Source organism: Streptomyces sp. NBC_00045 (assembly GCF_045041095.1).
Taxonomy (GTDB): Bacteria; Actinomycetota; Actinomycetes; order Streptomycetales; family Streptomycetaceae; genus Streptomyces.
Genome location: NZ_CP108271.1, coordinates 7351131 through 7405968 on the forward strand (window position 1 = coordinate 7351131; position 54838 = coordinate 7405968).

Here is a 54838-nt window from a genome sequence, read left to right on the forward strand (position 1 = left end):
CCGGCCCGAGGCTGAAGGGCGGGTACCGGTCGGTCGCGAGCGCGCCGTACGAGTAGTACGAGACCCGCCACGACCAGCGGAGCACTCCGACGTTGAAGTCGAACAGGCCGCGTGGGTAGCGCTCGGTGAACAGGATGGCGAAGAAGGCGATCAGGCTGACGACGACGAAGGCGATCCACAGCAAGACCAGCACGACGTAGTGCGGGATCACCAGGATCCACTTGACCAACCAGAGCCACCGCGACAGCGGAGCGTCGAGTTCGGCGTTCACCCTGACCGAGCGGTGGGATGGAGCGTTCGCGGACATGTCGTTCACCGTCCCGTGCCCGTGTGCGGCGTCGTGAGCCCTCCGGACCTTGCGTTCTCCATCATCCGCGCCGTGGGGACCGCCCTCCAGTCGGGCCCCGGCGCCCGGTGTCCGGATGTGACAGACAACCGTCATTGCGGACGTCCGGCCCTGCGCCCAGGATGGACGCATGTCCACGCCCCACCGCGTCGTGATCGCGGTCTTCCCCGATGTCGACCTGCTCGACGTCACCGGCCCCGCCGAGGTCTTCGCCCTCGCGAGCCGGGAGGCCGGACGCAGGCTGTACGACGTGCGCCTGGCGGGGCCGGACGGCGGCCACGTCAGCACCTCGGCCGGCGTCCGGCTGGTCACCGACCTGTCGTTCGCCGAGGTCGGCGCCGCCGTGGACACCCTCGTGGTGCCCGGCGCCGTCGAGGCAGCCGAGGACGGCCCGGTCGCCCGCGTCGACGACGAGGTGGTGCGCTGGATCGCCGCCACCGCCCCGTACGCCGGTCGGGTGGCGTCGGTGTGCGTCGGCGCCCACCTGCTGGCCGCGGCCGGTCTGCTGGACGGGCGCCGGGCCACCACCCACTGGTCCACCGCCGCCCAGCTGGCGGCCGAACACCCGCGGGTCGAGGTCGACCCGGACCCGATCTTCGTGCGGTCGGGCCGGGTGTGGACCGGGGCCGGGATCAGCGCCTGCATGGACCTGACCCTGGCCCTGGTGGCAGAGGACCACGGCGAGGAACTGGCCCTCGCGGTCGCCCGGCAGCTGGTCATGTACCTCAAGCGGCAGGGCGGCCAGAGCCAGTTCAGCGTTCCGCTCAGCCGCCCGGCCGCCTCCCGCAGGGACATCGACGCACTGCGGGCCCACATCACCGAAAACCTCGCTGCGGACCTGTCCGCCGCCGCGCTCGCGGCCCGGATGTGCATGAGCGAGCGGCATTTCGCCCGGACCTTCCGCAAGGAGCTGGGCACCAGCCCCGCCGCGTACGTGGAAGCGGTACGGGTCGAAGCCGCCCGCAGGCTGCTGGAAACCACCGACGAGCCCCTGGAACAGGTCGCCGCGGCCTCCGGCCTGGGCTCGGTGGAGACCCTGCACCGGGCCTTCCGCAAGCAGATCGCCACGACCCCGGCCGCCTACCGGCGCCGGTTCCGCACCGCGCACTGACCCGCTCGCCCCACCGCCCGCCCGGCGTAGCCGCGCCGGAGCCGCGGCTTCGCCGTGCCCACTTCCCGACCCGAAGGACGGTTCACCATGTCCGCATCCACCACGCCCACGCCCGCGTCCACCACGCCGCCGTCTGCCACGCTGCGCGAGCTCTTCGGCCTCCCCGGCGCGCTGCCCCGGTTGGCCGAGTCCACCCTCGTCATGATCGACTTCCAGAACACCTACCGGTCCGGTGCGCTGGCCCTGGAGGGGGCCGAGCCGGCCCTCGCGGCGGGCGCCCGCCTGCTGGCCGCGGCCCGGGCCGACGGCAGGCCGGTCGTCCACGTCGTCAACGACGCCGGCGAGGGGACCCTGTACGACATCCGGGCCGAGACCGGTGCCATCAGCGCGGAGGTCGCGCCGCGGGACGGCGAACCGGTCGTGGTCAAGCAGGTCCCGAACGCCTTCCACGCCACCGAACTGGAGAAGACCCTGCGGGAGCTGGGCGCCGGCCCCGACCTGGTGATCGCCGGATTCATGACCCACATGTGCGTCACGTTCACCGCCCAGGGCGCCTTCTACCTCGGCTACCGGCCCTGCGTGGTCGCCGAGGCCACCGCGACGCGCGCACTGACCGCGCCCGACGGGACGCCGGTGCCCGCCGCCGCCCTCCAGTCGGCGAGCCTCACCACGATCGCCGACCTCTTCGGCACGGTCGCCCCGACCGTCGAGGCGCTCCTGGCGTGACGACTGCCCCGGGGGTCAGTGGACGACGCTGAAGCTGCGCCAGGGGAGGCTGACCGGGGCCGTCACGTTCGACAGCGTGGTGGCGACGTAGATGCCGTCCGCCCCCTTGGGCTCCTCGCAGTTCTCCGTCCGGTACAAGATGATGTCGACGAGCGTGTTGTTCTCGACGTGCGTGGCGCCCTTCGGTAGGACGATCTTGTGGCACCCCTGCACCGGAGTGTTGGAGTAGCTCAGGAAGGCCGGCGAGTCGTTGCCGCGGAAGGTGAGCACGCCGACGGTGCTCCGGCCCATGCCCGAGCAGGCCGTTGCCGTCAGCAGCAGTGCTGCGGCCGCGGTGATGACGCCGATACGCCGGCTGTGGGACATGGCGCGGTCCTCGTCTGTGCGGTGGTGGCTGACCTTGCCCACAGCCTGCCCCGGCGCGGCGCGGGCGGCATCCGGTGCTCGGCCGGGCGGATGAACGCGGCGGCGGGGGGAAGGGAGTCGGCCATGACCGACCTTCGCATCGGCGTCCTCGGATACGGGCTGCGCGGCAGCCTCGCCCGCACGGCACACCGGCCCGGCCGCGGCGCGGTCGTCACCACCGTCGCGGATCCCGATCCGCGGGCCCGGGCGGCGGCCGCCGCGGCCTTCCCCGGGGCGCAGGTGAGCGCCGATCCCCGGGCGGTGACCGAAGGCCCCGGCATCGATGCCGTCCTCGTCCTGACCCCCGACCACACCCACGCCGACCTGGCCTGCCGGACGCTCGTCGCCGGCAGGCCGGTCTTCGTCGAGAAGCCGCTCGACATCTGCGTGGAGCGCTGCGACGAGATCCTGAGCACCGCCCGGGCGACGGGCACCCGCCTCTACGTCGGGCACAACATGCGGCACATGCCCGTGGTGCGCACGATGCGCGGGCTGATCGCCGCCGGGGCGATCGGCCGGGTCAGGACGGTGTGGGTACGGCACTTCGTGGGCTACGGCGGCGACTGGTACTTCAAGGACTGGCACGCCGAACGCCGGTACACCACGGGCCTGCTGCTCCAGAAGGCCGCGCACGACATCGACGTACTGCACTGGCTGGCCGGCGCCTACACCGACGACGTCCAGGCGATGGGCGACCTCATGGTCTACGGGGACAACCCGCACCGCCGCGCCCCCGGCGAGCCCAAGAGCGACGACTGGTACACCGAGGAGGGCCATTGGCCCCCGGACACCCAGCGTGGCCTCAACCCGGTCATCGACGTCGAGGACGTCTCACTGCTCAACCTGCGCCTCGCCAACGGGGTCCTCGCCGCCTACCAGCAGTGCCATTTCACCCCCGACTACTGGCGCAACTACACCGTCATCGGGGACGCCGGCCGCCTGGAGAACTTCGGCGACGGCCCGGGCGCTGAGGTCCGCGTCTGGAACAGCCGGCGCTCCGGATACCGGGCCGCACCCGACGCCACCCGCACCGTCCCGCCCGCGGCGGCCGGGGGCGGGCACGGCGGCGCCGACCCGCTGCTGATCGACGAGTTCCTGCGCTTCGCCCGCCACGGCGGAGCGACGGACACCTCACCGGTCGCCGCCCGGATGGCGGTCGCGGTGGGCTGCCTGGCGACGGAATCCCTGCGCGCCGGGGGCACGCCCCGGCGGGTGCCGCCGCTCGATCCGGCCCTGGTGGCGTACTTCGACCGGGGCCAGGTTCCTGCCGGGCACCACTGACCCGCCCCCGGGGATGTTTGTCCAAGAGTTCCCCAAAGGCGGGCCTGTCTCCGGATCCCCGACCCGGCGGGCCCTACCTTGCCCGCATGAGCGTCCTTGCCGAGCGTCACCCGGCCGACGGGATTCCGGGGCGGCGCGCTCTGGTGCGGAGTGCGCTGACCGGGGCCGTGGCCCTGGGTGCCGGGCTGGTGTCCGGGGGCGGCTCCACCGGTGGCGGTGCCCCCCGGACCGGCGCGTACGGTCCGCGGCCCGGCACGCCCGAGGCGGCGCTGAGCGAGCTGGCGGCCGGCAACATCCGCTGGCGGACCTTCCACGAGCGGCATCCCGACGCCACCCGGACCGTACGGCAGGCGCTCGTCGGGGGACAGCACCCGTTCGCCGTCATCCTGGGCTGTGTGGACTCCCGGGTCCCGCCCGAGCTGGTCTTCGACCAGGGGCTGGGCGATCTGATGACCGTACGGTCGGCCGGCGAGGTGCTGGACGACGCGGTGCTCGGAAGCATCGCGTTCGGTGTCGTGGAGCTGGGCATCCCGCTGGTGGTCGTCCTCGGGCACCAGTCCTGCGGGGCCGTGACGGCCGCCGTGCGCGCCGCCGAGGGGCTGGAGCAGCTGCCGGGACACCTGCGCTACCTGGCGCAGCAGATCCGTCCGGCCGTCGACCGTAGGCTGCGCCGGGACGCGCGCGTGGATGCCGCGGTCACCCAGAACGTACGGCTCGTCCGCTCCAGGCTGGCGGCGGAGCCCGATCTCGCGGCCCGCATCGAGGCCGGGAGCCTGGCCGTGGTCGGAGCGAGGTACGAACTCACCAGCCAGCGGGTGCGCCGGATCCGCTGAGCGGCGGATCCGGTACGCGGTTCGGGCTCCGGCACCGTGCGGCTGCGTGACCCGCCCGGGCCCGGGGAAGGTCAGGTCTCCTCCGGGACGGGCAGCGTCTGCTCGGACCAGATGACCTTGCCCTCCGGCGTGTACCGGGCTCCCCAGCGGCGGCTGATCTGTGCCACCAGGAAGAGTCCGCGGCCCCCCTCGTCGGTGGTCGTGGCGTAGTGCAGTCGCGGCGAGCTGCTGCTGCCGTCGAAGACCTCGCAGGTCAGCACCCGGTCGTGCAGGAGCCGTACCCGGACCGGCTCGGCGCCGTGCCGGATCGCGTTGGTGATGAGCTCGCTCAGCACCAGCTCGGTACCGAAGGCGAGCTCCCCCAGACCCCATTCCTCCAGCTTCTCCACGGCCACGGCCCGCATGGCCCCGACCGCGCTCGGCTCGAACGGGACCTCCCACTCGGCGATGCGCTCCGGGGGCAGCGCCGACGTCCGGGCGACCAGCAGGGCCACGTCGTCGCGCGGGCGCACCGGCAGCAGCCGCTCCAGGACCGCCCGGCAGGTCTCCTCGGGCGTGCGGTCCGCGTGGGCCAGGGCCGAGCGGAGCAGCACGAGACCCTCGTCGATGTCCCGGGCAGGGTCCTCGATCAGTCCGTCGGTGTACAGCACCAGCTGGGTGCCCTCGCTCAGGTCCAGCTCGGCCGACTCGAAGGGGAACCCGCCGAGCCCCAGCGGAGCGCCCGCGGGCAGCTCGGGGATCTCCACCGTGCCGTCCGGGCGCACCACCGCCGGCGGCATGTGGCCGGCGCGTGCCACGGTGCAGCGCTGGGTCACCGCGTCGTACACGGCGTACAGGCAGGTGGCTCCGATCAGGCCGCCTTCGCCGCCGCCGCCGTCCACGCTCTGGTCGATGTACTGGACGAGGTCGTCGAGGCGGGCGAGGAGCTCGTCGGGCGGCAGGTCCAGGGACGAGAAGTTCAGTACGGCCGTACGCAGCCGGCCCATGGCCGCGGCGGCGTGTAGGCCGTGCCCGACGACGTCGCCGACGACGAGGGCGACCCGGGAGCCCGGCAGCGGGATCACGTCGAACCAGTCGCCGCCCACCCCCGACTGCGCGGGCAGGTAGTAGTGCGCCACCTCCACGGCGCTCTGTTCGGGCAGATCGCGCGGCAGCAGGCTGCGCTGGAGGGTCACGGCCAGGGCGTGCTCGCGCGTGTAGCGGCGCGCGTTGTCGATGCTGACCCCGGCGCGGGCGACGAGCTCCTCCGCCAGCGACAGGTCCTCCTCGTCGAAGGGCTCCTTCTCGGAGCGCCAGAAGTTGACCACGCCGAGGACGACGCCGCGGGCCTTCACGGGCGCCGTGATCAGGGAGTGGACGCCGAAGTCGATGATGGCCCGGGCCCGGGGCGGGTCCTGGGCGTGCCATCCCGGCGCGTCGGTCAGATCGGTCACGAGCTCGGCGCGGCCGCTGTTGAGCCCGCGCGACTGGGGCGTGGAGGGCAGGAAATCGATCAGCTTGCCCCGCGGGTAGAGCGGGACGTCATCCCGGATGCCGCTGACCCCGGTGCGCCGCAGGTCGGTCTTGACGGCGGTGGGCTCGTCGCCGAGGAGCACGGGTTCCGCCAGGTCGACGGTGACGAAGTCCGCGAAGCGCGGTACGGCGACGTCCGCGAGCTCCTGGGCCGTCTGCTTCACGTCCAAGGTGGTGCCGACGCCTACGCCGGCGTCGTACAGCAGCCTGAGCCGTTTGCGGGCCGCCTCGGCCCGGGTGCTGAGCACCTGCATCTCGGTGGAGTCCCGGATCGTGACGGCCGTGCCCTCGGGCCTGCCGCGGGGCCGGGTCGGGCGCTGGTTGACGACCAGCAGCCGGTCGCCGGCCTCGTGCACCTCGTCGGTGGCCACCCGGCCGGACAGCAGCAGGTCCGCCATCTGCCGGTCGAGCCCCGACAGCTCCCGGATGTGCTGCCCCTCGGCGTCGGGCGGCAGCCTGAGTAGACGTTTCGCCTCGTCGTTGGCGAGGAGGAGCCGGCCGCCGCCATCGGTGATCAGCACGCCCTCGCGCACGGAGTGCAGCACCGCGTCGTGGTGCTCGTACATGCGGGTCATTTCGAGGGGGCCGAGCCCGCGGGTCTGGCGGCGCAGGCGCCGGCTGATCAGTGCGGCGCCTGCGGTGGCCAGCGCGAGGCCGGCCGCGCTGGTCAAGAGGATGAGGGGCAGTTGCCGCTGGAACACTCCGGTGACGTTCTTGACCGTGAGGCCGGCCGACACCAGGCCCACGACCGGGCCGCCGTCCTTGTACGGGTCGGCGAAGACGGGAACCACGGCCTGGATCTCCTGGCCCAGGGGTCCCTTCACGCTCTCGGTGTACACCTGGCCGGCCAGGGAGGGCGCGATGGTGCCCACGAACCGTTTGCCGATGCGGTCGGGGAGCGGATGGGTGTAGCGGATCCCCTGGTCGTTCATCACGACGATGAAGTCCACCCCGGCGTCCTTGCGCGTCACCTCGGTGAGCGGCTGGAGGATCTTGGAGGGGTCGGGGGCGAGGAGCGCCTGGCGCAGTCCGAGCGAATGCGCGAAGGTCTGCGCGACCGCCACCGAGCGGGTCCGGGCCTCCCGGTCCACGTCGTGCCGGGACTGGAGTACGAGGGCCAGTACCGCACCGGCGGCGAGCAGCACCACGATCGCCACCTGGAGGACGAATACCTGTCGGGCGACGCTGCGCGGGCGCTTTTGGCTCAGTGACCGCACCGACGTCCCCGGCACGGGTTGCAAGGATGGGTCACGAGACCATTTGTAGCACTGTCGGTGGTCCTCGGCCGGGAGAGCCGCGAGCGCAGCCCGGGCGAGCCGTCAGTCGCGGCGGCTCTCCCGCCAGGTCCGCAGGGCCTCGTCGACGTCGAATTCGGTGAGGTGGAGGGGCGGTCCCGGCGGCGGTCTGCGCAGGGCCGTGCGGATCTTCTCGTTGATCGCGGTGAGGATGTCGCGCGCCTGGCGTTCCGAGCGGGCCCCGCGCACCGCCTCCAGGGCGTCCTCGGCCTCTTTGCGCAGGGCGAGCGCCGGGGGCAGGGCGGCGAAGCCCTCGCGGTGCATCTTGTCCCTGATCCACCACAGCTCGTCGTACGGGGCGTCGATCGCGGCCAGCGGCTTGCCGTAGCCCGGCAGCTTCTCGAATTCGCCGCGCTCGGCGGCCTCCCTGATCTGCCGGTCCACCCAGGACTCGAAGCTGACGCCCGGTGGCTTGCGCTCGGTCACGGTCCCTCCTCGACGTCCCTGCGGATCAGCGTATCGCCGGGGTGGGCGGCCGACCAGGAAATATCTTGACGTCAAGATTGATCTCCGGCAGGCTACGCAAAGTATCTCGACATCGAGATACTTCGCGGGGGATGCGGAGGCGCGGAATGAGCCGGTGGCGTGGTGCTGGGAAGCGGAAGGACGGGCAGGACGGAGCCGGACTGTTGGCGCAGTTGCGACACCCACCCGGTGGCCGGGACGCCCGGATCATGCTGCTCGCCCAACTGCTGGACCGCACCGGTACGGGGGTGTGGGGCGCGTCCTGCGTCCTGTTCTTCACCTTCGTGACCGGCCTCGACGGCCGGCAGCTGGGCCTGCTGCTGGGCGCGGCCGGGGTGGCGGGCATCGCCGGCTCGCCGCTGGCCGGCCACCTGGCCGACCGCTTCCCCGTACGCACGCTGCTGATCGGCTGCCACCTGCTGCGCCTCGGCACGATCGGCGCGCTGCTCGTGTTCACCCGCTTCGAGGTGCTGGTGCTCGTCGTCGCCGTCACTTCGCTCGGCGACCGGGCGGCCAAGATGCTGGAGATGCTCTTCGCCACGCGGACGGCGGGGGAGCAGCGCGGTACGTACCAGGCGCTGTCGCGGAGCGTGGCGAACGCCGGCTACGCCCTCGGTGCGGGCCTCGCCGCCATCGGCCTCGCCGTCGGCACCCGCGGGGCGTACCAGGTCCTGATCCTCGGCAATGCGCTGTCGTTCCTCGCGGCCGCGGCGCTGGTGTGGCGCACCCGCGAGCGGAGCGGCGGCCGCCGGGGTGCGGCACCGGCGGCGGGTTCCGTCGGCGAGGCTGCGGGCAGCGAGGCCACTGCCGCCGGCACCGGCGACGCTTCCGGCAGCAGTGGCACAGCCGGCGCGGGAGGCGGCGGGCGTGTGGCCGTGGCGGGGCGGTCGGCTCCCGCGAGCCCGTGGCGGGACCGCGGCTACCTCCGGTTCGTCCTCCTGGACATCCCGCTGTGCCTGGACGACTCGATCCTGGGGGTCGGGCTGCCGTTGTGGCTGATCGGCCGTACCGACGCGCCGCACGCCGTGGTCCCGGCCTTCCTCTTCGTCAACACCGTGCTCGTCGTGGCCCTGCAGATGACCGTGTCCGCGAGGGTCCGCACGCCCCGGCAGGCCGCCGGAGCGGCCCGACTGTACGGGCTGACGCTGTTCGCCAGCTGCACGCTCATCGCCCTCACCCCGGCACACGGGGCCTGGGCCGCCTCGATCGCCCTGCTGGCCGCGGCCATGCTGGTCACGGCCGCCGAGCTGCTGCGTTCCGTGAGCTCCTGGGAGCTGGCCGTCTCCCTCGCGCCGCGGGAGGCGAGGGCCTCGTACCTGGGGGTGGCGGGCATGTCCCAGTCCGTACAGAAGTCGGCCGGGCCGGTACTGCTCACCGGGGTGGTGATGACGGCCGGGCCGGCGGGCTGGCTGGTCCTCGGAGCGGCGGTCGCCGGGGTGGCCGTCGTCCAACGGCGCTCCGCACTAGGGCGGTTGGTCGCCTTGGAAGCCGCGGAGGCGGCCGGGGCGAACGCGGAAACGGCGGGCGCCGCACCGGCCGGCGGTCGTACGCGGACGGGGATCGATCCCGCACCGGTGTCCTGATATCGCGCTTCCCGCGCCCTCCTTCCCCACCCAGATTCCCCAGTCGAAGGGACAAGTTCCCCTATCTCCGGGGAACGGCAGAAATCTAGCCTCGCTACTGCCTGTCCGCGACTGGGATCACTGTTCGAGGGGGAAGTGTGGCTGTTCGGGAGGTCGGTGTTCTGGCGATCGGTGCCGGTCCGGCGAATTTGGCGCTCGCCGTGGCCATCGAGGAGTCGGGTTCCGTCGAATTGGCGGACAGTACGCTCCTGTTGGAGCAGAGTCCGGACGTCAAATGGCAGCGTGATCTGCTGATGCCGTGGGCGCGCAGTCAGGTGTCCTTCTTGAAGGACCTGGTGACGCTGCGCAATCCGTCCAGCAGGTTCACGTTCCTCAACTTCCTGCACGAGCAGGGCCGGTTGGACGAGTTCGTGAACCTGGGGACCTTCCACCCGTACCGGTGGGAGTTCTCCGACTACCTCCAGTGGGTCGCCAAGTCGCTGGAGCGGGTGGAGATCCGCTACGGAGCGCGGGCGGCGCAGGTCGATCCGGTGTGCGGGGCGGACGGATCGGTGTCCGGGTGGCGCGTGCTGCTGACCGACGGGGACGAGATCCGCTGCCGCGACCTGGTGGTGGGCGGCGGCCGCGATCCGCGGGTCCCGGAGGTGTTCTCCGGCCTTCCCGACGACCGGCTGATTCACAGTGCGCAGTACCGCACGCGCATTGCACGCATTCCGCGGGACGAACCGGTCCGGGCGGTGGTGGTCGGCGGTGCGCAGAGCGCGGCGGAAATGTTCTACGCCCTGCACGAGAACCTGCCGCACAGCCGGGTGACGATGCTGGTGCGGTCGATCGGGCTGCAGAACTACCAGACGAGCAAGTTCGTCAACGAATTGTTCTTCCCGTCGTTCGTGGACGATTTCTACGACAGTCCGGCGGAGGTGCGGGCGCAGCTCCTGGACGAGATGCGGTTCACGAATTACGCGGGTCTGGCGCCGCCTTTCCTGGACGAGCTGTACACGATGCTCTACCGGCAGAAGGCGCTCGGCCCGCAGCGCTCCGAGGTCCGTGCCATGACCGAGGTGGTCGCCGCGCGGGTCGAGGACGGGGAAGTGGTCCTCGATCTGCGGGACCGGATGAGCGGGAAGACCGAGCCGCTGCGCTGCGACCTCGTGCTGCTCGGCACCGGCTACGACCCCCGCAAGCCGTCCCTCGTAAGGGAGTTGGCGGCGCGCGTAGGGATCGACGAGGTCAGCGTCAGCCGGGCCCACCGGGTCGAGCTCGGTGATTCGGCCTGGGGCGCCGTCTACCTCCAGGGCGTCAACGAGGAGACCCACGGCATCGCCGACTCCCTCATCAGCGTCCTCGCCCACCGCTCCCGGGACATCCTCACCGACCTGCTCGCCCGCCGCGCCACCGTCGAATCCAGGAGCGTCTGATGGAACGGATCCTGGTCATCGCCCCCGGCCCGACCGCGAACGGCGACCTGCACCTCGGCCACCTGGCGGGCCCCTTCCTCGCCGCCGACGTCTGCGCGCGGTACGCCCGCGCCGCCGGTCACGATGTGCTGTTCGGCACGGGCGTGCACTTCACCCAGAACTACATCGTGACCACCGCCCGCCGACTGGGCGTACCGCCCGAAGACCTGCGCATCCGGTCGGCGGGCCAGGTCGAGGAGACCTTGGCGGCCATGGGCATCCGGCCGGACGGGTTCGTCCGGTTCTGTGACCGGTACGTCAAGACCGTCCGGACCTTCTTCGAGCGCCTGCACGGCAGTGGCGGACTGCGACTGAAGGCCCTCCCGTTCCCCTACGCTCCGCGCACCGGCGAGTACCTCACCGACGCCTACGTGCGCGGCGGCTGTCCGGTGTGCCTCGCCGACGGGTGCGCCGGGCTCTGCGAGAACTGCGGTCACTGGATCGCGTCCGGCGACCTGATCGGACCGCGCTCCACCCTGCACCCCGAGGACCCCGTCGAACTGCGCGAACAGCAGGTACTGGTGCTGCCGCTCGAAGACCACCGCGAGGCGCTCGTCGCCCACTTCGCCCGGCACGGCGCGACGATGCGCCCGCGCCTGGCCCAGATGGTCGAGGAGATCCTCGCCCGGCCGCTCCCCGACTACCCGATCACACTGCCCATCGCCTGGGGCATCCCCGCCCCCTTCCCGGAGGTCGCCGGCCAGGTGATCTACGCGGATGCCGAGACGATCGCGTGGAGCATGCACGCCACCGCGCTGGCCGCCGAAGAGCGCGGTGAAGTACTGGCCGCGGAAGACGAGTTGTGGTTCTCCGAGGCCGGCAACAAGGTGGTCTACTTCTTCGGGTCCGACGCGGGCTTCGCCTTCGCGGTCGTCGGGGCGGCCATGCTGGAGGCGCTGGGCGGCTACACCCTGCCCGAGCACTTCGTCACCAACGAGTTCTACGAACTGGACCACGACAAGTTCTCCACCAGCCGCGGCCACGTCGTCTCGGGCCGGGAGCTGGCCGCCGAGGTGCCCCGCGACCTCATCCGCTTCTACCTCGCCGCGACCGGCCCGGACTTCCAGCGCACCAACTTCACCCGCGAGGCACTGGCCCGGGTGACTGGCGAACGACTCGTCCAGCCGTGGAACCGGGTCGCCGACAAGATCGACCGCTGGGTCGACAAGGGGCCGCTGCCGGTGTCCGAGCGGTCCCGGGAGGCGGCCGCACGCCTCCTGGAGCGCTTCGCCGCCGCCTGCGACGTCCGCCGGTTCAGCCTGACCGCCGCCGCCTTCACCCTGACCGAGCAGCTCGCCCGGCTGGACCGGTGGGAGCCGGGACCCGCCGACGCGGGCGACTTCTGCCACGAGGTCGACGTGTTCCTGCGCTGCGCCGCGCCGCTGCTGATCGACCTCGCCGAGCAAGCCCTCCCGGACCCCGCGATCCCCACCGAACCGTACGCCGCGCAGTTCACCCCCGTACGGCTGCCGCGCCTGGCGGAGTCGGGCCGGTGATGGCGGCGGCCCCCGCCCGGCGGCGGACCGCGGCCGCGGTGGTGATCGTGGGAGCCGGCGTCACCGGGCTGCTGACCGCGGTGGGGTGCGCGCTCGCCGGCCACCGCGTGACCGTGCTCGACCGGGGTGCGATCCCCAACCCGCAGTCCAGCTCCTTCGACCAGCACCGGGTCATCCGTACGCTCAGCCCGGACGGCGCGGACGCCACCCGGCGCATGATCGCCGCCCGCCACCGCTGGCGGGAACTGGAAACCCTGCTCGGAACCCGCCTCCACCGCCCGGTCGGCGTGGTCACCGCCTGGCCCCGGGAACGCCTCGCCGAGCTGACCGCACCGGCAGCCGAAGCCGGGGTCCGCGTACGGACGGTCGAACCGCGGACGCTGCCGCACCTGGAGTTCCCGCCGGACTCGACCGGGGTGATGGACGAGGCCGCCGGGGTGCTGCTCGCGGAGCGGGTCCTACACGCCGCGGCCCGCTGGCTCGCCGCGCATCCGGCGGTGACGCTGCGGCCGTACTGCGCGGTGACCGGGATCGACGCGGACTCCGGCAAGGTCCGGGTGGCCGACGGCGAGCGCACGGGCGCCGACCTGGTCCTCCTCGCGGCAGGCCCGTGGACCCGCGAACTGGCCGGGCCGCCGGTGGTACTGCACCGCCAGACCATGGTCTACCTGCGCCCCCCGCCGGACGCCGCGCGTTGGTGGGAGCAAGCACCGGCGGCCGGGGGCCTGGGCACCGACGGCCGGGCCTGGGCGGTGCCGCCCGGCGCCGGCACCCTCCTGAAGATCAGCTCCGACGCGGTCCGCCGCGAGGTGGACACCACCGCGGACTGTGAAGCCGAGGACCAGGCGCCCTGGGCCGAGCGGCTGGCCGCCGCGCCGCCGCTGACCGGACTGCACCGCTACACCGTGGTCGCCGTGAAGCCGTGCCACTACACGTCCGACGCGGACACCGGCGGCCCGCTGCTCGCCCGCGTGGGTCCCGCCGTCTGGTCACGGGCGGCGTGCGGCGGCTCCGGATTCAGCGCGGCTCCGCTCGTCGCGGACCGCATCGTCGATGTCTTGAGGGAAGGGGCGGCATGACGGAGGAAGCTCCGGTCCGGGTGTTCGACGCGCTGAAGGCGACTCCGACACCCGTCCGCTATCTCCTCGGCGGTGTACTGGTCAACCAACTCGGCGCGTTCGTACAGACGTTCCTCGTGCTGTACTTGACCTACCGCGGCGCATCGGTCAGCGCGGCGGGCCTCGCGCTCGTCGCCTACAGCATCGGCTCGATCTTCGGGACGATGCTGGGCGCCGAGATCACCCACCGGTTCGGCCCGCGGACCACCATCACGGCCTCCATGGCCGCCTCGGCCCCGCTGGTGGCCTCGATCTCCTGGCTGAGCGGGCCGGGGATGCTGTGGCCGCTGCTCGTCGTGGTCGGGCTCGCGGGCCTGTTCACCCAGGGGTACCGGCCGGCGGCCGCCGTGCTGCTCAGCGACCTGATGCCGGAGCGGTACCAGGTCATGGCGTTCTCGATGATGCGCATCGCGTTGAACATCGGCGCCGCCCTGGCCCCGCTGGTCGCCGCGGTGGTCATCCTGGTCAACTGGGACCTGCTGTTCTGGATCGACGGCGCGACCGCGCTCGTCTACGCGCTGCTGGCCTTCGCGCTGCTCCCCGGGAAGGCTGTGGAGCCCGCAGAGGACCAGGGCCCGGAGCGGGACGCCGAGCCGCCTGCCGCGGACGCGCACCGGGCCGGGACCGCGTCCGCGGCAGACGGCACCGTGCAGGCCGCGGACGGCCGTTCGGCGTACGCCACGATGCTCCGCGACCGGAAGTACCTGCTCTACCTCGGCGCCATCCTGCTCGGCTCGCTGACCTACGCGCAGGGCCACATCGCCCTGCCGCTGGAGCTCGCCGCGGACCACTATCCGACGAGCTTCTACAGCACCGTGCTCACCGTGTCCTCCGTCGTACTGATCACCTGCGAGCTCAAGATCACGGCCTATCTCAGCAGGCTGCCCAAGCACGTCCGGGTGATCACCGGCCACCTGGTGGAGGCCGCCGGCCTCGCGGTCTACGCACTGTCCTCCCGATCCGGGGCGTTCACCATCACCGGCGCGGTCCTGGTCGTCTGCGGGATCATGATCGCCGCACCGAGCATGTTCGCCCACCCGGCGACCTTCCCCGCGGCGGTCAAGGCCCGCTACATCGGCACCATGCAGGCCGTGGGCGGGGCGGCCTCCGCTCTCGCGCCGCTGTTCGGCGTCTACCTGTGGACCAGGCTCGGCGGCGGGTTCTGGCTGCTGTGCGGGGTCGTGACCGCCGTGGCCGGACTGTTCGCCCTGGCCGGTGTGCGACGGCCCACCGAACCGGCTCCGGCGAAGGACGCGGAGCACCGTACCGAAGGCGAGCCCGAAGCCGTCGGAGGCACCTCATGACCGGGCGGCAGGGGGAGACGGCCACCGGGCCGGTCCTGATCGTGGGGTTCGTCGGCGTCACGCTCGCCGCGATCGGGGAGTTCCAGCCGGACGACTCGGTGATCTACGTCGAGGAGCCCGACGTCGTCCGCAAGCGGCACGTGCGCGAGCAGATCGACGGGGTGGCGTTCGTCCGCGGCCTGATCGAGTGGGAGTACCACCTCGACGGCAAGGCCGACGAGTTCCACAACGCCCACCCCGACCTGGCACCCGTCGCGGTCATCCCGGCGATCGAGTACGCGACCCCGTTCGCGGCGCGCCTCGCAGAACGCTACGGCCTGCCCGGCGCCGGACTCGGAGCCGCCCGGATCCTGCGCGACAAGGCCCTGCTGCGGCAGGTCAGCGCCGCGGCCGGGATAGCCAACCCGGCGAGCGTCCGCGTGGACGGCCCGGCAGACGTACGCGAATTCCAGCGCGGCCGGGGCGGACCCGTCGTGCTCAAGCCCGCCAACCGGCAGGCCGCCGTGGGCACCCGCGTGATCCACGACCCGGCCGAGGCCGAACGGGCCTGGGCGGACTGCCTCGTCCAGGACGAGGGCGTCTTCGTACCGGACCGCCCCATGGAGCGGTCCATGCTCGCCGAACAGTACGTCGACGGACCCGAGTTCAGTGTCGAGATGCTCGTGCGCGACGGGCGCGCGCTGTTCGTCAACGTCACCGGCAAGCAGCTGTTCCCCGGTCCCCACCCGGTGGAGATGGCGCACACCGTGCCGGCCGACATCCCGCAGGCCCTCGCGCAGACCCTCGGCGCACAGACGCAACGCGTGGTCCGGGCCGTCGGATTCCGCGACGGGATCGTGCACTGCGAATGGATCGTCTCGGACGGTGTCCCGTACCTCGTGGAATGCGCGGGCCGACTCGCCGGAGGCGGCATCGTCGACACGATCCAGCTCGCCTACCCGGTGCAGCTCATGCGCAGCTACTACGCCGTGATGAAGGGCGAAGAGCCCCCGGCCGAACTGCCCCGGCGGGCCGAGGGCGGAGCGGCCGTACGGTTCCTCGCCGCCGGACCGGGCCGGGTCACGGCCGTCCACGGCGCGCAGGAGGCCCGGCAGGTCGACGGCGTGTTCCTGGTCGCGGTCACCGCCGAGCCGGGCGACCGGTTCACCGGCCTGCGCCACTCCTGGGACCGGGCGGGAATCGTCATGGCCACCGCGGACACCTCCGCCGAGGCGCTGCGGCGGGCCGATGCCGCCGCGGACAGGATCCGGATCGACATCGAGGAGGAAGCATGACGGTGCGCGAGGTCGGTGTACTGGCGATCGGTGCGGGGCCGGCGAATCTGGCGCTCGCCGTGGCCATCGAAGAGTCGGGTTCGCCCGAACTGGCAGACAACACGTTGTTGTTGGAGCAGAGTCCGGACGTCAAATGGCAGCGTGATCTGCTGATGCCGTGGGCGCGGAGTCAGGTGTCCTTCTTGAAAGACCTGGTGACGCTGCGCAATCCGTCCAGCAGGTTCACGTTCCTCAACTTCCTGCACAAGCAGGGCCGGTTGGACGAGTTCGTGAACCTGGGGACCTTCCACCCGTACCGGTGGGAGTTCTCCGACTACCTCCAGTGGGTCGCCACCTCTCTGGAGCGGGTGCGGATCCAGTACGGGGCCCGGGCGGCGCAGATCGATCCGGTGGTCGATCCGGACGGCTCGGTCACCGGATGGAGCGTGTTGCTGACCGACGGGGACGAGATCCGCTGCCGGGACCTCGTCGTCGGTGGCGGCCGAGACCCGCGCGTGCCGGACGTCTTCGCCGGGCTGCCGGCGGACCGGCTGATCCACAGCGGCCAGTACCGGACCCGCATCGGGGAGATCGCGAAGGACGAACCGGTCCGGGCGGTGGTGGTCGGCGGTGCGCAGAGCGCGGCGGAAATGTTCTACGCCCTGCACGAGAACCTGCCGCACAGCCGGGTGACGATGCTGGTGCGGTCGATCGGGCTGCAGAACTACCAGACGAGCAAGTTCGTCAACGAGCGGTTCTTCCCCTCGTTCGTCGACGAGTTCTACGACAGCCCTGCGGAGGTCCGGGCCCAGGTCCTGGACGAGATGAGGCTGACCAACTACGCGGGTCTGGCGCCGCCATTCCTCGACGAGCTGTACACGATGCTCTACCGGCAGAAGGCGCTCGGCCCGCAGCGCTCCGAGGTCCGTGCCATGACCGAGGTGGTCGCCGCGCGGGTCGAGGACGGGGAAGTGGTCCTCGACCTGCGGGACCGGATGAGCGGGAAGACCGAGCCGCTGCGCTGCGACCTCGTGCTGCTCGGCACCGGCTACGACCCCCGCAAGCCGGCCCTCGTAAGGGAGTTGGCGGCGCGCGTCGGGATCGACGAGGTCAGCGTCAGCCGGGCCCACCGGGTGGAACTCGGCGAGTCGGCCCGCGGCGCCGTCTACCTCCAGGGCGTCAACGAGGAGACCCACGGCATCGCCGACTCCCTCATCAGCGTCCTCGCCCACCGCTCCCGGGACATCCTCACCGACCTGCTCGCCCGCCACGCGGTCGGCGCCGGGAGGCCGTGATGACCGACGACGTGACGACCACCGGCAGGGGAGCCCTGCTGGTCATCGGCAGCGGGCTCAAGGTGTACCGCGAGTACCTCGTCGCACCGATCCGGCGCCGCGCCCGCGCTGCCGGCCTGGACATGGTGCTGCTGAACAACCTCAAGCCCACCTGGCAGCACGACTACTTCGACGAGATCATCGTCGCCAACGTCTTCGACTCCGAGGCGATGGGTGCGGCGGCGCGCGAGGTCGCCGCACGCCGCCGCATCGTCGGCCTGATGTGCTGGGACGAGCCGCTGGTCCTGGACGCAGGGCTGCTCGCCGTCGAGTTCGGTGTGCCCGGGCTGTCCGTGCCCGGCGTACGCGGCTGCCGAGACAAGCAGCTCACCCGGGCCGAACTCACCGCGGCGGGCCTGTACCAGCCGGGGTTCGAGCTGACCACCACCGTGGAGCAGGCCAGGGCGGCGGCCGCGCGGATCGGCTATCCCGTCGTGATCAAGCCGCGGGCGATGGGCGCGAGCATCGGCGTCGTGTACGCCGCCGAGGAGGCCGAGCTGGACGCCGCCTTCCGCATCGCCCTGGCCGCGAGCGAGGTCGACCCGGGTCCCTACCGGGCGAGCGCCATCGTCGAGGCGTACGCGCCCGGTCCGGAGATCAGCATCGACGGCGCCGTGCACAAGGGCGAGTACCTCCCGATGTTCGTGGCCCGCAAGCACAGCAGTGACCAGCCGTACTTCGAGGAGGTCGGGCACCTCGTCGACGCGGCCGACCCGCTGATGGCCGACCCCGATCTGATGCGCATCCTGGCCCGGGCCCATCAGGTGCTCGGCATCGAGGACGGCATCACCCACAGCGAGGTCCGGCTGACCGCGCGCGGACCGCTGATCATCGAGATCAACGGCCGGCTCGGCGGGGACCTGATCCCCTTCCTCGGCCGGACCGCCACCGGCATCGAGCCCGGCGAGGTGCTGTTCGACGTGGCCACCGGCCAGCGCCCGGACACCCGGCCCACCCGGCGGGCCGTCGCGGGCATCCGGTTCGGCTACCCGGAGCGGGACTGCCTGCTGCGGTCGGTCGCCGTGCCGGCCCGGGCGCCCGGCCTGGTCGCCGCCGCACCGATGGCCGAGCCCGGCACCACCCTCCGGCTGCCCCCGGGCGGCTACCTGGCACGCCACTCCTTCGTGGTGTGCGAGGCCGAGGACACACGGACCTGCCTGGAGCGGCTGGACACGGCGGCCGCGCTCGTCGAGCTGGACGCCGAGCCGGTCGGCCCGCCGGATCCGGACGCGCCGTTCGAGATGCCGGCCGGCCTGCTCGACGTGGACGAATGACCCCCACCGCGACGAACGCGACGAACGCAACGACCGCGACGACCGCGACGAACGCGGTGAAGACGGCAGCACGCAGCACACCATCACCCGAGGGGGAACGCATGAGCACGACCCGGAACCCGGGCACCGGAGCACCCACGACCGCGGAAGAGATCCTGGAGCGGGCCAAGGCTCTGGCTCCGCGGCTGCGGGAGCGGTCGGCGGAGATCGAACGGGCCCAGCAACTCCCCGCGGAGGTCGTGGAGATGCTGCGCGGCACCGGAGTGTTCCGGATGTGCTTCGGGCCCGAGTGGGGTGGTCCCGAGCTGACGTCGATGCAGCAGGCCGAGGTCGTGGAGACGCTGGCCTACGGGGACGCCTCCGCAGGCTGGTGCGCGGCGATCGGCGCGATGACCGGGGCGATCAGCAACTTCCTGGACCCCGCCGTGGTCAAGGAGGTGTTCCCGAGCCCGGACATGATCACCGCCGGGCTGATCGCACCCGCCGGGCACGCCGAGCGGGTACCCGGCGGTTTCCGGCTGACGGGCCGGTGGTCGTTCGGCAGCGGGATCACCCATGCCGACTGGGTGACCTCCGGGGCGTTCATCTACCAGGACGGCAAGCCGTGGGCGAGCCCGGACGGAAGCAATGCACACGCATCGCGCCAGTTCCTGGTACCGGCCCACGAGGTCGAGGTCGTCGGGAACTGGGACACCACCGGCCTGTGCGGCAGTGGGAGCAGCGACTACACGATCACCGACGTGTTCGTGCCCGAGGAACACACCTACACCTTCTACAAGGTGCGGGGCCGGACCGACACTCCGATCGCCCAGCCCGACTCCTTCATGCGCAGCCTGTGCGCGGTACCGCTCGGGGTGGCCCGGGCCGCACTGGACCACGCCCGCGAGACCGCGCTCACCCGGGTGGACAAGATGACCAACACGCCGTGGGCGGACCTCTTCCGCGTGCAGGTCACCCTCGCCGAATGCGAGGCGGAGTTCAACGCCGCCCGCAGCGGCGTCTACAGCAGCTCGCAGCGGCACTGGGACGTACTGGCGGGAGGCGGCACCCTCGACGACCTCACGGCCACCGAGCGGGCCGCGTCCTCGCTCGCCTGGGTGCACGCCTTCCGCACCTCGCGGGCGATCGTGAACCGGCTCTACGACCTGCTCCAGGCCTGGTCGATCAACCGGTCCTCGCCGATGGACCGCTGGATGCGGGACACCGCGACCATGTGCCAGCACGTCGCCGCCTCGGACCTGATCCTCGAATCCGGCGGCGCCTACCTGCTGGGCAGGCCGCCCAAGTTCCGGATGAGCCTCGGCATCGTCAAGTAGGGCCAAGTGAAAGGCGATCACATGACCATGACCGGGACCCCGGGGGCCGCGGTGCCCGCCACCGCGGCGGAGCTCCTCGCCCGTGCGAAGGAACTGGCGCCGCTGCTGCGGGAGCGGTCGGCGGAGATCGAACGGGCGCGGAGGCTGCCGGCGGACGTGGTGGACATGCTGCGCGACGCCGGGGTGTTCCGGATGGCCTTCGGCCGGGAACTGGGTGGCCTGGCCCTGACCACGATGGAGCAGACCCGGGTCGTCGAGACGCTGGCGCACGGGGACGCCTCCGCGGCCTGGTGCGCGGTGATGGGCGCGAGCGGCGGCATCTTCAGCGCCTTCCTCGACGAGAGGGTGGCCAAGGAGGTCTTCCCGACCCCGGACACCATCATGGCCGGGCTGCTGCAGCCGACGGGTCACGCCGAGCGGGTACCGGGAGGTTTCCGGCTCTCCGGCCGCTGGGCGTTCGGCAGCGGGATCACCCATTGCGACTGGGTGACGTCGGGTGCGTTCGTCTACCAGGACGGCAAGCCGTACGCGAGCCTGGACGGCAGCAATCCGCACGAGTCCCGGCAGTTCCTGGTGCCCCGGGCCCAGGTGGAGGTCATCGACGACTGGCACACCATGGGGATGCGCGGCACCGGCAGTTGCGACTACACGATGGCCGACGTCTTCGTCCCCGAGGAGCACACGTACAGCTTCGGCAAGGTACGGGGCCGGCCCGGCCCGCTCGCCCAGCCGGACGCGTTCACGCGCAGCATGTGCGGCGTGGCGCTCGGGGTGGCCCGAGCTGCGCTGGACCACGCGCGGGAGATCGGCCGGACCCGGGTCGACCGGATGACCGGCGTGGCGTGGAAGGACCATTTCCGCACCCAGGTCACGCTAGCCGAATGCGAGGCGGACTTCCTCGCCACCCGTCACGGGGTGTACGGGAGCCAGCAGCGCCAGTGGGAGGTGCTGGCCGCCGGGGGCACCCTGGACGACCTCTCTCCCGAGGAGCGCGCCGCGTCGCCGATCGCCTGGGTGCACGCCTTCCGCACCTCGCGGTCGATCGTCAGCAGGCTCTTCGACCTGCTCCAGACCTGGTCGATCCACCAGTCCTCGCCGATGGAGCGCTGGATGCGCGACACCACCACCATGTGCCAGCACGCCACCGCACAGGACCGCATCCTCCAGTCGGCCGGCGCGTACCTGCTCGGCTCGAAGCCCGAATTCGGCATCTGCCTCGGCATCGTCAAGTAAGGGAGGAACCAACCGATGGGCAGAGGCCTTGTGTTATTGGTCAACCCCAACAAGGTGCACCCGCCGATAGCGCCCTACGCGCTCGACGTGCTCACCACCTCGCTGGAGGCCGCCGACTTCGAGGTCGAGGTGGTCGACCTCACGTTTCACCGGGAGGACTGGAAGTCGTACCTCTGCGAGTACCTCGGGGCGCGCAGCCCCCTGCTCGTGGGCGTCACCATCCGCAACACCGACACGGTCTACGCCTTCGAGCAGCGCCCCTTCATCGGAGAGCACAAGGAGATCATCACCGAGATCAGGCGGCTGACCGACGCGCCGATCGTCGGTGGCGGCATCGGCTTCTCCTCGATGCCCTTCGCGCTGGTCGACTACTTCGGCATCGACTTCGGTGTGAAGGGCCCCGGCGAGCAGATCATCTGCGACCTCGCCGACGCACTGGCCACCGGACGCGATACCGGCACCGTGTCAGGCCTCCTGCGCAACACCGAGGACGGGGTCACCCGCGTACCGCCGCCGGCGCTCGCCCTGACGCCCCGGCGCACCGCGCCCGCGCCGGTCGCCGGGCAGTTCGAGGACCGGGTGTGGCAGGTGGACCGGGCCGGGACCTACCTGCGGCGCTCCGGCTCGCCCCACAAGGTGGACAACCTGCTGTACTACCAGCGCGGCGGGCTGGCCGGCATCCTCACCAAGAACGGCTGCACCTACCGCTGTTCGCACTGCGTGGAGCCGGACGCCAAGGGCACCCGGTTCGGCCGGCGCGACGTCGCCGCCGTGGTCGACGAGATGCAGTCGCTCGCCGCGCAGGGAATCCTCGACCAGCACACCACCGACAGCGAGTTCAACCTGTCCATATCCCACGCGAAGGCGCTGCTGCGCGAGATCGTCCGGCGCAAACACGCCGACTCCGGCAACCCGCTGAACGAACTGCGACTGTGGGTGTACTGCCAGCCGTCGCCGTTCGACGAGGAGTTCGCCGGGCTGCTCGCGGCCGCCGGCTGCCGCGGGGTGAACGTCGGCTCCGACCACGTGCGCGCGGACATGCTGGACGGCTGGAAGGTCACCGGGAAGGGGACCACCTACTACTCCTTCGCCGACACCGAGAACCTGGTCCGGCTGTGCCACGCCAACGGCATCATGACCATGGTCGAGGCGCTGTTCGGCATGCCGGGCGAGACGCACCGGACGATGCGCGAATGCGTCGAGGCGTTCATGGCGCTGAACGCCACCGTGACCGGCTTCTCGCTGGGGCTTCGGCTCTTCCCCCACACCCCGCTCGGCATCGCGATCGCGGAACAGTGCGACGGGGTGCGGACGGTGCCCGGACTCCAGTCGAACACGGCCACCGAGCCGATCGTGTTGAAACCGCTGGCCAAGTGCTCGGGCCCGGTCGAGTACGAGCGCCAGTTCATGTTCGACGCGTCGGGCAACTTCCGCCTCGTCTGCTACTTTTCACCGGATCTTCTTGAGGACGCGGAAACGATCAAGGACCCCTCCGGACGGTGGAGCCGGTCCGTGGAACTGCTCTGGGAGCTCGTCGACCCCTCCGAGCACCACCGGGTCATGCTGCCGACGCTGGCAGGATCCAGTGAGCACGACAACAACTACGCGGACAATCCGTTTCTGACCAGTCTCAGCGGACTCGGGTACACCGGAGCATTCTGGGCGCATTGGCGGGACCGGGAAGCAATTCTCCGTCAAGCGCAAGAGGTAGGAGTGGCAGAGTCCGCCGAAAACTGACGTGGCCGGATGTGAATGTCGTTGGCTACATGATTATCGCGCCGTGCGGATATCCCCCTGACCGTTGCGGTAAGACTGCCCTCTGCACCATTCTGGTGTCGGCCGGTCGACCTGTGCCGCCGTAAAAGATCGACTCGGGGGGAAGGTATAAATGCATCAGACAGCAAACATCAAGGGGTTGCTCTGGCCGCTCTCGTCGCACGGTGAGGCTCAAAGGGAGTTCGCGGGCCGGCGGCCGGACGGCGATCTCGCGGTCGTCGCCAGACCGCGCGCCACCGTCACCGTCGTGCTCGCCGACGCGCAGCCCGCGATCCGCCACGGCGTCCGCTCCGTCCTGGAGCGGTCCGGCGGGGTGCGCGTCGTCGGCGAGGCCGCGACGGCGGACGAGGTGATCGCGGAAACCGCGCGCTGCCGGCCGGACGTCCTCGTGGTCGACCCGCTCATGGACGAACGCGCCGGAACGCGGGTGATATCCAAGGTGCTGGGATTATGGCCCGAGACGGGCATCCTGGTCTTCAGCGCGGTCGACGACGACCGGGTCGTCACCGCGGCGCTCCAGGCCGGTGCACGCGGCTATCTCTTCAAACGGGCCGACGCGGACCAGATCCTGCGCGGCATCCAGGCCGTCGCGGCCGGTGAGGGCATCGTCGACAAGTCGATCGCCAATCGGCTGGGGGCCCTGATGGGCCCGGCGCCGACCGGGCGGTACTACTACCCCTTCCCGCAGTTGACCAACCGGGAACGGGACGTCCTGGAGCGCATCGCCGCCGGCAAGTCGAATGCGGCCATCGCCCGAGAGCTCGTGCTCGCATCGAAGACCATCAGCAACCGCGTCTCCGCGATATTCGGAAAACTCGGCGTGGCCGACCGGGCCCAGGCCATCGTGCTCGCCCGGGACGCGGGTCTGGGGCACGGCTGATCCCACCGATATCTCCGTACGGCCTCCCGTGCGGCAGATTCCCCTTCGACAGGGGAACAATTCCCCTGTCGAAAGGGAGCCGAATGCGTCTAGCCTGATCGAAGTCGCCCCTCGCCGGAATGCCCGAATATCGGATGCCGGAATGCCGGAATGCCGGAATGCAGAGACGCCGATCGGAGCGGAACGTTGACCGACCAGGAACAGCCCGACGTGGACATACGCACAGCGGAGCCGGACCACCTGCTCCGGGAACACGGCCTGGACCTCAAGCTGCTGCATCCGTGGCCGGGGCTCGAAACGCCGTTCCGCGGCGCGTGGTGCGTCCTGCGCCCGGGCGACGTGACGGAGGCGCATGCCCACCACGAACGCGAGATGTTCATCGCCATGGCCGGCCGCGCCGAGGTGGTCTGCAACGGCCGGCGCTGGCAGCTCGCGGCGGGGGACATCGCGCTGATGAAGGGCGGGGTCGAGCACCACATCGTCAACGAGTGCGACGAGGACTTCTCCTACTACGCGATCTGGTGGGGCCGTGACATGGCGGCCGAGTTCCTCGCGGACCGGGGCGGGGCCTCGTGATCGACTACGACGGCCGCAGGTTCCGCAAACCGCAGGGCGACCTCCGTACCGTCGCCGTCTACCACCAGCAGGGCGACCTGGTCTGGGGAGAGGTGCTCGGCGGCGAGGTGCGGCGCGGCTGGACCGTCGGCACCTGCACGCCCGACGGCACCCTCTCCATGGGCTACACCCTCGTGTTCGCGACCGGCGAGGTGGTCTGCGGACACACCGTCAACACGCCCGAGGTCGCCGAGGACGGCCGCCTGCGGCTGCGGGAGGTCTGGGAGCGGTACGGCCCGCACGCCGCGACCGGGATCTCCTACATCGAGGAGGTGCGGTGAACGGCGCGTCCGGGGCGGACTGGCGGCGACTGGAGAAGACGGTGACGGGTCGCGTACTGCGGCCCGGCGACGCCGGCTTCCGCGCGGCCGGCTCCCCGTTCAACACCCGCTACGCGTCCACCACGCCGGCCGGCGTCGTGTCCGTGGCCGACCACGCCGACGTGGGGCACGCCCTCGGATGGGCCCGCGACACGGGAGTCGCACTCGTCGCCCGCAGCGGTGGCCACAGCTACGCGGGCTACTCCGTCAACACCGGCCTCGTCATCGACCTCGGCGCGCTGGACACCGTGTCCGCCGACGGTTCCACCGGGCTCGTCACGGCCGGCGGCGGGGCCCTGATGGCCGACGTCTACGCCGCGATCCAACCCCACGAGATGGCGTTCGCGCTGGGCAACGGCGCCTCGGTCGGCATCGCCGGCCTCACCCTCGGCGGCGGCTCGGCCGCCACCTCGCGCACGCTGGGACTCACCGCGGACGCCCTCGTACGGACCACCCTCATGACCGCCGACGGACAGGTGTTGACCTGCGACGCGCAGCAGAATCCGGACCTGTTCTGGGCCTGCCGCGGCGGCGGAGGGGGGAACTTCGGCATCAACTTGTCCTTCACCTTCCAGGCCACCGCGGTCCCGGACGTCTCCACCTGTCTGCTGCTGTGGGAAGCAGCGGCCGCCCCCGCGGCCTTCGCGGCGGTGCAGGAGGCCGCGCGGCACGCCCCCGACGCGTTCTCGGTCCGCCTCGGCGTCAGCGCGGCCGACGGACACGAGCCCGTGGTGTCGGCTGTCGGACTGCACCTCGGCCCCGCGAGCGAGCTGCGCGAGCTCCTCGCGCCGGTGCTCGCGGCGGCCCCGCCCGCGCGCCGGGACATCGCCGACCGCACCTTCTGGGAGGCCAAGGACTACCTCCTGCACGAGACGTCCGCCGGGGCGTTCGCCGTACGGACGAACTTCGCCGCCGAGCCGCTGCCCGAGGAGGGCGTGGCCGCCGTGCTGTCCCGGCTCGCCCGCCGGCCGGGCAGCGGCAACCCGGACGGCTGCGGCCTGGCCCTCTACACCTGGGGCGGAGCGATCAACCGGGTGGACCCGGCCGACACCGCGTTCGTCCACCGGGACGCACAGTTCCTGGTCAGCATGGACACCTCCTGGGCCGGGCACGACGGCCCCGCCACCGTGGAGGCGAACCTGCGCTGGCTGGCGGGACTGCGGGAAGCCCTCGCGCCGTACGTGGGGGAGGGCTCCTACCAGAACTTCATCGACCCGGATCTGCCGGACTGGCGCACCGCGTACTACGGCGCCAACTATCCGAGGCTCGTGGAGATCAAGAAGCGCGTGGACCCGGACGGCGTCTTCGCCTTCGGGCAGGCCATCGGATCGTAGGGGACCGGTGGGACCGGCCCCACGTCGGCGACGGGAGCCCCGAGCACCCCCGTCGCCGGCGGCCGCCGGTTCCGCGGAAGTCCCGGCCGAGCCGTCGCGCGGCCCCGGTCACGGCTGTGGTTGCGGATCCTCCAGCAGGCTCACCCGCAAGGCGCCCAGCGTCCGGTTGAGCAGCCGAGAGACGTGCATCTGCGAGAGTCCCAGCCGTTCCCCGATCTCCGACTGCGTCAGCCCGTCGCCGAAGCGCAGCGAGAGCAGGGTGCGCTCGCGCGCGGGCAACTCGGCCAGGAGCGGTTTGAGCGACTCCAGACACTCGATCGTGTCGTACGCCGCTTCCTCCTCGCCGAGTGAGGGCCGGTCGGCGTACGCGTTCCGGTCGCCGTCCTCCTGCGCCGGTGCGTCCAGGGAGCGTGCGGAGTACGCGTGTGCCGCCTTCTGCCCCTCCACGAGCTCCTCGGGCGTGACGTTCAGCCGCCCCGCCAGCTCGGTGTCCGTGGGCTCGCGGCCGAGGTCCTGCTCCAGCGCGTCGTGCGCCTTGGCGGCGTCGATCCTCAGCTCCTGGAGCCGACGGGGGACCTTGACGGCCCAGCTGGTGTCGCGGAAGAACCGCTTGATCTCGCCGACGATCGTCGGCATCGCGAAGGTGGTGAACTCCACCCCGCGCTCCGGGTCGAACCGGTTGATCGCCTTGATCAGGCCGATCGTGCCGACCTGGACGATGTCCTCCATCGGCTCGCTGCGGCCGCGGAACCGGCGGGCGGCGTACTTCACCAGGCTCAGATTGAGCTCGACGAGGGTGTTGCGCACGTAGGAGTACCCCGCGCTGCCCTCTTCGAGGGCCCGGAGCCGGTGGAAGAGCGCCCCCGACAGCGCCCGGGCTTCGCCGGTGCTCACACTCAGCGTGTCCTGCGGAATGCCTTCGGTGATGTGTGTATACGGCAACGGCATCTGGGTTCCTGCTCCTCCGACGGGTGGTCGCGCCGACCCAACACGGTGCGGCCGTCTCGTGAGCTGTCCACAGCGATATACCCCCTTCCGCACCACATAAAGCCGTCCGACGGTGAAAACGCAGCTCAGGGGCCTGCCTCCGGGGACCGCAGGGCCTGTCGGACCGCCCACACGACCGAGACCAGCGGCACCGCGACCACCGCGCCCAGCACGCCCGCGGCAATCGCACCCGCGACCACCGACAGGGCCACGACCATCGGGTGCAGCTGCACCGCCCAGCTCATCAGCATCGGGTGCAGCAGGTGCCCCTCGATCTGACCGATGATCACGATCAGGGCGACGACGAGAGCGGCGATCAGCGGTCCCTTGGCGGCCAGCGCGACGACGACGGCCACTGCGAGGGCGACCGGAGACCCGATCAGCGGGATGAAAGCGGCGAAGAACTCCAGCAGGGCGAGCGGCACCGCCAGCGGGACGCCCAGGGCGTACAGCGCGATGCCCACCAGGACGGCATTGGTCGCGGCGACGAGCACGATGCCCCGGGTGTACCCGGTGAACGTCCGCCACGCGGCCCGTCCGGCGATCGCGATGCGCTGCTGGGCGCCCTGCGGGAACTGGGAGCACAGCCATTGCCACTGCCGGTCACCCGAATAGATGAAGAACACCGAGCAGAACAGCGACAGCGCCACCACGGTCAGGGCCTGCACCAGCCGCCCGGCGCCGCTCACGGCCGTGCTGAGCAGGCTCGCGCGATGGCTGGAGAGGTACGAGCCGATCCGGTCCCGTACGTCGCCCAGGGCGTGCGGGCTCAGCCGCAGCGGCGGCCGCTCCAGCAACGGCTGGAGCCGGTCCAGCCCCACGCGGAACTCCGCCACCAGCGAGTTCCACTCCGCGGCCACCGTCTCCCCGACGAACGCGAGCGCACCCAGCGCGAGCACGATGCTGCCGACGAGCACGCACGCCACCGCGAGTGCGCGGGGCATCCACCGGGCCAGCAGACCCGCCACCGGACGCAGTAGCGCGGCCACCACGAGCCCGAGGAAGACGGCCACCCCGACCTCGTGGAACCGCCCCAGCACCATGAACACCGTGTACACGACCGCGCCGACCACCAGCAGCCGCCAGGAGTACTCCGCGGCCGTGCGCAGCAGCGGGGAAACGGAGGACACCCACGGCTTGTCGACGGGCTTGCCGCCCGGATGGCGGCCGCGGGCCCGGGCGCGGCGGGCGGCCACCCGGCCGGCCGGTGCCCCCGTACGCGCCCCGGCCGGGCGCGACCCCGGCCGGCCTGCGGATCGCCTGGTCATGTACCGCCTCTGCCGATGGCCCGATGGGTGCAATCCCCTGTGAACTGCCACGCTGGAGCGGAGACCCCACGCACCCGGAGTCAGATTCGCCCGAAGGAACGGTGAACGCCCCGCCCCAACGGCGGGACCGCCTCTGCTGCATGAGACGGCCCCGGCCGGGCAGGAGCAGGGCCCGCGGGACCGCGGACGGGACCGGCGCCGGTCGTGGCGGGGCCTTGAGAACCCGAGGAGGTGAACCTGGTGCGCATCGTCTTTCCGGCGGCGTCCGAGGGCACCCAGGAGACCGCGACGGCCGCGGCGATCGAGGCAGGAGTCCGGCGCGACATGATCACGGTCGGGGTTGAGGAAGAGTACGTCCTGCTGGATCCCGTCACCCATCTGCCCGTGTCCCGGGCGGAGGAAGTGCGGGCCGCGGCCGGCCTCGGGCCGTGGGTCGACGCAGGCGAAGTGCAGAACGAGCTGCTCCAGGCCCAGATCGAGGTCGCCACCCCGGTCTGTACGCAACTGGACGAGGTCGCCGGCCACCTCCTGCGGCTGCGGCACGCGGTCGGCTCCGCGGCCGAGGCGTACGGCTGCCGCCTCGGCACCTCCGCCACGGCCCCGCTGCGAGATGCGGAGCCGGTCCCGGTCACCCGCAAGCCGCGCTACCTCAAGATGCGCGAGGAGGCCTGCCGCCTCGTCGACGAACAGTTGATCAACGGCATGCACGTCCACGTGGCGGTGCCCGACCGGGAAACGGGCGTGGCGGCCCTGAACCGGCTGCGCGTCTGGCTGCCGACGCTGCTCGCCATGTCGGCGAACTCGCCGGTGTGGGAGGGGTGCGACACCGGATTCGCGAGCTGGCGCACGATCGTGTTCGGCCGCTGGCCCGTCAGCGGCCCGCCGCCGTACTTCCGTACGCTCGCCGACTACGAGGAGCGCATCGAGGCGCTCCTGGAGGCGGGGGTGATCGCCGACCGGGGCCAGATCTACTGGCAGGCCAGGCTGTCCGACCGCTACCCCACCTTGGAGGTGCGGTGCCTGGACGTGCAGCTGGACGCCGCAGACGCGGTGCTGCTCACCGGGATCGTCCGGGCGCTGGTCAGCACCGCGATCGCCGAGGAGAAGGCGGGGGTGGCACCCCCCGAGTGCTCGCCCGAGCTGCTCAACGCGGCCATGTGGCACGCGGCCCGGCACGGCCTGGAGAGCACCCTGGTCGACCCGCAGGGCCACCAGCGCAGCGCCGGCGACGTGCTGTGGCTGCTGATGCGGTACATCACGCCCGCACTGGAGGAGGCCGGGGACCAGCGCGAGGTGGGTTCCCTGCTGCACCGGCTCCTCCAGACGGGCACGCCCGCGGACCGGCAGCGCAAGGTCCTGGCGGACGGCGGCATGTCGGCCCTCGCCGATCTGATCACCGGACGGGGCGCAGCGGCAGGCCGCTGACCGGGCCGGCCCGCCGCCCGCCGAGGTGCGGTGCGAGGGACCGGACGCGACGATGGGGCGGGACGACGGACGGAGCGTGAGCGGTGGAGATTTCTACGAGGGAGGTGTTCGGCGCGCCGTGCTGGGTCAGCCTGATGGCCCGCGATCTCCAAGGGACCCAGCAGTTCTACGGCGCCGTCCTCGGCTGGAAGTTCCGGGCCGCCCGGCTGGGCGAGGGCTGGACCGTCGCCCAACTCGACGGCGTGCCCGTGGCAGGGATCGGTGCGCTCACCGCGGACCTTCCCGTCGCCGCCGCGTGGACCCCGTACTTCGCCGTCGATGACGCCGACGTGAGCGCGGACCGGATCCGCGAACGCAGCGGCACCGTCGCCGTCGGCCCGGTCTCCTTCCCCTCCGGCGGCCGTGGCGCACTGGTCGCCGACCGCGACGGTGCGGTCTTCGGCATCTGGGCGGGCGGGGTCTCGGGCGACTGGCGCGTGGGCCACGGCCCGGCGCCGGCCTGGCTGGAGCTGCGGACGCGGGACGCCTTCGAAGCGGCGATCTTCTACGGCGAGGTGCTGGAGTGGGCCACGGGCCGCCCGGGGTGCTGCGAGGTCTCCTACGAGGACGACCAGGTCGTCCTGCGGCAGGCGGGCGAGCCCGTCGCCCGCCTGAACGGCGGGATCACCGAGGTCGCGGCGCACGCACCGGAGACCAGGCCCCGCTGGCACGTGTACTTCCGCGTCCCGGAACTCGACGAGGCCATCGAGGCGGCCACCGCCGCCGGCGGCACCACGCTGTCGACGATCATGTCCAGCGTCACCGACCGCTGGGTCACCCTGCGCGACCCCGGCGGAGCGCTGTTCACCCTGACGGAGGCCCGCCCGGAGCCCGGGGCCCCGGGCTGACGCCGCGGGTCAGACCTGGGCGGCACCGCCGTCCACGAACAGTTCGATGCCCGTGATGTAACTGCTCTCCTCCGAGGCGAGGAACAGCGCCGCCGCGGCCACTTCCTCCGGACGACCGGTGCGTCCCATCGGCACCCCGGAGGTGACCTCCTCCAGGATGGCGGCGGGCGCCCGCGCCAGCGCGGGCGTGTCGATCGGGCCCGGACTCAGCGCGTTCACGCGGATGCCGCGCCCCGCGAGCTCCAGCGCCATGCTGCGCGCCATTGACCGTACGGCCGCCTTCGTGGCGCCGTACACGCCGAACCGGGTCGACCCGGCCGAGCCGGCCGTCGAGCCGACCAGGATCACCGAACCGCTCGCCCCGAACAGTGGCAGCGCCCGCTGCACGGTGAAGAACGTCGCGCGGAAGTTCAGGTCCGAAACGAAGTCGAAGTGCTCCTCGGTGAACTCGGCGACCCCGCCCGCCTTTCCGCCGCCCGCGTTGGTCACCAGGACATCGATCGCCCTGCCCTCGGCCCCGACCGAGGCGTACAGCCGGTCGAGGTCCGCCGCCCGGGTGACGTCACCGGGCACCCCGATCGCGTTGCCGCCCAACTCCTTCACCGCCGAGGCGAGTTCGGCCTCCCGGCGCCCGGTGACGAACACCCGCGCACCCTCCCGTACGAACCGGTGCGCCGTCGCCAGCCCGATGCCCGCCGAACCGCCCGTGATCACCGCGACCTTGCCGTCCAGCTGTCCCATGAGCGCCGAGGGTCGGGCAGGGACCCGGGGAAGTCAAGGCACGGGCACCGCCCGACCGGTGCCGGCGGCTGTGTGGGCCGGGTGGCCCACCGCGCTCGCGGGCGGCGGCCGAACGGTGTCCGCTGGCAGGGTGAAGCAGGTGTTCCCCCTGCCCGGCCGCCCCTTGTGGTCGGGACTCTCACCGGCCGCGGGCGCCGCCGTCATGGCCGCCGGCATCCTCTCCGTCGGCATGCACCTGATCGGGCGCGAAGTGCTGTCCCTGGCCGCGCTGGTCCTCGCCGCCGCACTGTGGCTCGTACTCGCCGCCGCCTTCGTCGAGCGGCTCGTGGCCGACCGGGGCCGCTTCCGGGCCGAGGCCGACACCCCGGCCGCCCTGACCGGCGTCGCCGCCACGACCGTCCTCGGCACCCGGCTCTCCCAGCTGGGCTGGCAGACCCTCGCCGCCGTCCTGCTCGCCCTGGCGACGGTGCTGTGGCCCTGGCTGCTGCTCGCCGTCATCCGGAACTGGAAACGGCGGATGCCCGGGGCCGTGTTCCTCGTCTGCGTGGCCACGGAGGGGCTCGCCGTCCTGGCGGCGACCCTGGCCGCCGCCCTCCACCACGACTGGCTCGCCCAAAGCGGCCCTGGGCGCCTTCTGCCTCGGCCTGCTGCTGTACGCGGTGGCCCTCGTCCACTTCGACTTCCGCGAGGTGGTGCGGGGCGCGGGCGACCACTGGGTGGCCGGCGGCGCGTTGGCCATCTCCGCCCTGGCCGCATCCAAGCTCACGGCATCACCCGTATGGACCGGTTCGGCGCACACCGCGCTGCGCTGGGCCACGCTCGTGACGCTCGTCCTGTCCCTCGGCTGGTACGCGCTGCTGCTCGCCGCCGAGCTGCGCCAGTGGCGGCCGCACTACGACATCCGACGCTGGGCCACCGTCTTCCCCCTCGGGATGACGGCGGTCGCCTGCCTTTCGGCGTCCGCCCCCACCGGAGTCGGATGGCTGAGCCCGCTGGGCGAGGTGCTCCTCTGGATCGCCGCCGGCGCCTGGCTGCTGACCTTCACGGTCCTCGCCACCCACCCGGGCCGCCGACAGCCCTAGGCCTGTCGTCAAAGTCCCGCCTGCCCTGCGGGGCCTTGTGCCGCACCTCGCTGCGTTGTCGGGGCGCCCGAGTACGTCCGGTACGCGGTCGCCCTCCGCCTTGCGATGCACGGCGCCCGGGGGCACCTCCCAGCGGTAGGCGGGGGAACGCCGCGGGTCTCCCCTTCGGGCGGTCGGCGTTCCTTCGCGGATACGCCCTAACCCGCCGCGGGGCCGCGGCGGCCGGGGGTGGTCAGCGCGGCCGCCAGGGCGATCCACACGAGCAGGGCCAGCGCCAGCGCCAGGGCCCAGCGGGATCCGTGGCGCAGCGTCAGCAGCCCGCCCGCCAGGGCCCCGCAGAACAGCACCGCCACCGACACCAGCCGTCGGACGGCGGTGCGGTCCCACGGCTCGGCGGCCAGGCCCGTCAGCGTCCGGGTGACGACGGTCGTGGTCAGGTCGGGCACGGCCAGCCGGAGCACGACGGCGTTCTGCAGGCCCATGCCCAGCGCGAGCAGCGCCACCACCGCCAGTGCCGTGGCCCCGCCCGCCGTCAGGGCGAGCGCCCCGCCCACCAGCACGGCCTGCGCCGCCACCAGCGGAGCGAACATCCGCTCCGGCTCCCCGCCGCGGCGCAGCCGCCCGGCGGCCAGGGCGCCGGCCAGGAAGGCGCCGACCGCCAGCAGCGAAGCCGCGGCCGACAGCGAGCGGTCCCCGGCGAGCGCGAAACCCAGGAAGACCACGTTGCCGGTCATGTTGGCGACGAAGACGTGGCCGAGCCCGAGGAAGCTCACCGCGTCGACCACCCCGCTCACGAACGTCAGCGCGATCAGCAGCGCCGGCAGCACCCCGTGCGGCCCGTGGCCGCCCTGCGCCTCCGGCGGGAAGAGCAGCGCGGCCAGCGGCCGCAGGACGCCGCGCCGCGCGGGGGCGCCCGTCACCGCGGCGGACCCTGCGCCCCGGAGCCCGCGGTACGGGCCAGCATCGCGAGCTCCAGCCGGTTCGCGGCGCCCGACTCGGCCAGCATCCGGCCGACCAGCGCCTTCACCGAGCCCTCCGCGCCGTGCAGCCGCTCCGCGATCTCCCGGTTCGACAGCCCCGCGGCGACCATGCCCAGCACCTCGGCCTCCCGCGGCGGCAGCACGTCCAGGCGCGCCCGCGCCTGGCGGCGCTCGGCGGAGGCCGGTGTGCGCAGCGCGTCCAGGACCTGCCGCAACACCTGCGGCGACAGCACGGCGTCCCCCTCCCGCACCGCCCGCAGGGCGGCCAGCAGCTCCTCACGGGGGGTGTCCTTGGCCAGGAAGGCGTCCGCGCCGAGGGCCAGGGCCTGCTCCACGTCCGGGGCGAGCCCGAAGCCCGTCGTGACGACGATGTGCGCGGCGGCAGCGGCTTCCGCCCCGGAATCCGCCCCCGCGCCCGCCCCCGCGTCCGACCCCCCGTCCGCCCCGGACCGCGGCGCGCGCAACGCAGCCGTCGCCTCCACCCCGTTCATCCGCGGCATCCGGACGTCCAGCAGCAGGATGTCCGGCAGGTGCGCCCGTACGGCCTCCACTGCCTCGTGTCCGTCGGCGGCTTCGGCCACCACGTGGAATTCCCCCGTCGACTCGACGGACGTCCGCAGAGCCCTGCGGACGACGGGCTCGTCATCGGCGATGACCACCCGCCCCACGTGGCCGAGTTCCATGCGCCAACCCCGTTCCGAAATGGGACATAGGCATGAACCGTACCCGCCGTGACATCGGCTCCGGCCGAACGACCCGGAGTAGGGTCGCCCCATGGCATACACGTTCCAGGTGACCGTCGACTCCGCCGACCCGCATCCGCTCGCCGACTGGTGGGCCGCCGCCCTCGGCTGGGAAGTGGAGCGGACCGAGGAGGAGTTCATCCGCAAGATGATCGCCGAAGGCCAGGCGGGCGAGGACGACACCACCACGCACCGGGGAGCCCTCGTCTGGAAGGCCGGCGCCGCCATCCGCCACCCCGAAGGCATCGAGCGCGCGCCGCGCGTGCTCTTCCAGCTCGTCCCCGAGCCGAAGACGGTCAAGAACCGCGTCCACCTGGACGTCCGCACCGGCGCCGACGACCCCCAGGACGTCGTCGAACGCTTGATCGCCAAGGGTGCCCGGCGCCTGCACGAGGGCAGCCAGGGCCCCTTCACCTGGACCACGCTCGCCGATCCGGAAGGCAACGAGCTCTGCATCTCGCACTAGAACCGGCCATAAGATGCGTACGTGAACGTCATCCTCTTCGGCGGAACCGGAATGATCGGCCGGGGTGTTCTGCGGGAGTGCCTGCGCGACGACTCCGTCACGGCCGTCCTGTCGATCGGCCGCACCCCGCTCGGGGTCTCCCACCCCAAGCTGCGCGAGCTCATCCAGGACGACCCGTCCGACCTCCGCGGCCCGGACCTGGACCTGGGCTCGTACGACGCCTGCTTCTTCTGCCTCGGCGTCTCCGCCGTCGGCATGAAGGAGCAGCAGTACCGGCGCATCACGCACGACCTCACCCTCGCCGCGGCCCGCCCGCTCGCCGCCGCCAATCCCCGGCTGACCTTCGCCTACGTCTCCGGGGAGGGAACGGACAGCACCGAGCAGGGCCGTTCCATGTGGGCCCGCGTCAAGGGGGAGACGGAGAACGACCTGCTCCGGCTACCGTTCCAGGCCTACATGTTCCGCCCCGGCCTCGTGCAGCCCGTCCGCGGCATGCCGTCCAAAACGTTCCTCTACCGCGCCGGATACCTGCTGACCGCACCGCTCTTCCCGCTGCTGCGCCGCTTCGCGCCGAACCTCGTCACCACCACCGAGGCCCTGGGCCGCGCGATGATCGCCGTCGCGACGCCCGAAGCCGGGGTCCGCACGCGGATCTTGCGCCCCCAGGACATCAACCGGCTCGCCCAGACCCCTTCGGACCAGCGATAATTCGGTACCGGGCCGCCCCTCCCGCAAGCGAGAATGAGCCATCTCGAACCGGGAGGAACCCATGGGCCAGAGCCAGGCCTACCCGACGCTGCACGACCTGCTCCCGCAGCAGGAGCTGGCGGCCGCCATCGACGCCGGGCACGTGACCCGCAAGTCACACCCCGAACTTCCGCTGTCCATCTACACGTACACGCGGACGGCGCAGTACGAGCACGTCTGGAACCGGGTGACGATGCGCTGCCGCGGACTCGTCGCCGACGACGCCACCGGCGCCGTCGTCGCGCTGCCCCTGCCGAAGTTCTTCAACGTCGGTGAGCACGAGGCCGGCCGGCCCTACGCACCGGCCCTGCCCGACGAGCCGTTCGAGGTGTACGACAAGGTCGACGGCAGCCTCGCGGTGGTCTTCCACTACGCGGGCAGCTGGCGCGTCGCGTCCAAGGGGTCCTTCATCAGCACCCAGGCCACCTGGGGCCAGCGCCACCTCGACGGTCGGGACACCTCGGCACTCGTGCCCGGCGTGACCTACCTCGCGGAGGTCCTGTATCCGCAGAACCGTATCGTCGTCGACTACGGCGACCGCCGAGACCTGGTGCTCCTCGCCGCGTTCGGCCTGGACGGCACCGAGGTGCCGCTCGCCCGGGCCGCGCTCCACTGGCAGGGCATCGGCTCCGTCGTCACGGTGTGGCCCGCGATGCCGCTCGCCGAGCTGATGGCCCTGGCCGACTCGAACACGCTGCCCGGCGGTGAGAGTGCGGCCGGCACCGACGCCGAGGGCTTCGTCCTGCGGTTCGCCTCCGGCGTCCGCGCGAAGGCCAAGCTGTCCGAGTACGTACGACTGCACCGGCTGGTCACGGGTGTCTCCGAGCGGGACATCTGGCGCAGCCACGGCATCGAACGGTTCGCCGGCCTGCCCGCCAAGGAACTGGCGCAGGGGCTGAACTGCACGGTCGCCGACATCGAGGCCTCGGCGGGCAAGCCGCTCGAAGAGCTGCTGGAGCAGGTGCCGGACGAGTTCGACACCTGGGTCCGCGAGGTGGTCGCACGTCTGGAGGACGCGGCGGCGCAGCGCGAGCGCGCCATCGACGAGGCCTACGCCGGACTCGCCCATCTGGCGGGCGACCGGGCCGCGTTCGCGCGCGCCGCGAAGGCCCTGCCCGACCGATGGATCCGTGCCGCGATGTTCCTGCGCCTGGACGGCCGGTCCACCGAGCTCGTCGTATGGCGGGACGTGCGGCCGGAAGCGTCTGACCCCTTCACGACCGATGAGGAGCACTGACCAGTGTCCGAAGAACCCGCACGCCCCGTCGTCCACGTCATGACGGGGTTGCCGGCCTCGGGGAAGACGACGGCCGCGCGCGCCCTGCAGGCCGAGGCCGCGGGCCGGATGCGCCGCGTCAACCTGGACGACCTGCGAGCCATGCTCGACCTGCCCGACCCGGAGCGCGGCCGCTCGTACCGGCACGAGCAGACCGTCCTGGCCGTCCAGGACGCGGCCGTCCGCGCGGCCGTCGACGACGGCTTCGACGTGGTCGTCGACAACACGCACCTGACCTCCCGCATCCCCAAGCGGCTCAAGGCGGCGGTCGCCGGACGCGCGACCTTCGTCGTGCACGATTTCACCGACGTTCCGGTGGAGGAGTGCCTGCGCCGCGACGCCGCACGGGAGCGGCCGGTCGGCGAAGAGATCATCCGGATATTGAACGACAAGCGGACGAACGCCAAGAAGGGCGGCTGGCGGCTCACCGCGGAGTGGCTGAACGACCAGCCCACGGTCGAGCCGTACGTGCCGGACCCGGCGCTGCCCTCGGCGGTGATGTGCGACATCGACGGCACGCTCGCGCTGACCGGCGACCGCAGCCCGTACGACTTCTCGCGCTGCGAGATCGACGCGCTGAACGAGCCGGTGCGGTACGCGCTGGACGCCTTCCGGCGCGCCGACGGCGACACGATCGTGCTGCTGTCCGGCCGCGGCGAGGAGCACCGGCCGCAGACGGAGGCGTGGTTGAGCCGGCACGGGGTCCCGTACGACGAGCTGTGGATGCGCCCGCTCGGCGACACGCGCCGCGACGACGTCGTAAAGGCGGAGCTGTTCGACGCGCACGTGCGCCACCGGTACGCGGTGCGAGTGTCGCTGGACGACCGGGACCGGGTGGTCGCGGTGTGGCGCCGGATGGGCCTGCCGACCTGGCAGGTCAACTACGGCGACTTCTAGGTCGTCTTCTAGGTCGTCCTGCCCATACTGGGGTCATGACCGTGTTGATCGTGGACGCCGCGAACGTCGTGGGCTCCGTACCGGACGGCTGGTGGCGGGACCGGCGGGGCGCGGCCGAGCGGCTGCGCGACCGCCTCGCGCGGCGGGACCCGCTCGGCGGCGGGGCGGCCGGGGCGGCCGGGGAGATCGAGGAGATCGTCCTGGTCGTCGAGGGCGCCGCCCGGGGCGTCGAGTCCGTGCCCGGAGTACGGGTGGACCCGGCGCCCGGGAGCGGTGACGACCGGATCGTGGAACTGGCCGCCTCCTACGCGGAGCGCGGCTGCATCGTGGTCACGGCGGACCGGGAACTGCGCGAGCGGGTCCGGGCGTACGGGGCGCAGTGCCTGGGGCCGCGTACCGTACGTCCGGCGGACCGGCCGGGGGAGTGACCGGCCGGTGCGGGGCCCGGAAGGTCAGTCGCACCACTTCACGTAGTCCAGGTTCTTCACGTAGCGGGCCGTGATCCAGGCCTGCTTCCCCTGCTTCCCCTCCTTGCCGTCCTTCCCGTCCTTGCCGTCCTTCCCGTCCCTACCGTCCTTGCCGTCCTTCGGGTCTTTCCCGTCATGCTCGTCCATGGCGTTGCGGTCCTCGTCGTACGAGGCCCCCAGCTCGTTCATGGGCTGCTGTCCGTCGGTCTCCGCGCCGTCGTGCTCCTTCTTGACGTGGAGGAGGTACCAGAGGTTGTTGCCGTCGACCCACTCGCCGCGCACCTTGCACACGATCGCGACCTTGTGGTCCGGCTTCACCAGCCCCACGGGCTCCGAGCGGGTGGTCGGCTTGCTGCGGATCCTCAGCGGGCCGCGCGAGACGACCTTGCCGACCGTGTACTTCTCGCCCTGGTAGGTGCTGGACTGGTCGTTCTCCGGTTCGAGGACGACGAGCTCCTGCGACGGCGTGTCGGCCTTCGGACCGTCGTCCGCGAAGGCGGCGCCCGCGCCGACCGAGCCGAGCACCAGGCTTCCGGCGGCGAGAGCGAGGATGGTCCTGGTGGGCTTCTGCATGTGCAGGCTCCTCTACGAAGACATCCGCCCGGCCGCGGTGTGCCGCGGGCCGGGGCGGCAGCCACTCGGCTGCCACGGTCGACTATGGCGAGGGCGCGTCGAACAGCCCTGGTGACTCACCGTCGTTTAGCCCGAAATGCCCAATCAGTACCCCTCGGATCCGGAGGCGGACCACGGCGGCATCGCGGGCACCGCACCGTCGAGGCACCCGTTCGAGGGACTCCCGTGGCCCGTACATCTGGCTAGCATTTCTGTCGGTGCTTGGCGTGCCGTCCCACCGGGGACCGCACGAACCTGCACGTCCGACGAGGAGGGGCCCGGTCATGCAGACGAAGAACGGCGTGGTGGCGAGCGAGATTCCCGGCGCGGTGTGGGTCAAGAGCGCTGCCAGCGTGGGCAACGGCAACTGCGTGGAGGTGGCCGCCCTGGCGGGTGGTGACGTGGCCGTGCGCAATTCGCGCTTCCCGGACGGGCCGGCGCTGGTGTTCACGGCCGCCGAGATCGGGGCGTTCCTCGACGGCGCCAAACATGCGGAGTTCGACCATCTGGCCGGATGACGGGGGAGTTCCCGTGTCCGCCCTCCCCGAGCTGCGGCTGCTGGGACAGGAACTGCGCAGGTGCCGCGAGGCCCGCGGCCTCACGCTGCGCCAGGTCGCGCCCGTCATCCGCGCCTCGGTGTCGAAGATGAGCCGCCTGGAGCGCGGCGAGAGCCCGCCGAAACCGCGCGACGTACGGGACCTCGCCCGGCACTACGCCGTCGACGCCGACGGGATGCGGGCGATCGAACGGCTCCTGGAACACGCCCAGGACTGCGAGTGGTACGAGCAGTTCAGCGATGTCACACCCGACTTCCTCAAGCGCCTGATCAAGCTGGAGGGCGACGCGGAGGACATCTGCGTCTACGAGAACCTCGTCGTCCCCGGCATCCTCCAGACCCGCGCCTACGCCCGCCACATGGTGCGGGCGGTCATGCCCGGCGCCGACCGCGTGGAGGTCGACCGGGTCGTCGAACTGCGCACCGAACGGCAGCTGCGGCTGCTGGACGGCCCGCTGCCCCGGGTGACCGCCCTGCTGGAGGAAGGCGTGCTGCACCGGCGCTGCGGGAACGCGGCAGTGATGGACGAGCAGCTGACCCACCTGCTGCGCGTCGGCGACAGCGGCAAGGTGAACATCCGCATCCTGCCGATGGTCCGCGCGTACGGGACCACACCGCCCTACCCGATCACCCACCTGGGGTTCCATGACGGGCAGCACACCGAGGTCGCGTACGTGGAGCACATCAACGGTGCGAACTACGTGACCAGGCCTCGGGCCCTCGACGACTACCGCAACGCCCTCGGCGACCTGCGCACCGCGGCGGCCCCCGAGGACGAGAGCGTCGACCTGATCCTCGGGGCGAGACGGCAGTTCACCGCCGTTGCCGGCACCGGCGCCGGGTAGGCGTGCCGCCGTCCGGCCGTCCTGATCCCCCGGGCGGCCGGATCGCGGCGTCCTCCGGATGCGCGGGTCCGGAGCCGCCGCCACAGTGGGTCCATGGGTATCGATGACTACAGCGGTGGCCCGGGGGCCCAACAGACCGGCGTGCTGGTCGTGACGACGAACGACGTTCCCGGCTACCGGGTCGAGCAGGTCATCGGTGAGGTCTTCGGCCTCACCGTCCGCTCCCGCCACCTCGGCAGCCAGATCGGCGCGGGCCTGAAGTCGATGATCGGCGGCGAGCTGAAGGGTCTGACCAAGACCCTGGTGGAGACCCGCAACCAGGCGATGGAGCGGCTCATCGAAGCGGCGAAGGCCCGCGGCGCGAACGCCGTCCTGATGATGCGGTTCGACGTGACCGACGCCGCCGACGTCGGGACCGAAGTGTGCGCGTACGGGACGGCCGTCGTGATCGCCCCCGCCTCCTCCTGAACCCCTCGCCCACCAGGTAAGTCCAGGACGGGGCTGCGCTTCGTCCATGGGCCTGCGTGTCGTGCGGTCGTCCGCGAAGGAAGAGCCGACTCCCGCAAGCCCGATGCGAACCCCCTCCGGACGACCGCAGCCGCGGTCCCGGTCGTGCCGACCTCGGGCCGGTCGACGGCGGCGAACTCCTCGTGCCGCAGGCGCAGATGAGATGAAGGCCGTCGACAGCCGGGAGACCTCCGGCGAAAGCGGCAGCGCGGCCAACGTGCTGGACGGCGACGCCGCGACCAACTGGCCCACCGAGCGGTACGCCGCCACCGCCGATGCGATCTGGACGCGCCGGGCGCTCCGCTGCCTGACCCGGCACCAGGTGTTCACCTCCTACGACGGGTCGAACGGGGGGACGTCCGCCGCCACCGGCACCTTCGCGAACGCCACCGTCCGGCAGGACGTCTCGTTCCCGCCAGGACCGCCCGCCACGTCAAGCTCAGGGCCACGAGGGAGATGGGCGGCACCCCCTGGACCTCGGCCGCGGAGCTGAACGGCGGCTACCTGCCCTGAGGTCGGGGCCGAGCCGTCGGCCGTGCCGCCGTCGGCTGGGGCGCCGACTGCTGTTGGCGGAACCGGACGGGCGCCGTGCCCACCCGACGGCTGAACAGCCCGCTGAAGTACGCCGGATCCTCGCAACCGACCCGCCGGGCCGCCCCGGCGACCGACAGGTCGGTCCGGGCCAGCAGCTCCTTCGCCCGGTCCAGCCTGATCCTGCGCCGTACGGCCCCGCGCAGCTCGGGCAGGGGCATCCCGAGCCGGGCCGCGTCACCGCGTCGCCGTGCGGGGACACCCCGGCGCGTGCGTGGCGCAGCGCGACGAGCAGTCCGTGCACGGCCGCGGCGGCCTCCACCTCCAGCAGCGGGCCGCCGCGCCGGGCCGCCGGGACGATCCCGTCGACGGCGTGCCGCACCCCCTCGGTCCCGCCCAGCGGCACGTAGCCGAGATCGGCGTACGCCTCCACGCTGCGGCCCCGAGAAGTCCACGAAGCGCTCCTCCCTACCGGCCTGCGGCCCGGGGCCGACCACCGCGACGTGGTGGTCCGGGGCCCGGGGCCCGAACCGGCAGCAGGCCCTCATGTACCCCGACGCCGAGGCAGACCAGGCCGAGCCGCCTGGCTGTGCGGGGGCGTCGGCATCTGCGGGTGTGATCCACCGGGCCCGGGGCCCTCAAGGGGACGCGGGCGTCCGTCCCTTCTGCGGCCGTGGCAGCGGCTGCGTCCGTACGGGCCGGGGAAGGGGCCGCGGCTCACGGAGCCCGGCGGCCAGTCCGGCGACCACCACGACCAGGCCCAGCCACACCGGCGGGTCTGGGACCCCGCCGCCGCAGAGCGCGCCGATGGCGGCGGCGGCGAGCGGCGCGACCCCGGTCAGCAGCCCGGCCCGGCCGGCGCCCACGGCGGCCACCGTGCGGTACCAGAGGAGGAAGGCCACCGCGGTCACCATGACGGCGAGGTACCCGGCAGCCGCCCACTGGGCCGGTCCGACGCCCAACAGATCGGACGGGTGCTCGGTGAGCAGCGTCAGCACCCCCAGCATCACGGCCCCCAGCCACACCGCGTGCACCGACACCCCCCACGGCCCGTGCCGCCGCAGCACCGGCACGGCCAGCAGGGTGAAGGCGGCCTCACAGGCCAGCGCGAGCGCGGCCCAGGCCACCCCGGCGGCGTCGGTGCGGCCCGTCCCCTCCACCAGTACGGCCCCGGCCACGACCACGGGAGCCGCCAGCAGGACCCGGCGACTGGGGCTGCGGCGCTCCAGCAGCGGCCCCATCACGCCGAGGAGGACCGGTACGGAGGCCACCGCGACGGCGATCACGGCCGGTTCGGCATGCGCGACACCGCGGACGACGGCCACGTTGAACAGGACGAGACCGGTCGCCGCGATCCCGGCCAGCCAGAGCCACTCGCGGCCGCGCGGACGCAGTACCGGCACCCGGGCGGCCCGGGCGAGCGCGAGCAGGAGCAGGGTTGCGGCCGCGTAGCGGACGGCCTGCGTGGCGAACAGCGGGGCGTGGACCAGGGACCGCGAGACGGTGACGCTGCTGCCGACCAGCACCATGCCGAGGGCGCCGGGGGCCAGGTCCCGGAGGGAAGTGTTCATACGCCCCAGGCTCTGCCAGCATTGGACCCATGGACAGTGCCGAAGTGCATCGATCAAAGGGGTCCAAAGCCAGAGCGGGAGGCTCGGATTTCCTCCAGCTGGACCCGGCGCAGGCGCCGCCGGGCCGCCGCACCGAGTGGTTGACGGACCGCATCCGCGCCGCGATCGCCGACGGAACGCTGCCGGTGGGCAGCAGGCTCCCGGCCGGCCGGGTCCTCGCGGCGGAACTCGGGGTCTCCCGCGGACTGGTCACCGAGGCCTACCAGCGCCTGGCGGACGCGGGCCAGGTGGTGGGCCGCGGCCGCGCGGGAACGACCGTCGTCGCCGCACCGATCCCACCCGTCCCGCTCGCCCCGGCCCGTTCTGCGCCACCGTCCGCCCCGCCCGAGCCCGGCGCCCCGATCCCTTCTGGCGGACCGTTCGCCGCCGCCGGACCCGCGGGACCGGTGCGCCCGGCGGGACCGCCGGGCCCCGCTGGTCCGGCCGATCAGGGCGATCAGGGCGATCAGGGCCGGCAGGGCGGTCAGGGCGAACCCCTCGCCATCCTCGACCGGGTTCGCTCCGCCGAACCCGGGTGCCCGGCCGGATCCGGCGGCCCGGAGGAGCCGGCCCGCCAGAGCGCACCCCTCGCCCCGGCCGACCCGGTCCGTTCCGGCGGTGTGGCCGGGCTCGGGTCCGTCGTCGACGAGCTGCGGGCGGTCCCCGCGCGGATCGACCTCTCACCGGGGGTACCGGACCTCACCGCGTTTCCGCGTACGGCCTGGCTCCAGGCCGAGAGGAGGGTGCTCGCCGATCTCACCCCGGGTGACTTCGGCTACGGCAACCCGCAGGGCGCGCCCGCCCTGCGGACGGCGGTCACCGGCTGGCTGGCCCGCAACCGCGGGATCCGCGCCGACCCCGACGAGGTCGTCATCGTCGCGGGCGTCGCCCAGGCGCTGGGCCTGCTGTCGCACGTCCTGCGCGAGGGAGGCGTCGGGAGGGTCGCCGTAGAGGACCCCGGCTCACTCGGGGCCCGGCAGCAGCTGGAGTACGGCCGGCTGGAGACCGTTGCGGTCCCGGTGGACGGAGGCGGGCTCGACGTCGCCGCACTGCGGGCGAGCGGAGCCCGGGCCGTGCTGCTGACCCCGGCGCACCAGTTCCCCACCGGGGTCGTACTCGACGGCGAGCGCCGCCGGGACCTGCTCGCCTGGGCGGCAGCCGGAGGGCTCGTCGTCGAGGACGACTACGACGCCGAGCACCGCTACGACCGCGCACCGGTCCCCGCGCTGCGCGCCCTGCTGCCCGACGGCGTCTGCTACGCCGGGAGCGTCTCCAAACTGCTCGCCCCCGCGCTGCGCCTCGGCTGGCTGCTGGTGCCGCCGCGCCTGCGCGACGCCGTGGTCGCCGCGAAGCGCTACGCCGACCTCGGCAATCCGCTCCTCGCACAGCTCGTGCTGGCCCGGCTGATGGACTCGGGCGAGCTGGAACGCCACCTGCGTTTCGTCCGGCGCCGCCACCGCCGCAGGCGGGACGCCGTGCTCCGGGCGATCGCCGCGCACCTGCCGGGCGCCCGGGTCCACGGAGCGGCGGCCGGCCTGCACTTGATGGTCACCTTCGACGGTGCGGCCTTCGAAGACACCGCGCTCGCCGCCGCGGGCCTGTCCCTCGGGGTCAAGGCGCACCCGCTGTCCTGGCACCGCATGCGGCCGGGCCCCCCGGGGCTGGTCCTCGGCTATGCGGCGGGCCCGCCGGGCGAGCTGGAGGAAGGGGTCGCCCTCCTCGGCCGGGCCCTGAGCCGCCTGACCCGAGCCGCCTGACCCGAGCCGACCCACACCCCCTCCGGAGCCGCCGGAGCGGAACTTTATGCTCTGCTGCATGCACCACGCGTCTGCCCCCGACATCACCGTGATCATCGCCGTCTACAACGCGATGCCCTACCTGACCGAATGCCTCGATTCGGCGCTCGGGCAGTCCCTGGGGGCCGAGCGGCTGGAGATCATCGCGGTCGACGACGGTTCCACGGACGGCAGCGGCGCCGAGCTGGACGCGTACGCAGCCCGGCACCCGCAGGTGCGAGTACTGCACCAGCCGAACTCCGGCGGCCCCGGCGGCCCGCGCAACCGGGCCCTCGACCTGGCCCGCGGCCGGTACGTCTTCTTCCTCGACGCCGACGACTACCTCGGCCCGCAGGCGCTGGAGCGGCTGCTGGACATGGCCGAGACCCAGGACAGCGACCTCGTGCTCGCCAAGCAGGTCGGGCTCGGCCGGACGGTTTCGGAGAAGGCCCACCGGCACGCCGAAGAGGCCGACCTCTACACCTCGGAGGTCTACCGCTCGCTGCACTCGGCCAAGCTGATGCGCCGCCAGGTCGTCGAGGACGCGCAGCTGCGCTACCCGGAGGACCTCTGGTACGGCGAGGACCAGGTTTTCGTGACGGGGATGTTCCTGGCCGCCGGGAAGATATCGGTCGTCGGCGACTACGACTGCTACTTCCTGCGCCGCCGCGACGACGGGCAGAACATCACCGCCCGCTCCCGGACCGCGGCCGAGACGGTCGCCCACATCGAGCGAGTTATGGCGCTGGTCGCCGAACGGGTGCAGGACCCGGTGGGGCGCCGTCGGATGCTCGGCCGGCACTTCCGCAGCCTGCTGCGCACCGCGCTGCGGCCGGCCGTCGAGGCCTGCCACGACGACCCAGGCTTCACCGCCGAGGTCTACGACCGGGCCCGGGCGCTGGTGCAGACGTACTGGCGGCCGGACATGGGCGGCGAACTACCGCGGATCGACTGGATCCGGCTGTACGCGTTCGCCTGCGGCCCGCTGGCCGCCTTCGAGCAGCTGATGGAGTACGAGCCGGCGGACGGGCCGGCCCCGCAGGAGATCGTCGACGACGGCCGCGTGTACCGCTGCTACCCGCTGTTCCGGGACCCGGCGGCGGGACTGCCGGACGTGCTCTTCGACGTGACCGACCTGCTCAAGACGCATCACCGGCTCTCTTCGCTGACCTGGAAGGCCGGCCGCGTACGGCTGACCGGCCACGCGTACATCCAGTCACTGGGGACCGGCGGCACGGGGAGCGAGCTCCTGTTGCGGGCGCGGGAGACGGGCGACGAACACCTGGTGCCGGTCAAGCCGCTCCCGGCGCCGGAGCTCACGGAGCTGGACCCGAAGCTGATCATGGCCGGCTTCCTGGCCGAGCTCGACCTGGCCACGGTGGCGGACGGCGCGCCGATCCCGCCGGGGACCTGGGACTGCTTCCTGAACGTGCGCGCGGACGGGGTCACCCGCACGGTCCGGCTGGGCCGCCGGCACGCACCGGAGCTGGACCGCACGGCACGCCGGGCCAAGGTCCTCGCCCGTGACCCGGGCGGCGCCACGGAGATCGCGGCCGCCCCCTTCTTCACCACCTACGGGAACCTGAGCTTCGAGGTGGTCCGCAGGATCCCGCTGCCCACGGCCTGACGGATCCTTCGCCGAAAAGTTTTTCGCAATCGGCGGCAACCTCCCGCGGGGTCGCGCGTCGTGCGGGGGTGAAGGGCGTCATTCCGCGTCCTCGCCGACCGTGACCCGACCGTGGAGAACCACTGTGATGAACCTGAAGCGCGTCCCCCTGACCCTCCGCCGGGCGGCCGTCACCGCTGCCGCCGCCGGGGCGGTCGTCGCGCTCGCCGGGCCCGCCTTCGCCGCGTCGGGGCCCTCGGCCACCCCCTCGCGCAGCGTTCCGCCGACCGTGCAGCCGAGCGCGAGCCCCACCCCCTCGCGCAGCGTTCCGCCGACCGTGCAGCCGAGCGCGAGCCCCACCCCCTCGCGCAGCGTTCCGCCGACGGGCGAGCCGAGCGTCCAGCCCAGCGGCCGGCCGAGCGCGCAGCCCAGCGCGGCACCCACGGCGACCCCGTCGCCGGCCGGCGACGAGCTCGCCCACACCGGCTCCTCCGCCACCACCGCCGCCATCGGGGCCGGGGCCGCCGGACTGATCGCCGCCGGGGCCGGCACCCTGTACGCCGTGCGTCGCCGCGCCAACGGCTAAGGAATCCCGTGCTCCACCTCGCCCCGCCCGCACCATCCGCACGCCCCGTCACGCTCGGCCTCGGCCGGGCGTGGCGGGGCTTGTGGGCGTCCGTCCTGCGCCGCGAGCGCGCCACCCCGCAGACCCCCGCGCAGCCGTACGGCCCCGCCCACGGATACGGGTACGGGTACGGGGCCGCGTACGGGGCCGAGGCGCGCGGTGATGCGCCGCAGCCCACCGTCACCGAGCTCTATCACGCGCACCGGCTGCGCATGGTCCGGCTTGCGGTGCTGCTCGTCGACGACCTGGCCACCGCCGAGGACGTGGTCCAGGACGCCTTCACGGCCCTGTACCGCCGCCACGGGGAGCACATCAGCGAGGTGGACAACGCGCTGGGCTACCTGCGCACCGCCGTCGTCAACACCTCCCGGTCGGTGCTGCGCCGCAGGCGCACGGCCCGGGCGTACACCCCGCCCGCAGCGGCCGACATCCCGTCCGCGGAGGACCACGTCGTCCTCGACGAGGCACACCGCGAGGTCCTCGCCGCGCTCGGCCGGCTGACCCCGCGCCGCCGGCAGGTACTCGTACTGCGCTACTGGGCCGAACTCAGCGAGGCGGAGATAGCGACCACCCTCGGGATCAGCCGGGGCGCGGTGAAGTCGAACGCGAGCCGCGCCCTGGACGCGCTGGAACGGATTCTGGAGGGACGGATATGACGCACGGCGAACACCCCGCCGAACGCCTCGTCGAACGCAGGCTGCGCCAGGCCCTCGACGCCCGCGCGGCGGAGATCACCGTCCGCGGGCTGCGCCCCGCGGACCCGCCGGGTCCGCATGCCCGGCGGCTGCCCGCCGTGCGGCTGCGGTGGAACCTGCGCCGGTTCGCGCTGCCGCTGGCGGGACTGGCCGCTGCTGCCGCCGCCGTGGCCGGCTACCTCGTACTGGGCCCGGACCCGTCCCCGGCCCGGCCGGTGCCGCCGGCCTCGCCGCCCGAGATCTCCGGTCCCGGGCCGACGCCGCGCTCGGGCACGGGTACGGGTACGGGTACGCCGGTCCCGTCGGTGGCGCCGTCACCGCTGCCGTCCAGGGCTCCCGGGACCCGATCGGCCCAGACGCCCGCTCCGACGCCTACCCCCTCCGGTCCGCGCTCGGCGCCGCCGTCGAGGTCGCAGACCCCCTCCGCCAGCCCCTCGACCCCGTCGCGCTCCCCGATCCCGAGCACGGCTCCCTCCAGGACCTGAGGGCCGCCCCGTGATCCCCGGCGCGCGCTGATCCCCCGGGGATTGCGGGACGGTCTTCAGCGAGCCGTGTTCTCCACGGCCGCGACCAGCGGGGCGAGTTCGGGGTTGCCCGCGGCCTCGTCGAGCGCCTCGCGCAGCGCGGTGTCGTTGGTCGGCCGGGCGGCGGCCAGCAGGGCCAGGCCGGCCTCGCTCACGTCGGTGTAGATGCCCCGCCGGTCCGTGTCGCAGATGTAGCGGTTCAGCAGCCCGCGGTCCTCCAGGCGGCTGACCAGCCGGGTGGTCGCGCTCTGACTGAGCACCACCGAGTCGGCCACCTGGTGCATCCGCAAGTGGCCACCCGGGCCGCTGTGCTGGCGGCTCAGGACGTCCAGCAGCGAGTACTCGCGCACGCTCAGCGCGTGTCCGGCCTGCAGGGCACGCTCGATGTGGGCCTCGATCCGCCCGTGCAGCAGGGAGAGGGCGCACCAGCCCTGGGCGAGGCCGGTCAGTGCGCTGTCGGTGGCCGTCATGGCTGCTCCTTCGAACCGTTGCCCGTGCCCGTGTCACCACGGGCGCCCTTCCAGGATAGGTCACTGCCGCAATAGCCCGCGCTTGCAATTATCCCGCGTCTGCAATTAATGTGAACGCATGTAAGCGGCGCCGGCAAGTGCCGCGGCAGCACCACCACCTCCCCCTTGAAGGGCACCCCCCTCATGCCTCTCGCACTCCTCGCCCTGGCCATCGGGGCCTTCGGGATCGGCACCACCGAATTCGTGATCATGGGTCTGCTCCCCGAGGTCGCCGCCGACTACGGCGTCTCGATCCCCACCGCCGGCTTCCTGGTCACCGGGTACGCCCTCGGCGTCGTCCTCGGGGCGCCGCTCATGACCGTCCTCGGCACCCGCATCCCCCGCAAGCGCATGCTGATGTTGCTCATGGGCCTGTTCATCGCGGGCAACGTGCTCTCCGCGCTCGCCCCCGCCTTCGGCGTCATGCTCGCCGGCCGTGTCGTCGCCTCCCTCGCCCACGGCGCCTTCTTCGGCATCGGCTCGGTGGTCGCCGCCGGTCTCGTCGCGCCGGAGAAGAAGGCCGGCGCGATCGCCATGATGTTCACCGGCCTGACCGTGGCCAATGTCGTCGGCGTTCCCCTGGGCACCCTCGTCGGCCAGACCCTCGGCTGGCGGGTGACCTTCCTGGTCGTCGCCGTCCTCGGCGTCCTCGGCCTGCTCGGCATCGCCCGGCTGGTTCCCGAACTTCCCCGGCCCGAGGGCGTCCGGATCCGCCACGAGCTGGCCGCCTTCCGCAACGTCCAGGTACTGCTCGCGATGGCGATGACCGTCCTCGGCTTCGGCGGCGTCTTCGCCGCGATCACCTACATCACGCCGATGATGACCAACGTCGCCGGCTTCGCCGACACCTCCGTCACCTGGCTCCTCGTCCTGTTCGGCCTGGGCATGGTCGCCGGCAACCTCATCGGCGGACGGTTCGCCGACCGCGCGCTGATGCCGATGCTCTACGCGTCCCTGGGCGCCCTGGCCGTCGTCCTGGCCGTCTTCACCCTCACCGCCCACACGAAGGTCGGCGCCGCCGCCACGGTCGTGCTGATCGGGGCGCTGGGCTTCGCGACCGTGCCGCCGCTGCAGAAGCGGGTCCTCGACCAGGCCGCCGGCGCCCCCACCCTGGCCTCCGCCGTCAACATCGGCGCCTTCAACCTCGGCAACGCGCTCGCCGCCTGGCTCGGCGGGCTCGTCATCGCCGCCGGGCTCGGCTGGACCGCCCCGAACTGGGTCGGCGCCGCGCTCGCCGCCTCCGCCCTGCTCCTCGCCCTCGTCTCGGGCGCGCTGGAGCGGCGTACCGCCACCCGCCCGGGCGGCGCGCGGGTCGTCGCCGCAGCAGCCCCCTCCGAGGTGTCCGTACCCGTCCACCACTGATCCGCGCCCCCCGTACGACACGCACCACCCGCACCACCACCACCACCACTGAGGAGAACCCCCGCATGTCCACCGCCGCCACCCCCGCCCGCACCGCCGTCGCCCCGCTGACCACCGAGGACGCCGAACTCCTCGTCTCCGCCGCCCGCACCGCCGCCGAGCGGGCCGGGGCCACGGTGAGCATCACCGTCCTCGACGCAGGCGGGCACCTGCTCGCCTTCCGCCGCGACGACCGGGCCGTGCTGATCTCCGGCGAAACCAGCACCCGCAAGGCCTTCACCGCCCTCCAGCTCGACGCGCCGACCGCCGACCTCGTCGACGCCGTCCGGCCCGACGGGCCCTTCCACACCCTGCCGACCGCCCTGGACCGGCCGCTCCTGTTCATCGCGGGCGGGCTGCCCGTCCACCGTGACGGCCGGCTCATCGGCGCCGTCGGCGTGGGCGGCGGCGCCCCCGACCAGGACCACGCCTTCGCCGCCGCCGCACTCGACGCGCTGCTCTGACACCCCCGCGCCCCGCCCCCGTCCCGGCCTCCGGGTCGCGCGCCCCGGTCCCCCGTGCCACGTTGGTACCGGGGACAGGGGTGCATGATGCGAAAGTCGAGACAGGTCCGGTCCAGCCGGCTCAAGAGGGGCCACGTCATCGCGACGGCAGCCGCCGCCGCGCTGGTCTCCCTCGCCGTCCCCGGCTGCACGGCCGCCTCCGAGGAGGCCCGCAGCCCCGACGGCACCGGCACGACGGGCTCCGCCGCCTCCGCGTCGGCACCCTCGGCCGCCGCGCCCTCGCCGACCCCCTCCTACGCGCTGTCCACCGCCCCGCGCACCATCCCGGCCGTACGGGAGCACGTACCGGCCCGCGGCCCCGGCTGGAAGCCTGCCGCCGACGCGCGGATCGTGGTACCGCCGAAGGACGCGGCCGCCCTCGCCGACGAGGGGAAACTCCTCGCCGGTGAACTGCGCATGGGCTTCGCCGAGACCGCCGACCTGCGCCCCGGAGACGTGGAACTGGCCCTCGGCGCCAAGGGCTCCGGACCGCCCGAGTCGTACACCCTCACCGTCAAGGACGGGCGCGTCCGGGTCACCGGCCCCGACCAGGCCGGCGTCTTCTACGGCACCCGCACCCTCAAACAGGAGGTGAAGTCCGGCGGGTCGGCCCCCGAGGGCACCGTGCACGACGCCCCGGCCAAACCACAGCGCGGCCTCAACCTCGACATAGCCCGCAAGAACTTCACCACGGGCTGGATCGAGGACCGACTGCGGCAGATGGCCGACCTCAAGCTCAACCAGCTCGGCCTGCACTTCTCCGACGACCAGGCCTTCCGGATCCAGTCCGACACCCACCCCGAGATCGTCTCCACGCCCCACCTCAGCAAGGCCGACGTCCGGCGGATCACCGCTCTCGCCGCCCGCCTGCACATCTCGGTCGTCCCCGAACTCGACTCTCCCGGCCACCTCGGCGCGGTGCTGCGCGCCCACCCGGGCCTCCAGCTGCGCGACGTGCAGGGCCGGGCCGTGAAGGGCGCCGTGGACATATCCGACCCGGCCGCGGCCAAGCTGATCGACGAACTGCTCCGCGAATACCTGCCGTTGTTCCCCGGCAGCCTCTGGCACCTCGGCGCCGACGAGTACCAGGCGCTGGTCTACCGTGATCCGCAGTCCTCCTTCCCGCAGCTCGCCCAGGCGGCCCGACAGCGGTACGGGCCCTCCGCGCGCATCCAGGACCTGGCCGAGGGCTGGCTGAACGACCGCGCGGACGTGGTGCGCCCGGCGGGCAGGGTGCCCAAGGCGTGGAACGACGGCTTCTTCACCGGAGGCGTGGTCCAGGCGGCCAAGGACATCCAGGTCGAGTACTGGACGGGCAAGGAGAACGGGGCCCGGCCGCCGCTGGAGTACCTGCGGGAGGGCCGCAAGCTCGTCAACCTGAACGACGAGTACCTCTACTACGTGCTCGGCCAGCCGAACCAGTTCACCTACCCCACCGGCAAGCGGATCTACGAGCAGTGGACCCCGCTCGTCCTGCGCGGTACGACCCCGGTGCCCGCGCAGTACGCGGCGCAGATACTCGGCGCACGGCTCGCCGTGTGGTGCGACCTGGCCAACGCCCAGACCCCGGCGCAGGTCGCCGAGGGGATCCGGCTCCCCCTGGCGGCACTGGCCCAGAAGGTCTGGGACCCCCGCCCGCCGCAGCCCGCCTGGGCCGGGTTCAAGGCCCTCGCCGATCGGCTCCAGCCCCCGGCCTGACCGGCCATATTCACTGGTCCGACCGCCGGCCGCCCTGCTTGGATGCCGGGATGAACAGTGCGAACAGTGAACTGCCGGACGGCTACGAGCTGTCCACCGACCCCGCCAGGCTCGACGCCGAGCTGATCCACCGCTGGCTGTCGCAGGACGCCTACTGGGCCCTCGGCCGCAGCAGGGAGAAGCAGGACCGGGCCATCGCGGACTCCTTGAACTTCGGCATCTACGACACCGCTTCGGGCGCCCAGCTCGCCTACGCCCGCGTCGTCACCGACCGGTCCACCTTCGCCTGGTTGTGCGACGTCTACGTCGACCCCGGTGCCCGCGGCAAGGGCCTGGGTACGGGCCTGGCCGCGGCGGTCCGCGACCACTTGGCCCCCTACGGCCTGCGACGGGTCCTGCTCGCGACCAACGACGCCCATGCGGTCTACGCCACGGCGGGGTTCGCGCCCATGGCCCACCCGGCCAAGTGGATGGTGCTCGGCGAACAGTGAACCAGGGGCGTTGCCGCCCCAGGGGGCGCCCGCTACGGCCGGTCGGCGGGGGCGCGGCCGTGCAGGCGACGGCGGATCCACTGGCCCGCCAGCGGCAGAGCTAGGACCACGGTCAGCGTCCAGGCCGCGGCGAAGCCCCAGATCAGGGGGAGGGACACGGTGACCGCGGCTGCGACGAGCAGGGCCAGCGTGACGGCACCGAGGAGCCAGGCGGCCACGGCACGGTGGCGCCCGCGGGTCTGCGCGGAGCGCAGGTTCCGCTCGAAGGAGGGGTCGCCCTTGAGGTCGGCCTCGATCGCGGAGAAGGCGCGCCGCTCCTGGTCGGAGAGTCCGGCTCCGTCCATGACGACCTCCCTCGGCCGGCGTCGCCGTTCGGCGCGCACCGCAACCTTTGGCCTGCGCATACCCGGCCTGGCGCGGTCCAACCCTCGGAGGCCGCCTCCCGGCGGGGGAGGCGGCCTCCGGCGCGGGGTCACCAGATGGAGTTGACCCACTCCGGGTGGTCGATGAACGGGTTGCGGTTGTGCTGGAAGGTGTCGAATATGACCTGGTTGCGGCGCTGCTCGAAGGCGTCCGGCGGGTCCTGCTGGTTCCACTGCTTCAGCAGGCTGATGCGGCCGAAGAGCGGGGCGGTGCCGTTGTTGACCTTGTCGTTCATCTCAAGGTCCGCGAAGCCGTCGCCGCCGTCGTAGCGCACGGCCATGTAGAGCAGCATGCGCGCGACATCGCCCTTGACCGCGTCGCGCGGCTCGAAGGAGTCGGAGTCGGTGAAGCTGCCGGGTGCTTCGGCGACCGGGCTGCCGCCCATGTCGAAGTCTTTGTTGCCGCGGGTGCTGTTGACCGTGACGTCCTCGGGGCGCAGGTGGTGCAGGTCCGTGCCCGGGCCGGTGGCGGTGCCGAAGTCGCCGTGGCTCTTGGCCCAGACGTGCTCGCGGTTCCAGTCGTTGGCGCCGCCGCCGTTGGTCGACTTGGACTGGGAGCGGCCCGAGTAGACGAGGATGACGTTGTTCGGGTTCGCCGGGTCCTGGTCGGTCACCTTCAGCGCGTTCCACACGCCGTCGTAGGTCACCTTGGACTGGTTCTTGATGATGTTGTGGAGGGCGGTCTTGAGCGCGGCTCCGGTCTTGCCCTCGGCGGCCGCGTAGTACGTGTCCACGGAGGTGGCGGTGGCGGCGGCCGCGTCGGCGTGGGGGGCCGCCGTCCGCTGCGAGCCGGCCGACGCGGTGGCCGGAATGAGCGCCAGGGTCGCGACGGCGAGGCCCGCGATCCAGGGAGTGCGTGGGGAGATTCTCATGATGTGGGGGATACCTCTTCGCAGGCACCGCCCCCGCCATGGCAGTTGGCGGGGCGTCAGGTGGCAGAGCAGAGGCTCACATTGTCATGTGCCCTACAGGTGAAATCCATGTGTCGGAAGGCCGGATTCTGTCGTTGCCGATCATTGGGCCGAACGGGTGAGGTCCCCTTGGCAGGACGCTCGGCTGCAGGCACGGTGGCGGGGGCCCCGGTCGGGGCCGTGCGCACCATGCGCACCGTGTGCACCGTGAACACCCCACCGGGAGCAGCCCATGGCAGTGAAGATCCTCATCGTGACCGGCGACGCGGCGGAGTCGCTGGAGGTCCTCTACCCCTACCAGCGCCTGCGCGAGGAAGGGTACGAGGTGCACATCGCGGCGCCGACGGTCAAGAAGCTGCGGTTCGTTGTGCACGACTTCGAGGACGGCTTCGACACCTACACCGAGAAGCCCGGCTACACCTGGCCCGCCGACGTGGCGTTCGCCGACGTGGACCCGCAGGAGTACGCGGCCGTGGTCGTCCCGGGCGGCCGGGCACCGGAGTACCTGCGCAACGACCCCCAGGTGCGGCGGATCCTGGCCGCCTTCACCGGCGCCGACAAGCCGGTCGCCCAGATCTGCCACGGACCGCTGATCACGGCCGCGAGCGGCGGGCTGGACGGCCGTCGGGTGACCGCGTACCCGGCGCTGGAACTCGACATGAAGGCCGCCGGGGCCACGTACGAGGACTCCGAGGCCGTGGTCGACGGCACCCTCGTCTCCGCCCGGGCCTGGCCCGACCACTCCGCCTGGATGCGGGAGTTCCTGAAGGTGCTGAGTGCCAAG

54 protein-coding genes and 2 pseudogenes (2 of these 56 only partly in view) are annotated in these 54838 nt (G+C 72.5%); 41 read left to right on the forward strand and 15 right to left on the reverse strand.

The genetic code is table 11. The annotated features are described in order from the left end of the window. Positions 1-307, reverse strand: the beginning of a protein-coding gene (locus OHA65_RS33935) for a DUF4389 domain-containing protein (RefSeq protein WP_405763149.1). The gene continues 377 nt to the left of window position 1, outside the view; 307 of the gene's 684 nt are visible here — the first part of the coding sequence; the start codon lies at positions 305-307; the stop codon falls past the left edge of the window. A 169-nt stretch (positions 308-476) separates the two neighbouring features. Here OHA65_RS33935 and OHA65_RS33940 point away from each other — a divergent pair, with 169 nt between their 5' ends. Together OHA65_RS33940 and OHA65_RS33945 are read left to right on the forward strand one after the other, a co-directional pair. Next, on the forward strand, positions 477-1457 hold the full coding sequence (locus OHA65_RS33940) for a helix-turn-helix domain-containing protein (RefSeq protein ID WP_327279955.1): 981 nt from the start codon (positions 477-479) through the stop codon (positions 1455-1457). 87 nt (positions 1458-1544) lie between these two features. Continuing rightward, positions 1545-2183: an isochorismatase family protein gene (locus tag OHA65_RS33945; protein ID WP_329315427.1), complete on the forward strand. Its 639-nt coding sequence runs from the start codon at positions 1545-1547 to the stop codon at positions 2181-2183. A 15-nt stretch (positions 2184-2198) separates the two neighbouring features. Here OHA65_RS33945 and OHA65_RS33950 read toward each other — a convergent pair whose 3' ends face one another. Further along, positions 2199-2549, reverse strand: a complete 351-nt coding sequence (locus OHA65_RS33950; RefSeq protein WP_327279957.1) for a hypothetical protein — start codon at positions 2547-2549, stop codon at positions 2199-2201. Positions 2550-2672: 123 nt separating this feature from the next. Between OHA65_RS33950 and OHA65_RS33955 the strand changes: the two genes are divergently transcribed. Together OHA65_RS33955 and OHA65_RS33960 are read left to right on the forward strand one after the other, a co-directional pair. Then, the gene (locus tag OHA65_RS33955; RefSeq protein ID WP_329315429.1) at positions 2673-3869 is read left to right on the forward strand and encodes a Gfo/Idh/MocA family oxidoreductase; all 1197 of its coding nucleotides are present in this window, start codon (positions 2673-2675) and stop codon (positions 3867-3869) included. A gap of 86 nt (positions 3870-3955) precedes the next feature. Beyond that, positions 3956-4702 carry a carbonic anhydrase gene (locus OHA65_RS33960; RefSeq protein WP_405763151.1) on the forward strand — a complete coding sequence of 249 codons (747 nt, stop codon included), beginning with the start codon at positions 3956-3958 and terminating at the stop codon, positions 4700-4702. Positions 4703-4773: 71 nt separating this feature from the next. Here the strand turns inward: OHA65_RS33960 and OHA65_RS33965 are convergent, their stop codons facing one another. Continuing rightward, positions 4774-7455, reverse strand: coding sequence for a SpoIIE family protein phosphatase (locus OHA65_RS33965; protein ID WP_405763153.1), 2682 nt, complete (start codon positions 7453-7455; stop codon positions 4774-4776). Between the two features lie 78 nt (positions 7456-7533). Beyond that, positions 7534-7935: a DUF1992 domain-containing protein gene (locus OHA65_RS33970; RefSeq protein WP_327279960.1), complete on the reverse strand. Its 402-nt coding sequence runs from the start codon at positions 7933-7935 to the stop codon at positions 7534-7536. Positions 7936-8135: 200 nt separating this feature from the next. Between OHA65_RS33970 and OHA65_RS33975 the strand changes: the two genes are divergently transcribed. The 15 genes from OHA65_RS33975 to OHA65_RS34045 all read left to right on the forward strand — a co-directional run bounded on the left by OHA65_RS33975 (position 8136) and on the right by OHA65_RS34045 (position 26267). Then, entirely contained in the window at positions 8136-9557 is a 1422-nt protein-coding gene (locus tag OHA65_RS33975; RefSeq protein ID WP_405763477.1) for an MFS transporter, read from the forward strand. Positions 9558-9694: 137 nt separating this feature from the next. Continuing rightward, entirely contained in the window at positions 9695-10975 is a 1281-nt protein-coding gene (locus OHA65_RS33980; RefSeq protein WP_405758235.1) for a lysine N(6)-hydroxylase/L-ornithine N(5)-oxygenase family protein, read from the forward strand. Continuing rightward, the gene (locus OHA65_RS33985; RefSeq protein WP_327279962.1) at positions 10975-12510 is read left to right on the forward strand and encodes a class I tRNA ligase family protein; all 1536 of its coding nucleotides are present in this window, start codon (positions 10975-10977) and stop codon (positions 12508-12510) included. Before OHA65_RS33980 ends, OHA65_RS33985 begins: the two co-directional genes overlap by 1 nt. Continuing rightward, positions 12510-13589, forward strand: coding sequence for an NAD(P)/FAD-dependent oxidoreductase (locus tag OHA65_RS33990; RefSeq protein WP_405758237.1), 1080 nt, complete (start codon positions 12510-12512; stop codon positions 13587-13589). The genes OHA65_RS33985 and OHA65_RS33990 overlap by 1 nt, the downstream gene beginning before the upstream one ends. Continuing rightward, a complete protein-coding gene (locus OHA65_RS33995) occupies positions 13586-14932 on the forward strand; it encodes an MFS transporter (RefSeq protein WP_327279964.1) in 1347 nt (448 codons plus the stop codon). The genes OHA65_RS33990 and OHA65_RS33995 overlap by 4 nt, the downstream gene beginning before the upstream one ends. Then, the gene (locus OHA65_RS34000; protein ID WP_327279965.1) at positions 14929-16206 is read left to right on the forward strand and encodes an ATP-grasp domain-containing protein; all 1278 of its coding nucleotides are present in this window, start codon (positions 14929-14931) and stop codon (positions 16204-16206) included. Before OHA65_RS33995 ends, OHA65_RS34000 begins: the two co-directional genes overlap by 4 nt. Further along, positions 16203-17480: a lysine N(6)-hydroxylase/L-ornithine N(5)-oxygenase family protein gene (locus tag OHA65_RS34005; RefSeq protein WP_405758241.1), complete on the forward strand. Its 1278-nt coding sequence runs from the start codon at positions 16203-16205 to the stop codon at positions 17478-17480. Before OHA65_RS34000 ends, OHA65_RS34005 begins: the two co-directional genes overlap by 4 nt. Next, positions 17480-18793, forward strand: coding sequence for an ATP-grasp domain-containing protein (locus OHA65_RS34010; protein WP_405763155.1), 1314 nt, complete (start codon positions 17480-17482; stop codon positions 18791-18793). Before OHA65_RS34005 ends, OHA65_RS34010 begins: the two co-directional genes overlap by 1 nt. A 101-nt stretch (positions 18794-18894) precedes the next feature. Further along, complete coding sequence (locus OHA65_RS34015) at positions 18895-20109, forward strand: acyl-CoA dehydrogenase family protein (RefSeq protein ID WP_405763157.1); 1215 nt, start codon at positions 18895-18897, stop codon at positions 20107-20109. 21 nt (positions 20110-20130) lie between these two features. Next, complete coding sequence (locus OHA65_RS34020; RefSeq protein ID WP_405758246.1) at positions 20131-21342, forward strand: acyl-CoA dehydrogenase family protein; 1212 nt, start codon at positions 20131-20133, stop codon at positions 21340-21342. Positions 21343-21357: 15 nt separating this feature from the next. Beyond that, on the forward strand, positions 21358-23079 hold the full coding sequence (tsrT, locus tag OHA65_RS34025) for a tryptophan 2-C-methyltransferase (RefSeq protein WP_328764578.1): 1722 nt from the start codon (positions 21358-21360) through the stop codon (positions 23077-23079). Positions 23080-23230: 151 nt separating this feature from the next. After that, on the forward strand, positions 23231-23998 hold the full coding sequence (locus OHA65_RS34030; protein WP_327279971.1) for a response regulator transcription factor: 768 nt from the start codon (positions 23231-23233) through the stop codon (positions 23996-23998). 210 nt (positions 23999-24208) lie between these two features. Continuing rightward, on the forward strand, positions 24209-24574 hold the full coding sequence (locus tag OHA65_RS34035) for a cupin domain-containing protein (RefSeq protein ID WP_328764580.1): 366 nt from the start codon (positions 24209-24211) through the stop codon (positions 24572-24574). Continuing rightward, the gene (locus tag OHA65_RS34040; protein WP_327279973.1) at positions 24571-24894 is read left to right on the forward strand and encodes a hypothetical protein; all 324 of its coding nucleotides are present in this window, start codon (positions 24571-24573) and stop codon (positions 24892-24894) included. The genes OHA65_RS34035 and OHA65_RS34040 overlap by 4 nt, the downstream gene beginning before the upstream one ends. Then, complete coding sequence (locus tag OHA65_RS34045; protein WP_328764581.1) at positions 24891-26267, forward strand: FAD-binding oxidoreductase; 1377 nt, start codon at positions 24891-24893, stop codon at positions 26265-26267. The genes OHA65_RS34040 and OHA65_RS34045 overlap by 4 nt, the downstream gene beginning before the upstream one ends. A gap of 108 nt (positions 26268-26375) precedes the next feature. On the opposite strand, the gene OHA65_RS34050 is transcribed toward OHA65_RS34045, so the two are convergent. Together OHA65_RS34050 and OHA65_RS34055 are read right to left on the reverse strand one after the other, a co-directional pair. Further along, positions 26376-27215, reverse strand: coding sequence for an RNA polymerase sigma factor SigF (locus OHA65_RS34050; protein WP_327279975.1), 840 nt, complete (start codon positions 27213-27215; stop codon positions 26376-26378). Positions 27216-27340: 125 nt separating this feature from the next. After that, complete coding sequence (locus OHA65_RS34055; protein WP_405763159.1) at positions 27341-28522, reverse strand: AI-2E family transporter; 1182 nt, start codon at positions 28520-28522, stop codon at positions 27341-27343. A gap of 324 nt (positions 28523-28846) precedes the next feature. Between OHA65_RS34055 and OHA65_RS34060 the strand changes: the two genes are divergently transcribed. Together OHA65_RS34060 and OHA65_RS34065 are read left to right on the forward strand one after the other, a co-directional pair. Then, positions 28847-29947, forward strand: coding sequence for a glutamate--cysteine ligase (locus tag OHA65_RS34060; protein WP_327285885.1), 1101 nt, complete (start codon positions 28847-28849; stop codon positions 29945-29947). A gap of 134 nt (positions 29948-30081) precedes the next feature. Next, positions 30082-30834 (forward strand): VOC family protein, encoded by a 753-nt coding sequence (locus OHA65_RS34065; RefSeq protein WP_327285886.1) that lies wholly within the window; start codon positions 30082-30084, stop codon positions 30832-30834. A gap of 9 nt (positions 30835-30843) precedes the next feature. Here OHA65_RS34065 and OHA65_RS34070 read toward each other — a convergent pair whose 3' ends face one another. Next, positions 30844-31575, reverse strand: coding sequence for a glucose 1-dehydrogenase (locus OHA65_RS34070; RefSeq protein ID WP_329315452.1), 732 nt, complete (start codon positions 31573-31575; stop codon positions 30844-30846). Positions 31576-31777: 202 nt separating this feature from the next. Between OHA65_RS34070 and OHA65_RS34075 the strand changes: the two are divergent. After that, a pseudogene (locus OHA65_RS34075) lies at positions 31778-32657 on the forward strand (tellurite resistance/C4-dicarboxylate transporter family protein). 197 nt (positions 32658-32854) lie between these two features. Here the strand turns inward: OHA65_RS34075 and OHA65_RS34080 are convergent. Continuing rightward, positions 32855-33577 carry a YoaK family protein gene (locus tag OHA65_RS34080; RefSeq protein ID WP_327279978.1) on the reverse strand — a complete coding sequence of 241 codons (723 nt, stop codon included), beginning with the start codon at positions 33575-33577 and terminating at the stop codon, positions 32855-32857. Further along, positions 33574-34320 (reverse strand): response regulator, encoded by a 747-nt coding sequence (locus tag OHA65_RS34085; protein ID WP_405763161.1) that lies wholly within the window; start codon positions 34318-34320, stop codon positions 33574-33576. The genes OHA65_RS34080 and OHA65_RS34085 overlap by 4 nt, the downstream gene beginning before the upstream one ends. Before the next feature lie 91 nt (positions 34321-34411). Between OHA65_RS34085 and OHA65_RS34090 the strand changes: the two genes are divergently transcribed. From OHA65_RS34090 to OHA65_RS34110, 5 genes are all read left to right on the forward strand, one after another. Continuing rightward, entirely contained in the window at positions 34412-34846 is a 435-nt protein-coding gene (locus OHA65_RS34090; RefSeq protein WP_327279980.1) for a VOC family protein, read from the forward strand. Positions 34847-34867: 21 nt separating this feature from the next. Beyond that, on the forward strand, positions 34868-35554 hold the full coding sequence (locus tag OHA65_RS34095; RefSeq protein ID WP_328764585.1) for an epimerase: 687 nt from the start codon (positions 34868-34870) through the stop codon (positions 35552-35554). 61 nt (positions 35555-35615) lie between these two features. Then, positions 35616-36830: an RNA ligase gene (locus tag OHA65_RS34100; RefSeq protein ID WP_327279982.1), complete on the forward strand. Its 1215-nt coding sequence runs from the start codon at positions 35616-35618 to the stop codon at positions 36828-36830. Between the two features lie 3 nt (positions 36831-36833). Then, positions 36834-37766: an AAA family ATPase gene (locus tag OHA65_RS34105; protein ID WP_327279983.1), complete on the forward strand. Its 933-nt coding sequence runs from the start codon at positions 36834-36836 to the stop codon at positions 37764-37766. Positions 37767-37801: 35 nt separating this feature from the next. Next, entirely contained in the window at positions 37802-38194 is a 393-nt protein-coding gene (locus OHA65_RS34110) for an NTP pyrophosphohydrolase (protein WP_328764587.1), read from the forward strand. Between the two features lie 24 nt (positions 38195-38218). On the opposite strand, the gene OHA65_RS34115 is transcribed toward OHA65_RS34110, so the two are convergent. Continuing rightward, entirely contained in the window at positions 38219-38806 is a 588-nt protein-coding gene (locus tag OHA65_RS34115) for a hypothetical protein (protein ID WP_405758259.1), read from the reverse strand. Positions 38807-39129: 323 nt separating this feature from the next. Between OHA65_RS34115 and OHA65_RS34120 the strand changes: the two genes are divergently transcribed. The 4 genes from OHA65_RS34120 (at position 39130) to OHA65_RS34135 (ending at position 41246) form a co-directional block, all read left to right on the forward strand. Continuing rightward, on the forward strand, positions 39130-39363 hold the full coding sequence (locus tag OHA65_RS34120) for a DUF397 domain-containing protein (RefSeq protein WP_328764589.1): 234 nt from the start codon (positions 39130-39132) through the stop codon (positions 39361-39363). Positions 39364-39376: 13 nt separating this feature from the next. Further along, a complete protein-coding gene (locus tag OHA65_RS34125) occupies positions 39377-40246 on the forward strand; it encodes a helix-turn-helix transcriptional regulator (RefSeq protein WP_328764590.1) in 870 nt (289 codons plus the stop codon). A gap of 93 nt (positions 40247-40339) precedes the next feature. Next, positions 40340-40714: a YbjQ family protein gene (locus OHA65_RS34130; RefSeq protein ID WP_327279988.1), complete on the forward strand. Its 375-nt coding sequence runs from the start codon at positions 40340-40342 to the stop codon at positions 40712-40714. A gap of 202 nt (positions 40715-40916) precedes the next feature. After that, the gene (locus OHA65_RS34135) at positions 40917-41246 is read left to right on the forward strand and encodes a hypothetical protein (protein WP_327279989.1); all 330 of its coding nucleotides are present in this window, start codon (positions 40917-40919) and stop codon (positions 41244-41246) included. A gap of 7 nt (positions 41247-41253) precedes the next feature. Here the strand turns inward: OHA65_RS34135 and OHA65_RS34140 are convergent. Then, positions 41254-41926: pseudogene (locus OHA65_RS34140) on the reverse strand (helix-turn-helix domain-containing protein). Next, positions 41923-42855 (reverse strand): DMT family transporter, encoded by a 933-nt coding sequence (locus tag OHA65_RS34145; RefSeq protein WP_327279990.1) that lies wholly within the window; start codon positions 42853-42855, stop codon positions 41923-41925. Before OHA65_RS34145 ends, OHA65_RS34140 begins: the two are co-directional and overlap by 4 nt. Before the next feature lie 29 nt (positions 42856-42884). Here OHA65_RS34145 and OHA65_RS34150 point away from each other — a divergent pair, with 29 nt between their 5' ends. From OHA65_RS34150 to OHA65_RS34170, 5 genes are all read left to right on the forward strand, one after another. Next, positions 42885-44651 carry a PLP-dependent aminotransferase family protein gene (locus OHA65_RS34150; protein ID WP_327279991.1) on the forward strand — a complete coding sequence of 589 codons (1767 nt, stop codon included), beginning with the start codon at positions 42885-42887 and terminating at the stop codon, positions 44649-44651. 58 nt (positions 44652-44709) lie between these two features. Further along, on the forward strand, positions 44710-46296 hold the full coding sequence (locus tag OHA65_RS34155) for a glycosyltransferase (protein ID WP_327279992.1): 1587 nt from the start codon (positions 44710-44712) through the stop codon (positions 46294-46296). 127 nt (positions 46297-46423) lie between these two features. After that, on the forward strand, positions 46424-46861 hold the full coding sequence (locus OHA65_RS34160) for an LAETG motif-containing sortase-dependent surface protein (protein ID WP_327279993.1): 438 nt from the start codon (positions 46424-46426) through the stop codon (positions 46859-46861). A gap of 8 nt (positions 46862-46869) precedes the next feature. Beyond that, positions 46870-47556 carry an RNA polymerase sigma factor gene (locus OHA65_RS34165; protein ID WP_405763163.1) on the forward strand — a complete coding sequence of 229 codons (687 nt, stop codon included), beginning with the start codon at positions 46870-46872 and terminating at the stop codon, positions 47554-47556. Then, the gene (locus OHA65_RS34170; RefSeq protein WP_327279995.1) at positions 47553-48080 is read left to right on the forward strand and encodes a hypothetical protein; all 528 of its coding nucleotides are present in this window, start codon (positions 47553-47555) and stop codon (positions 48078-48080) included. The genes OHA65_RS34165 and OHA65_RS34170 overlap by 4 nt, the downstream gene beginning before the upstream one ends. A gap of 56 nt (positions 48081-48136) precedes the next feature. Here OHA65_RS34170 and OHA65_RS34175 read toward each other — a convergent pair whose 3' ends face one another. Then, positions 48137-48589: a MarR family transcriptional regulator gene (locus OHA65_RS34175; protein WP_327279996.1), complete on the reverse strand. Its 453-nt coding sequence runs from the start codon at positions 48587-48589 to the stop codon at positions 48137-48139. 183 nt (positions 48590-48772) lie between these two features. On the opposite strand from OHA65_RS34175, the gene OHA65_RS34180 reads away from it, so the two are divergent. The 4 genes from OHA65_RS34180 to OHA65_RS34195 all read left to right on the forward strand — a co-directional run bounded on the left by OHA65_RS34180 (position 48773) and on the right by OHA65_RS34195 (position 52721). Continuing rightward, complete coding sequence (locus OHA65_RS34180) at positions 48773-49990, forward strand: MFS transporter (protein ID WP_327279997.1); 1218 nt, start codon at positions 48773-48775, stop codon at positions 49988-49990. 65 nt (positions 49991-50055) lie between these two features. After that, complete coding sequence (locus tag OHA65_RS34185) at positions 50056-50493, forward strand: heme-binding protein (protein ID WP_327279998.1); 438 nt, start codon at positions 50056-50058, stop codon at positions 50491-50493. 84 nt (positions 50494-50577) lie between these two features. Continuing rightward, complete coding sequence (locus OHA65_RS34190) at positions 50578-52230, forward strand: beta-N-acetylhexosaminidase (protein ID WP_405758274.1); 1653 nt, start codon at positions 50578-50580, stop codon at positions 52228-52230. A 50-nt stretch (positions 52231-52280) separates the two neighbouring features. Further along, positions 52281-52721 carry a GNAT family N-acetyltransferase gene (locus tag OHA65_RS34195; protein ID WP_327280000.1) on the forward strand — a complete coding sequence of 147 codons (441 nt, stop codon included), beginning with the start codon at positions 52281-52283 and terminating at the stop codon, positions 52719-52721. A 32-nt stretch (positions 52722-52753) separates the two neighbouring features. Here the strand turns inward: OHA65_RS34195 and OHA65_RS34200 are convergent, their stop codons facing one another. Further along, positions 52754-53065: a DUF3040 domain-containing protein gene (locus tag OHA65_RS34200; RefSeq protein ID WP_327280001.1), complete on the reverse strand. Its 312-nt coding sequence runs from the start codon at positions 53063-53065 to the stop codon at positions 52754-52756. 128 nt (positions 53066-53193) lie between these two features. Further along, positions 53194-54015 (reverse strand): endonuclease, encoded by an 822-nt coding sequence (locus OHA65_RS34205; protein WP_327280002.1) that lies wholly within the window; start codon positions 54013-54015, stop codon positions 53194-53196. A 271-nt stretch (positions 54016-54286) separates the two neighbouring features. Here OHA65_RS34205 and OHA65_RS34210 point away from each other — a divergent pair, with 271 nt between their 5' ends. Next, on the forward strand, positions 54287-54838 hold the 5' portion of the coding sequence (locus tag OHA65_RS34210; RefSeq protein ID WP_327280003.1) for a DJ-1/PfpI family protein. The gene runs 15 nt beyond the window's last position; 552 of the gene's 567 nt are visible here — the first part of the coding sequence; its start codon is at positions 54287-54289; its stop codon lies off the right edge, out of view.

Excerpts from the sequence above, each read along its gene's own strand:
- OHA65_RS34200 (WP_327280001.1), bottom strand. The coding sequence starts at position 53,065 with ATGGACGGAGCCGGACTCTCCGACCAGGAGCGGCGCGCCTTCTCCGCG.
- OHA65_RS34100 (WP_327279982.1), top strand. The coding sequence starts at position 35,616 with ATGGGCCAGAGCCAGGCCTACCCGACGCTGCACGACCTGCTCCCGCAG.
- OHA65_RS34020 (WP_405758246.1), top strand. The coding sequence starts at position 20,131 with ATGACCATGACCGGGACCCCGGGGGCCGCGGTGCCCGCCACCGCGGCG.
- OHA65_RS34190 (WP_405758274.1), top strand. The coding sequence starts at position 50,578 with ATGATGCGAAAGTCGAGACAGGTCCGGTCCAGCCGGCTCAAGAGGGGC.
- OHA65_RS34085 (WP_405763161.1), bottom strand. The coding sequence starts at position 34,320 with ATGGAACTCGGCCACGTGGGGCGGGTGGTCATCGCCGATGACGAGCCC.
- OHA65_RS33940 (WP_327279955.1), top strand. The coding sequence starts at position 477 with ATGTCCACGCCCCACCGCGTCGTGATCGCGGTCTTCCCCGATGTCGAC.
- OHA65_RS34155 (WP_327279992.1), top strand. The coding sequence starts at position 44,710 with ATGCACCACGCGTCTGCCCCCGACATCACCGTGATCATCGCCGTCTAC.
- tsrT (WP_328764578.1), top strand. The coding sequence starts at position 21,358 with ATGGGCAGAGGCCTTGTGTTATTGGTCAACCCCAACAAGGTGCACCCG.
- OHA65_RS34015 (WP_405763157.1), top strand. The coding sequence starts at position 18,895 with ATGAGCACGACCCGGAACCCGGGCACCGGAGCACCCACGACCGCGGAA.
- OHA65_RS34180 (WP_327279997.1), top strand. The coding sequence starts at position 48,773 with ATGCCTCTCGCACTCCTCGCCCTGGCCATCGGGGCCTTCGGGATCGGC.
- OHA65_RS34110 (WP_328764587.1), top strand. The coding sequence starts at position 37,802 with ATGACCGTGTTGATCGTGGACGCCGCGAACGTCGTGGGCTCCGTACCG.
- OHA65_RS34000 (WP_327279965.1), top strand. The coding sequence starts at position 14,929 with ATGACCGGGCGGCAGGGGGAGACGGCCACCGGGCCGGTCCTGATCGTG.
- OHA65_RS34065 (WP_327285886.1), top strand. The coding sequence starts at position 30,082 with ATGGCCCGCGATCTCCAAGGGACCCAGCAGTTCTACGGCGCCGTCCTC.
- OHA65_RS34070 (WP_329315452.1), bottom strand. The coding sequence starts at position 31,575 with ATGGGACAGCTGGACGGCAAGGTCGCGGTGATCACGGGCGGTTCGGCG.
- OHA65_RS34115 (WP_405758259.1), bottom strand. The coding sequence starts at position 38,806 with ATGCAGAAGCCCACCAGGACCATCCTCGCTCTCGCCGCCGGAAGCCTG.
- OHA65_RS34160 (WP_327279993.1), top strand. The coding sequence starts at position 46,424 with ATGAACCTGAAGCGCGTCCCCCTGACCCTCCGCCGGGCGGCCGTCACC.
- OHA65_RS33990 (WP_405758237.1), top strand. The coding sequence starts at position 12,510 with ATGGCGGCGGCCCCCGCCCGGCGGCGGACCGCGGCCGCGGTGGTGATC.
- OHA65_RS33945 (WP_329315427.1), top strand. The coding sequence starts at position 1,545 with ATGTCCGCATCCACCACGCCCACGCCCGCGTCCACCACGCCGCCGTCT.
- OHA65_RS34175 (WP_327279996.1), bottom strand. The coding sequence starts at position 48,589 with ATGACGGCCACCGACAGCGCACTGACCGGCCTCGCCCAGGGCTGGTGC.
- OHA65_RS34135 (WP_327279989.1), top strand. The coding sequence starts at position 40,917 with ATGAAGGCCGTCGACAGCCGGGAGACCTCCGGCGAAAGCGGCAGCGCG.
- OHA65_RS33950 (WP_327279957.1), bottom strand. The coding sequence starts at position 2,549 with ATGTCCCACAGCCGGCGTATCGGCGTCATCACCGCGGCCGCAGCACTG.
- OHA65_RS34205 (WP_327280002.1), bottom strand. The coding sequence starts at position 54,015 with ATGAGAATCTCCCCACGCACTCCCTGGATCGCGGGCCTCGCCGTCGCG.
- OHA65_RS34185 (WP_327279998.1), top strand. The coding sequence starts at position 50,056 with ATGTCCACCGCCGCCACCCCCGCCCGCACCGCCGTCGCCCCGCTGACC.
- OHA65_RS34005 (WP_405758241.1), top strand. The coding sequence starts at position 16,203 with ATGACGGTGCGCGAGGTCGGTGTACTGGCGATCGGTGCGGGGCCGGCG.
- OHA65_RS33995 (WP_327279964.1), top strand. The coding sequence starts at position 13,586 with ATGACGGAGGAAGCTCCGGTCCGGGTGTTCGACGCGCTGAAGGCGACT.
- OHA65_RS34170 (WP_327279995.1), top strand. The coding sequence starts at position 47,553 with ATGACGCACGGCGAACACCCCGCCGAACGCCTCGTCGAACGCAGGCTG.
- OHA65_RS34050 (WP_327279975.1), bottom strand. The coding sequence starts at position 27,215 with ATGCCGTTGCCGTATACACACATCACCGAAGGCATTCCGCAGGACACG.
- OHA65_RS33985 (WP_327279962.1), top strand. The coding sequence starts at position 10,975 with ATGGAACGGATCCTGGTCATCGCCCCCGGCCCGACCGCGAACGGCGAC.
- OHA65_RS34030 (WP_327279971.1), top strand. The coding sequence starts at position 23,231 with ATGCATCAGACAGCAAACATCAAGGGGTTGCTCTGGCCGCTCTCGTCG.
- OHA65_RS34130 (WP_327279988.1), top strand. The coding sequence starts at position 40,340 with ATGGGTATCGATGACTACAGCGGTGGCCCGGGGGCCCAACAGACCGGC.
- OHA65_RS34120 (WP_328764589.1), top strand. The coding sequence starts at position 39,130 with ATGCAGACGAAGAACGGCGTGGTGGCGAGCGAGATTCCCGGCGCGGTG.
- OHA65_RS34055 (WP_405763159.1), bottom strand. The coding sequence starts at position 28,522 with ATGACCAGGCGATCCGCAGGCCGGCCGGGGTCGCGCCCGGCCGGGGCG.
- OHA65_RS34060 (WP_327285885.1), top strand. The coding sequence starts at position 28,847 with ATGATCACGGTCGGGGTTGAGGAAGAGTACGTCCTGCTGGATCCCGTC.
- OHA65_RS33960 (WP_405763151.1), top strand. The coding sequence starts at position 3,956 with ATGAGCGTCCTTGCCGAGCGTCACCCGGCCGACGGGATTCCGGGGCGG.
- OHA65_RS34195 (WP_327280000.1), top strand. The coding sequence starts at position 52,281 with ATGAACAGTGCGAACAGTGAACTGCCGGACGGCTACGAGCTGTCCACC.
- OHA65_RS34090 (WP_327279980.1), top strand. The coding sequence starts at position 34,412 with ATGGCATACACGTTCCAGGTGACCGTCGACTCCGCCGACCCGCATCCG.
- OHA65_RS34010 (WP_405763155.1), top strand. The coding sequence starts at position 17,480 with ATGACCGACGACGTGACGACCACCGGCAGGGGAGCCCTGCTGGTCATC.
- OHA65_RS34150 (WP_327279991.1), top strand. The coding sequence starts at position 42,885 with ATGGACAGTGCCGAAGTGCATCGATCAAAGGGGTCCAAAGCCAGAGCG.
- OHA65_RS33955 (WP_329315429.1), top strand. The coding sequence starts at position 2,673 with ATGACCGACCTTCGCATCGGCGTCCTCGGATACGGGCTGCGCGGCAGC.
- OHA65_RS34145 (WP_327279990.1), bottom strand. The coding sequence starts at position 42,855 with ATGAACACTTCCCTCCGGGACCTGGCCCCCGGCGCCCTCGGCATGGTG.